The organism is Idiomarina sp. UBA3162 (assembly GCF_002364475.1).
Taxonomy (GTDB): domain Bacteria; phylum Pseudomonadota; class Gammaproteobacteria; order Enterobacterales; family Alteromonadaceae; genus Idiomarina.
In genome coordinates, this window is record NZ_DEYI01000019.1 from 1 (window position 1) to 57671 (window position 57671).

Consider the following 57671-nt stretch of genomic DNA (forward strand, 5'->3'; position numbering starts at 1 on the left):
AGTAAAAGCCGATCAGGGTTATCACTAAGAACCAATGAGTGATCACTTTCGCTCGGCAGCGAACTATCTTAAGCAAATACAAACTGTTGCGCAGCGCTCGACTCGTCGGGCGCTGCTGTTTGGTGTGTTACACACCGCGAGCGTCATCCTACAACTCTATGTGATAGCCCAATTAGCCTATGGATTGCTGGCGCTTAAACAGTCGCTCGACGAGCTGGCTTTTTATTGGGTGTTGCTGCTGGTCGCCTCGTTCGCGCGCGGTCTGTTCAGCTGGCAGCGCGAAGTCTGGCAAAGCGAGGCTGCAGGTTTAGCATTACATCATGCCCGAAAGGAGCTGCTACGCCGGTGGCAGCGTCAATGTCGGCAAGGAAGCGATATCGATCGCGGTGATGGTTCGATGCTTGTTGATACCGTTGAGCTGCTACGAGGCTATTATGAGCGTTATTTGGTTCAGCAATACTTAACCGTGTTGAGTCCATTGATGGTTCTCGTTATGTGCTTTTGGCTCAACCCTGTTGTAGGTGTATTGCTGCTCATTGCGGGGCCTATCATACCGCTGTTTATGGCGCTCGTCGGTATGGGGGCGGAGCGTGTGAGCCAAAAACATGCGCAAAGCAATGTTGCCTTGAGCCGTGTATTTACCAGCATGCTGAAGAACGCTACGAGTATTAAATTATTCGATGGTTTGTCCTTCGCTAATAATAGCATTGCAGAAGCAGGTGAAACTTATCGTCGTGCCAATATGAAAACGCTAAAACTGGCGTTTTTGTCCTCGGCAGTGCTGGAGTTCTTCTCTAGCGTGGCTATCGCAGCGGTTGCCCTATACGTTGGTTTTGGTTTACTTGGCTACATCAATTGGTTGGGCGCTGATGAGCTCACGTTGTTTAGTGGCTTACTTGTGCTGATGTTAGCGCCTGAGTATTTTGCGCCACTGCGCCAGTTTGCGCAGACTTATCACGACCGAGCAGCAGCTATAGGTGCTGCTACTTTATTAGCAGAGTATCAGCAGCATGAAGTAAACAATAATGTGGCTGAGGCTGTGTCGGGCGACTGTTTAGCCATTCGAGGCTTGGAAGCGGTTATTACACCCGATTCGGTGCTATCCTATCGTGACTTCAGCTTCCCGAAGGGGGCGCTAACCGTCATTTCAGGTCCTTCAGGATCGGGAAAAAGCACTCTGTTACGGGTATTGCTTGGCCTACAGAACTATCATGGAACGGTGTTACGAGATAAAGATAGCGATCAACCTATTGCCTATTTTTCTCAGCAACCATTTTTACTACCCGCAACTATTCGAACTAACTTATTTTTGTACAGCGAAGACAACGCGCGCGATCCCCAATCCATTTTGCAACGCGTCGGTCTTGAAAAAGCAATAGCTGTTGCTCCCTCGGGTCTAGATACAATGCTCGGTGAGCGTGGAGCAGGGTTATCAGGAGGGGAGCAACGACGTTTAGCCTTGGCACGCTGCTTACTGAGTTCCTATCCGCTAATTATTTTAGACGAGCCAACAGAAAACTTAGACGCCGAATCGGCGGCTGTGATTCGGCGCGAACTATGCAACTTGTGCAAAGAGGGGCGTACCGTCATTGTTTCTAGTCACGACGAAGCTTTAATCGCGTTGGCTGATCAGCGCTTTGAGCTGGATGGGGGAGGCTTACATGGCTAAACATTTAGTCTTTAAGCCTTGGTTTCGAGCCTTTTACGCGCATCGTTGGCAATGGTGGCTCGGTTTCAAGTTAGCATTACTCACTATCGTTTGTGGCATTGGATTACTGGCTCTATCGGGCTGGTTTATTACAGCCTCGGCGCTCTTTGTCACAGTGAATATTTATGCACCTGGCTCAGGTATCCGCTTTTTCGCAGTGACGCGAACCGTAGCGCGTTACGTCGAACGCCTAGTAAATCATGACTTAGTGTTAAAAATACAAGCGCGCTGGCGAATTGCTTGGTTCAAACATTTTCAGCGTCACGCCTATCAAGGACTTGCTCGCTTTCGAGTCGCGCAGGCTATCCAAGGACTGACTCGTCATATCGAGGCGATGGATAACCTCTGGTTGAGGTTGGCGATGCCAGCATTTGCGGTAACGTCCGTCAGCTTATGCTTTGCCATTTGGTTTAGTTTTTACCATTGGGGGCTTGCTTGTATTGTGGTTGTTACCTGGTTAGGTGCAGTCTGTTTAATCGCCAGACTGGCACACCACTCGGTGTTACAGGCGGTGAAAGTCGAGAAGTATCAACACCGTATGCGAGCCCGGGGGATGGCGTTAACCGAATCAATAGAGGAGACCCTCGCTTGGCAGCAGTTTGATAAGCAAAGTGAGCGTATTGGACATTACTCGCGACAAACAGAGCGCGCTTTTCTGGTTGAACAGCGTCGCGCTCAAAAGATTAAGCGATGCTTAGAGTGGCTAACTCACGGTGCCATTGTGGGTATCTACGGGCTGGCTATTCATTTGTTCATTAATTCGAATGCCCAAATGAGTAGTGCTGAGGTGGTGATGTTACTGCTTGCCTCACTCGCGTGGCAGGAGTTGTTACTTGAACTACCTCAACAATGGCAAAATTATGGACGTACAGCCCTAGCTAGTCGTCGTTTACTAGCGGAACAAGCGAGCAATGCAGTAAAAGCGAGGGTGACTGAGTCCGCGGATGCGTCGCTGCGGTGGGATAATGTCACTGTGTACCGGCAGTCACGTCAACTGTTTGCACCGTTAAGCCTCCAAGCCGTAGCGGGCGATTGGATATGGTTGTCAGCGCCTTCTGGCGAGGGAAAGTCGACACTTCTAAATGCAACTGCAGGTATGTATTCGGACTTTTCTGGTGAAATAGCCGTGCCGAACCTTTCCGAGTTTAATTATCTTACCCAACACACCGACATACTCGATGATACCGTGTTTAACAATCTCACGCTGGGACGCCAACTGAGTGAGCAGCGAATTTGGCAAGTGTTGGAGTGGGTTGAGTTAGCTGAGCGTATCCGGCAAATGCCGAAGCAGTTATATAGTCGTATCGGTGAGCAGGGGATTCGATTGTCGGGTGGGCAATACCGACGCTTGGTGCTCGCCCGCGCACTGCTTAAAGACGCTCCTCTGGTGATTTTGGATGAACCCTTTTCTGGCCTGGAAGTCGCCTTAGCTGCTCGAATTACCGCACGGCTGATGAGCGAGTTGCCCCAATCTATCGTCTTGATAGCCAGTCATCATGTGCCCGAGATGGCGCGAACACATGATAGACACGCGGTTATCAGGTTAAGTCACTGTTAAGCGTGTTTGCCAACGTGGATCGAGGTAGGCTTGGGTTGTCATAATGTCATCCAGTATTGCTATCGCACGTTCAATTTCTTGAAATTGGTTATACAGGGGCGCAAAACCAAAGCGGATGTAATTAGGCGCTCTAAAGTCGGCGATAACACCTCGTTCAATCAGTGCTTGGCAAATCTCATAAGCTTTTGGATGGGCATAACTTAACTGACTACCACGTTGTTCGGCATGCGGCGGCGAAATAAGCTCAAAGTCGGGTGACCAACTATGAGCGGTCATTTGCTGTTGAAATGCTTGGGTGAGTTGCATTGATTTAGCGCGCACTTGCTCCATCGATACATCATCAAAACAGTCGAGAGCAGCGTTAACCGCTTGCATTGAGAGCACCGGCGGGGTGCCTACCAGCATTTTTTGGATCCCGTTCGCAGCCTGATAACTGGGGTCAAAGGCAAACGGATTAGTATGACCAAACCAGCCCTGTAACGGTTGTTTGAGTGCTGCATGGTGGCGTTGATTCACGTAAACAAATGCCGGAGCACCGGGGCCTGCGTTTAAATACTTATAAGTACAGCCGACCGCATAATCTACTTGCCAATCAGTTAGATGAATCGGCATGACACCCGCGCTGTGGGCTAAGTCAGCTATTATTAACGCGCCTTGGCTATGAGCTGCTTGACTGAGTTGCTGTAAATCAAGCTTGCGGCCCGTCCTAAAATTGACCTCGGTGGCTAGAACAGCAACGGTATTTTTATCAATAGCGTCGACGAGCTCAGTTTCGTCAACCAGCTTGAGTTCACAGCGTTGCTGGCCCAAAAACGATTCAACACCTTGGACCATGTATAAATCGGTCGGGAAGTTATCGCGAGTCGATAAAATAACACGCCGATGATCGTTGCCTACTTCACTGATGGCGGCACAGATAACTTTAAACAAGTTAACAGAGATAGAATCGCAGCAAATTACTTCCTCATTATGTGCACCAATCAACCGTGCGATTTTGGCGCCTACCGTGGTGGGTAGGTTGACCCAGTCGTGCTGGTTCCAACTCTTAATTAGGTCATTTCCCCATTGCTGGCGTGTAGTTTCATTGACTGTCTGTGCGACTATTTTGGGTAACGCGCCCAGTGAGTTACCATCGAAATATATCGTGTCATTAGATAGCTCAAAGGTTTCACGTTTATGGGCTAAGGGATCGTCACGATCAAGTCGCGCATAATCAATCTGATTCATTAAATACATCCTTTAGTAATTTCTCTACGCGGGTAAATGCGACAGTATCCGGGTGTAGCCAATCAAAGTGTCCGGCCTCTTTTTGTAAATATATTGACTGCGCTCGGTCGGTCAGTGCTTTTGACTGGTTTGGAGCGACAATCGGGTCGTCGGCGCCATGCAGTAAATAAACGGGATTTAGAAAATGTTGCTCAACGGGGTTGGCTGCGAGGTAAGCTTCGGTGCTCGCTTCAAACGAACCTCCCATAAATTGTTCGGTCGCTACCTCGCAGCTATTGCTACCTACACTGTATTTTACGATGTCGCTTATGGCAGCCAGTCCGATAACTGATGCAAACGTATTGGGGAGCTGCTCATCGGCTGCGGCAAGTAACGCAAGGTGACCACCGGCGGAATGACCTAAAATGGCAGTATTTGGCGCGCTAACGTTGGGTTCCCTAAGGATCTGTTGAATGGCTGATCTGATATCTTGGTAACTGGTCGGCCAGCCACCGCCATTACCGACGCGTCGATATTCTATTCCGAATACTTGATAACCCAACTTACTGAGGGCTGACATAAAAGGGCGTGCATGTTTAATGTCGTAATCGCTCAACCAACAACCGCCATGGATAAACACGAGGTTACCTTGGGGCGGCTCAGATGGTCTCCATACCTGTATAAACTGACTAATATCGTCGCCGTAGTCGAGAGTCGAGTCCGCATCAGTGTATGGCAACTCAGTAATTGCTGAATACGAGACAGGCATAGCGACTTTTTCTTGTGTGGTACCATAGCTTGGGTATATACAAGCAATAAATAAAAGTACTGAAATTCTAAAGGAAAATGCTTTCATGTATGGTTTTTGCTGAGCTAGCTGATTGCGTTGCAAAAACCATACAACTTTGCTGTTAAGACTGCAACGATTGACGTCCAAACTCACGAATACTGGTACGCAGATCTTGACCCGAGGTCTCTTGGAAAACATTCAGGCCAAATGCCGGTAAGATAGCTAATAGGTGGTCAAAAATATCAGCCTGGATGCCCTCATATTCAACCCAAGCAATTGTGTTGGTGAAACAATAAATTTCCAGAGGTAAGCCTTGTGCGGTGGGGCTGAGCTGTCTAACCATTAACGTCATATCTTGGTGGATTTGTGGGTGGCTTTGCAGATACTTTTGAACATAAGCTCGAAAGGTCCCAATATTAGTGACATTACGGCTGTTGATAGGATCATGCCCTTCACTCACTAACTGTTCATTCCATTGCTTGATATCTTGTTCTTTATCGTTGAGATATTGACTCAGTATTTTGAACTTGCGAAGACGGGTCTTATCTTCGTCGCGCAAAAAGGCAATACTGGTTTGATCGATAAATAGACTGCGCTTAATACGCCGCCCACCGGCCTCTTGCATACCGCGCCAGTTCTTAAACGATTCAGAAATGAGGCGTTTGGTAGGAATGGTGGTAATTGTTTTATCCCAGTTCTGCACTCGTACCGTGTGTAACGCCATGTCGATGACGTCACCGTCAGCATTCAGCTGCGGCATTTCAATCCAGTCACCGACACGGATCATGTCGTTTGATGATAGCTGAATACTGGCGACGAATGAGAGGATTGTGTCTTGAAACACGAGCATGGTAACGGCACCCATGGCACCGATACCGGATAATAGAATAACAGGTGACTTATCAATTAATGCTGCGATGATAAGAATGGCGGCAATGAGATAAACCGCGATGGTAGCGATTTGTAAATAACCCTTGATGGGTTTCAAGTGCGCATCGGGACGACGGCTATAAATCTCATTCACGCTGCTCATTGCCGCACTGAACGCACGAGCAATGGTGAGCACGATATAAGCGACAGCGACATTTTGTATTATCGTAATGACAGTAGCAGATAGATCAGGGATCCAATGGATACCCGCTGTAAGCAGCAATGCTGGAACCACTTGCGAGAGCCGACTGACAATTTTTTTAAGGCCAACGCTGGGGTCACGTCCTAACTCGGTGCGCGATAAAAGTCGAGCGACACCGCGTAGCAGAATATGCTTAGTAAAAAATTGCGCTAACCAAACCGCAATAGCAAGCAGAACGCAAGCACTCAGGGTATAAGCGTAAGGGCGTCCCTCGGCCCATTCAATAAACCAATCCGGGTAATTCACTGACGTTTTTCAACCTCATTTTTGAGCTGCTTACGTAAGCCTAAAAAGAAAATAACTTCAGTTACGACAAATAAGGGCCCAATAGCAAGCCCCATGATGTCGTCGATGAAAGCAGGCTTTTTACCTTCAAAATAATGACCTATGAACTGGAAAATCCAACCGACGACAAATAAGCCGATACCAAATATTAACCACGCTGTGGTCGGCAAAGCGGCTAGTTCACGGCTGACTGATAAACCAAGCCATAACAACACCGTCATAAGCAGTCCAAGCGGTATATCAAGCCGTATGTAAAAAACTACAGCGACAAAGACAACTAAGTTAGCCGGAGTGAGTAAAAGGTAGCCCACGCTAAATTCGGGTCGGCTGAGTAAGGTTAGGATTGCAACTACGATCAGCGGAATACCGATCAGGTGGGTTAATATATTGCGCGAGTCACGATGATACTTTGCATATTGCGCTAAGTGATCGACAAGTGAGCGGCTCATAAAGTAACCTTTTTAATAGAGTTTAATGCGGATAAGAGTGCAACGAAGCCACGCTACTGTCAATTACAAAAGCTTGTTAGACTTTGCCGCAACGAGGTGTATCCCAAAGGAGTATTCGATGTCTCACGATACCAGTTTAATAAACAAACAACGTCAAGATCTATCAGCTTTCGAGTCTGTTTGGTTATTTGGCTACGGGTCGCTCATTTACAAGGTCGACTTTCCTTATCTTGAGCGCAAGCCGGCGACCATTACTGGTTGGAGCCGTCGATTTTGGCAGGGATCTCATGATCATCGTGGAACACCTGACGCACCTGGAAGAGTACTTACGCTCATCGAAACACCCGGCGAAAAGTGCACGGGAATGGCTTACCGAGTGTCACCAGAAGTGTTTGAGCATCTCGATCATCGAGAAAAGAATGGCTACTTAAGATTTTTTACACCGATGCTGTTTGCAGATGGTCAGCAAGCGGATGGGTTGGTGTATATTGCTAGTAGTGATAACGCAGCGTTTTTAGGCGATGCGCCACTGGCTGAGATTGCGCAGCATATCGTGCAGAGCCGAGGTCCAAGCGGAGAAAATAGTGAGTACTTGCTTAAACTTTCGCAGGGGCTGCGCAATCTGGGCGTGACGGACCCTCATGTTGAGGGGATACGTCAGCACCTTGAACCTCTGCTTGCGGATCAGCGCTAGGCACACCCACACAGAGTCGACACTCTCCGGTGGTGGGCGCTGAACGCTCTACATAACGGAGTTTGTGACTGGCGTGTTCGCGATTGGCCGATACTTGATAGACACGTTGTCGCTGACTCATTGCACTTCTTCTTATTTCGCACCCAATGAGTCTTTCGGACAATAAAGTTGATACAGAAGTTCCATAATGGTTTTCGTGTTACCGTCGCTCAGTTGGTAGTATATATACTTGCCCTGTCGGCGTGTCGCGACCAATGACTGTTGACGTAAGCGATTTAAATGTTGTGAGAGCATCGGTTGGTGAATATCCAATTGTTGCTCAATTTCACCAACGGAGCACTCCTTTTCACTCAGCAGACATAAAATGAGCAGCCGATCGGGGTGCGACAGTAGTTGCATGACTTTTGCCGCTTCTTGTGAAGAAGCCTTTAATATTTCCGGATCCATAACTTGTTACCATCACAATAAACGTATTCAATAATATCAAACACGTGCACCGATGCTACTGATTTGTATTAGCAACGAGTTTATTTAACGGTTTAGCGGGATGAATGAAACGCCCTTGGCATACGTCAAAGCGGAGTTGTTTAGCCAGAGCAAACTGGTGCTCTGATTCAATGCCGAGTGCGTGCACTTTAATTCCTGCTCGATGAGACAGCTCTACGATACCATCGACAATCGCGTAGCCACGTTCATTATCAAGCGTAGCCATAAAGTCGCGATCAACTTTTATTGCAGATATTGGGAACTCTCGTAAGTATGTGAGCCCGGCGAATCCAGCACCAAAATCATCAATGATTAATGAAAAATTGGCGGCTGCTAGCGCATTCAGTGTTGTTCTTAGTTCATCTGAAGGGTCAATTAAAGAAGCTTCCTTAAGTTCAAAACATAGCTCGGCATTGAGCGCTTTGATTCGATCTTGAGTCTTTTTCATTTGTTGGACAAAATCCATATCGAGCTGTTCTGTAAACAGATTAATTGTGACCTTACGTTTTTCATCCGCATTGACCGGAATAGATGCAAGGTCGTTGAATACTGTTTCAATGACCCATTGCCCGAGGCGTTGTTTGACAGATTTATCACAGGAGTGAAGAAAGTCTGAAGCAGGTATGATGCCCTCATCCTCGTGATGCCAGCGTAAGAGTGCTTCGTAACCTTGGATATGCTTGTCGAAGTCAGAGATAGGTTGATAGTAAACTTCAAACTGCGAATGGTCTAATGCGCGTTGTAGTTGCTGCTTGACGAGTAGTTGCGAGAAGGAATCACTCGCCATTTGTTGATTAAAAATAACCTGGCTTGAATAAGGTTTACGGCGGGCACGCTGTAAGGCTGAGCTCGCATAAGACAACAATGAGGCGGTATCAAGTCCATCAAGTGGGTAAGTACAAGCACCGATATTCGCGGTTACTTGCAACTGAATGTGTTTTTCGAGCATCAGCGGCTTGTTCAGAGCGCTCATCAGGTCATCCATGAGATCTTGTAGATCCATATATTCTTTAATACCCGATAATAAAATCCAGAAATCATCGCCCCATGCACAATAAAGTCCAGCATTGTCTGGCAGTGCTTGCTGGAAACGTTGTGCAACTCGTTGTAAAACACGGTCGCCATTGGTAACACCGTAAGAGTCATTAACCTTATGAAACTCTCTGATATTGATGTTAAGAACAGCTACTAATTCGTCTTCGTTCGCTCTATCGAGCGATGACTGAAGGTCGAGCTTGAGTTGCTCAAGATTGGGTAGCCCTGTTAGTGGCTGAATGTAGGCAATTTGCTTGAGCCTGCGACGCTCTGATGCAAATGCCGATAGGTCAATGAGCGTGACAAAGCGAACCGCACCTTGCTTGTCCTCGCTGATTTTCAGTAATCCATGCAAAGCTTGATGGTTAGGGCGATTAAATTCAACCAAATACTCAATACCCGCTTCTAAGGTAGGATTGTCATTGTTGAAGTTGGTTGGCGAGATAAAATCTAAAATATGGTGCGCGCTGGGCTCATTATCGGTTAGGCCAATTAAATTACGGAAATTAGTATCAGCCCGTAGGATACTGTCATCGTCATTGAGTTCTGCAAAACCAATCAGTTCACGTTGAGTGATGGCTTGATTATCTTGGAGCCAACTCAAATCGTGGCTAATGTCCGACCACTGACCGGCAATTTTGTCATTATCATCATGAAAGGTGCGTAGCTCATCGCGTAACCAAATATAATGACCCTGTTTGGTTCTGAAGCGATAGCGATGCACAAAGGTGTGATTTGCCTCGACTTTAGTCAGCGCGCTTAATGTGAGCGCTCTGTCTTCTGGGTGTACGTTATCAAACCACCAACTGGGTCCCATTGACTCCTCAACCGAGTAGCCAAGAATCTGTTTAATATTCCTACTCACATAAACGGGTTGATAGGTATTACCTTGTTTGTGTAACTCGTAAACTATGGTTGAACCCTCATCAAGTTGGTTGATAGAGGGCTGCAACGACTTGATCATTGTTTTGGATGCACGCAATGCGCGCCAGATAAAGAACGTAGATTCAGCGATGATAATTGCACCGACTAGCATGACGCCGAAATGCAAAGTTTGTACATCAAACGGGTACAGGTATAGCAGACTGACAGCCAGTACGGTAATTACCGTAGTAGTCAGGGCATATGCTGCTAACCAGTGGAAATGTGTTTTTTCAATCGCTTTTTTACTTTTTGTCTCTATCGGATTCTTGCCCATGGAATATCGTCTTTAGCCGTCGGTTTACTTAAGATCGATCCTTGAAGCTCATCACATCCAATGTGTTTTAGTAATAATAGTTTGGCGCGGTTATCCACGCCGGTTGCAATGGTTTTGAGTCCACGCGAGCGAGCCATTTTGATCATCGAAATGAGCGTACGTTTTTTGTCACTATTCGATGTTGCTTTTAAGACCAAGTTTTCGGAGAGCTTTATCGCGTCTACTGGAAGGACAAAAATACTTTGTAACGTGAGCTGACCTTCACCAAATTGGTCTGCAATAATGGTGACTCCCATGGAGCGTAACTTTTTTAAATAGATTTTTGACTGCTCACTGATGCGCACCAGTGAGCGTTCACTAACTTCTAAGCTAAGGCTAGATGGTGGGAACTTAGTTTTGTTTAACGACTTCGCAACCACATTTAATATTGCCGGCTCGAGAATATCGTTAAGCGTGATGTGTAACGATAGGCGAACAATAAAGTCATTTCGCATCCATTCAGTGACATCGTTAAAAGCGGTTTTAATCATCCAGCCGGTGAATTGCTTAGCTAGTGAGGCTTCTTCTATGAGTGGTTTAAAGTCTTCCGGCGATAGGTAACCACGCTGGTTGTCTTTCCATCTGACAATCGCTTCGATGACTGAGAAATAGCCAGAGTTAGTATTCAATCTGGGTTGGTAATAGAGTTTAATATTCTCGCTATCGATAGCCGATAATAATTGTTTAGATAAAGGTTCGTCGTGATCCTCGACAAGATCATTATCGTGGTCTAAAAATGAGAAAGTTTGGTTGTTTTCAGCAGCTTTATAACTGTGTTGTTGTGCGTCATGTATCACCATATTCGCTTTATCTTTTGCATTTTCGCGTTTAACGCGCAAGACGCCTGCAGTGGTATCAAGACGAAATTCAGAGCCATCGATAACAATGGGTTGGCTTAGTATCTGTTGTAACTTTTCCTGTAGCTCTTCGCGCGAATGTTCGGTATTAGCATGCAAACCAACGAGCTCATTGGTTGCTGTTTGACCCACTTCAGCGGACTGCCCAAGCGCCTCTTTTAATTGCTTAGCCAACTCAGCAACGATTCTATCCGCTTTCTGCTGACCCACTTGATTACGTAATTTATCAATATTGCTGAGTCTTAAATTAATAATATCCATTAACGCATCAGTGGGGGCTGAGTTTTGCTTCGACCATTCGTTGATTTGATCCAGTAATGCCTCATGGTTCGGCAATGCGGTTCCCTGAAAAGTTTTCTTTGCTTTGCTTTCTAAGTGATGAAGTTGCTGAACAGAACGGCTAATGAGGCCTGTAATGAGTGGGAGTAACGTTAACATTAATAGGCGCACTGGCCAGTCAATCAGGGTACTTTCTTGGTCAATGAGCTCTGTCGGAAAAAACAACGGGGTTAGCATTAATCCTGTAACGAAGCCTCCCAACGCGCCGATACGAGGACCGAGTAATAAACCTGCAAATATCAGCGGAAAGTAAATTAAGTGTTCGAACACACTTGGCAGACCGCCGGTAAATTCGATAAGTTGAACACAGGCTGTAAGTAGCACTGCTATGAGAAATCCACCGAACACTTGTTTTTCTGCGTTCAACTGAGTGAACTCAACAAGTGTTTCGCGACACCATGTAGAAAAGCTGTAAGGGTTTGATGTATCGTCCATTTGTTTCCATATGCGTGCGATCATCGCACTATCTTATGCGTAAATCATTTACTAATATGGGACATGCTGTTCTGACAAGCTTCTATTAAACGGAATGATTATGCAAGATAAATTGGAAACACGTTCATTTCTGCTTATGCTGCTGGCGGTAAGTATTGCTTTTGCGCTCATACTTAAGCCATTTTGGGCGTCGATTTTTTGGGCGTGTGCTGTTGCAGTCATCTTTTACCCTCTGCAAATTAGGCTTAAGCGCATGCTGGGGCGGCGCAGTAATCGAGCCGCTTTACTAACCTTGTTAGTTGCGACCTTCATTGTTGTGATTCCAGTGCTTGCTGTGGCGTATTCATTTATCCAAGAGGGCGTTCAGCTATATCAACGACTTGCTTCAGGTGACGTTAGTGTCGCTCAAATCGTTGATAAAATAGAGCAAGGCCTGCCGTTCTTACCTGATTTGCTAGCCCGCTTGGGTATTGATATCGAGTCGCTACCCGAGCGTATATCGCAGTGGGCAATGAGCGCTAGTCAATTTTTTGCGCAAGAGGCGCTTGTCGTTGGGCAAAACACCTTTGGATTTGTTATGAATCTGGGGTTAATGCTTTATCTGACATTCTTTCTACTTCGTGACGGTAACAAATTGATCCGTTTGATGGTCCGAGCATTGCCGCTAGGAGATGAACGCGAGCACCAGCTCTTCAAGAAGTTTGCTGAGGTGACGCGCGCAACAGTAAAAGGAAACATCGTTGTCGCCATGGTTCAAGGTGCGTTAGGGGGAATCATTTTTGCGCTACTGGACATTCCAGCACCGGTGTTATGGGGTGTCGTGATGGCGTTTTTATCGCTTATCCCCGCTGTGGGTGCAGCGATAGTTTGGTTACCGGTCTCAGTATACCTATTAAGTACCGGCGCAATTTTTGACGGCGTGGTATTGCTGCTTTACGGAGTCATTATAATCGGACTCGCTGATAATGTTTTACGTCCTCTACTGGTGGGGCGAGATACTAAACTGCCTGACTACATTGTTTTATTTTCGACACTGGGTGGATTAAGTTTGTTTGGTATCACTGGTTTTGTGATTGGACCGCTTATCGCGGCCCTATTTTTAGCATTCTGGGATATGTTTACGCACGAGTTTAATATTGGTTCTTAAACAAATGGTCGATGATATCCACCTTCAATACCTTGTTTACTAAGCACCCATTGCCATAGTTGAATGTCGCGGGCGCGAAATGCGCCTGCGCATGACAGCAAGTAGTATTTCCACATTCGATAAAATGTTTTTTCGTAATCACCTTGGAGTTGAGGCCACGCTGTATCGAAGTTTTCGAACCAGCCCATCAGGGTTTTATCGTAATCAGCACCAAAGTTATGAAGGTCTTCACACACAAACCGTTCTTCTAATGCTGCACCAATTTGCGCAATTGATGGGATTTCGCCATTAGGAAAAATATAGCGGCTTATCCAGGGGTCGGCTGCTGTGTCTGAAACATTTTTACCAATGGTATGCAGTAAGAATAGCCCATCATCCTTTAGACAGCGCCGAGCGACATCCATGTAATCTTCGTAGTTTTTCTGACCGACATGTTCAAACATGCCCAAACTGATGATGCGATCAAATGACTCGTCGAGATCACGATAGTCTTGCAGACGAAACTCTACAGGCAAGCCTTTACACCGCTCTTCTCCTAAGCGCACTTGCTCCTTTGATATCGTAACACCGACACACTCGACGCCATAGTGTTCTGCGGCATACTGCATAAAGCTGCCCCAGCCGCAGCCTATATCAAGTATTTTCATACCCGGTTTGAGTTGCAGTTTCTGACAACTAAGCTCTAATTTGTCGCGCTGTGCATCGTCGAGATTATCAGCGTCACGCCAGTAGCCGCAGGTGTATACCATGCGTTCGTCTAACATGGCTTGGTACAGTTTATTACCAATATCGTAGTGTTTTTGCCCAACTTCCCAGGCACGCTTATCGTCTTGCAGATTAAATAAACGACTTTTCAACGAGTGAAAAATTAGGCGCGCGGGATTGACCTCATCTTGCACCCCAGAACGCAATAGGCGGTGGAAAAACTGGTCTAAACGCTCAGCATCCCAAAGTCCCGCCATATAGGTTTCTCCAAGCCCTAAATTGCCACGTGACAGCACCTGATCAAAGATGCTGTCATCGTGTACTTGCATATCCCAAGGGTGGGAGCCGTTGATTTGAATGCCTGCTCGATTGAGTAGTTCAATACAGTATTCTTTTGATGATGCCATGAGACTTAACCCTTACGTATTAAGTATTTCTTAACTTAACAATGGAGTAGGTCACAGGCAAACGTTGATTAACTAACGTTTCGTTGAGCTCGTAAACTCTGGGTAAGCCTCGACACCGCATTCACTGATATCGCCGCCCAGATACTCTTGCTCCTCGCTTACACGAATACCCACTGTGACTTTCAACAGATACCAAATAGCCAGACTGGTCGCAAAAGTCCAGCCAAATATCGCCCCAGCACCTAAAAGTTGGGTTGACCAAGCTGCGTTAGTATCGGTGAGAGGGACGAGCATTAAGCCATAAAAACCTACTACACCATGTACGGACAACGCGCCGACTGGATCATCGATACGAATGCGGTCAAGGGTAATAATCGATATGACCACTAACAAGCCGGCACTAAAGCCAATGATGGAGGCATGCTCTGGCGCTGGGGTTAATGGTTGAGCGGTAATCGCGACCAAACCTGCTAAAACACCATTGACTATCATAGTGAGATCCGCCTTGCGCCAAATGAGTACAGTAATGAGGAGTGCGCCCACGGCGCCTGCGGCAGCTGCTGAATTTGTGTTTACAAATACACGAGCCACGGCATTGGCATTGTTGATATCGTGGATAGCCAGCTGTGAACCGCCATTGAACCCAAACCAACCGAACCATAGAATTAATGTCCCAAGTGCCGCCAACGGCATATTGGCACCGGGAATAGCCGTCGGTTTGCCGTCTTTGTATTTTCCACGGCGAGGACCTAACAATAGGACACCTGCGAGTGCTGCCGCAGCGCCCGCCATATGAACAATGCCCGAGCCAGCAAAATCGACAAAGCCGGCCTCGGCAAGAAAGCCGCCTCCCCAGCTCCAGCCCCCTTGATAAGGGTAAATAAAGGCAGATAAAACGACCGCAAAAACAAAAAATGCGAGTAATTTCATACGTTCAGCGACCGCACCAGAAACAATCGACATCGCGGTGGCAACAAACACGCTCTGGAAAAAAAAGTCGGCATCGTCGGCGAAACTATCAGAACCACCGGTGCCATACATCAGTGTGTAGCCAATAACGAGGTAGGCAATACAGGCAAGCGCAAACAAGACGATATTTTTAGTCAGAATCTCAGTGGTGTTTTTGCTTCGCACGAGCCCAGCTTCAAGCATGGCGAAACCGGCTGCCATCCACATTACAAATGCACCTGATAATAAAATGTACAGCGTATTTAACGCGTACTCCGTGTTTGTGAGAGAAATTGCATTCATCACGTATTCTCCTTAGTTACAGGGCTTCTTGGTCGACTTCACCCGTACGAATACGCACGCAGTGTTCGAGGTGTGTAACGAAAATTTTGCCATCGCCGATATTACCGGTGTGAGCGGCTTCGGAAATAACCTCAACGGCGCGATCCAGTTGGTCGTCGCTTACAGCAAGTTCCAAGCGGATCTTGGGAAGGAAGTCGACCCTGTATTCTGCTCCTCGATACAGCTCTGTGTGCCCTTTTTGTCTGCCAAAACCGCGTACTTCAGCAATCGTCATACCGGTACAACCAATATCGGCTAGAGCTTGTCGAACATCGTCCAATTTGAATGGTTTGATTAATGCAGTAATCATTTTCATAACCAGCACTCCGTTAATGTAGATGAATTGTTAATTCACAATTCGTGCCAGATATAAAATCAATATAAAACAAAGAGTTGTGTGAATCGTGTGAATGATTGACCGTTTTCGTGGCATACGCTTGGTGCAGGTGCACCTTTAAAGTGCAGTAAATCCAATGCAAATAGAGTTGAACCGAATTTGCTCAACGGAGATACTGCATACTATGCAACAGCGAAGTAGAGGACTGTACAAATGTTGGTAGGTCAACGTACCAGTGATTTAGTTGGGCAAACGGATTTGCTTAAAGTGCACTCACTGTCTGAACTGAGTGGCAGTAATATATACTTAAAGTGTGAGTTCCAGAATCCAGGTGGCTCGATAAAAGATCGCGCTGCTAAGCAGTTAATAGAAGATGCGATGGAACGCGGCGAACTTAAGCCTGGTATGACCGTCGTCGAGGGCACCGCAGGTAATACGGGGATTGGCTTAGCGTTGGTTGCCAAGTCGTTTGGATTGAACATGTTGGCGGTTATGCCTAATGATCAATCACCTGAGAAAGAACGCATGATAGCTTTACACGGAGGTCAACTTAAGACGGTTGACCCAGTACCTTTTAAAAATCCTAATCATTTTTATCACACGGCACGCCGTATTGCGGAAGAGCGTGATGATTGCTGGTGGGCTAATCAGTTTGAGAATACCAGTAATGCGCGCGCCCACTATTTGCACACTGGGCCCGAAATTTGGCAACAACTGAATGGCGATATCGATACCTTTGTTTCCGTTGCGGGGACGGGCGGCACCATCGGTGGTAATAGCCGGTATTTTAAGGAACAAAACCCTAATATTGACGTGTGGCTTGCTGATCCCGATGGCTCAGGGATTTTTGAGTTTTTGCGAACCGGTGAATATGTCTCAAACGGTAGCTCAATGACAGAGGGTATTGGGATCATGCGTTTGGTGGATAACTTTAGGCAGGCGCGTATTAAACATGCTGTCAATTTACCGGACCAAGACCTCATTAGTATTTCACGCTACGTGCGCGAGCAAGATGGAATCGTCTTGGGGAGTAGCTCAGCACTCAACCTCGCCGCTGCTTATGCAGCGGCGTTGAATGGTGAGCGAGGACGTAATATTGTGACATTTGCCTGTGACCTAGGTGAGCGCTCAGCCAGTAAGCTCTACAACAACGAGTATCTCACGCAAAAGGGCTTAGCTATCGAGCCTGAACCGATTGAACAGTTAACCGAACGTTATCAGCATTTAGGTGACCGTCTGATCGAGGTCAATTGGTCAGGAGATGACTCATGAAGTGGATATCGGTGGTTGCTGGAATCGCGTGGTTCTCATCGTTATCGGTTTCTGCACAGGCGGACAACTCGACCGAAGAGCTCGCTGTTGCTCCCATCAAATTGCCTGAGTTTATCGATATCGCCCACCGAGGTGCGTCAGGTTATCTACCCGAGCATTCGCAGGCTGCAACGGTGATGGCTTATGCTTTGGGAGCGGACTATATCGAGCAAGACGTGCAGTTGAGCCGCGACGGCAAAGCGGTTGTATTGCACGATGCTCAACTCGATGCGGTGACGAACGTCGCAGAAGTCTTTCCTGAACGGCACCGTCCCGATGGAAGCTATTATGCGGTGGACTTCACTCTCAATCACTTAAAGCAGCTCAGACTCACGCCACGCCGAAACAGCGATGGGTCCGCGCGTTATCCTCAGCGGTTTCAAAATAATCAGGTCGAATTCAAAATTCAAACGTTAGCCGAGTCGCTGAATCTTATTCAGGAACTCAATCGCGTTAGAAATAAGAACACAGGTGTCTACATTGAGGTGAAAGCTTCTCGTTGGTATCGCGATCAGGATTACGATCCGCTAGCGGTGGTAATGAATGTGCTGAGCAAAAACGGTTATTCCGATCAACAGCAAGCAACACCTCTCTATCTGCAGTCGTTTGATCCCGAAACACTCAGGCGAGTGAAGCGAGAATTTCATTGTGATTTTCCGTTGGTTCAGTTGATCGCTGACAACTCTTGGGGCGAGACGCCTATTGATTACGATGCGCTGAGAACTTATGCGGGCTTAGAATCTTTGACCTCGTATGTCGATCACGTTGGCTTGTGGTTAGGTCACGTACTCAAGGAGGTCAAAGACGGTCAACCGGTTTGGAGCGATGTACTCGAAAATGCTGAAAAAGTCGGGCTTAAAGTGCACGTTTATACATTGCGCGCTGATCAATTACCCCAAGGTGTTGAGTCACTCAAGCAATTGCGAGGTTGGTTAAAAGAAGCTGGTGTACAGGGCGTATTTAGTGACTTTCCGGATCAAAAGTAAGTCGCATTTTTAACCCGTCAGTACCGTCATCGTAATAGTTGACCAGAATATCGACGGTCTCGAACCCCAGAGACTGGTAAAGTTGGATTGCTTGCTTGTTATCCAACTTCACCTCTAATGATAATCCAAGACGATCCTGCTGACGTTGTGTTTTAATCACTTCATTAACTAACAGCTTGGCTACGCCTTGACCGCGAAATGCCGGGGCGACGGCAATGGAATAAATACGTGCGTAGCGACTATTACGTCGAGTTAAAATAACTGCATAACCCGCCAACTGATCTGCACTGTCTTTGGCAAGCAAAATAAAGGCAGCAGGACTTTGTAGCAGACGTATAAAGTTACGTCTGCTGATACGAGAATAATCAAAAACTTGGTTCTCTAATTCGACTAGCGCAGTGATATCACTGCGCTGGCAAGGGTCGATCTTAAAGCCGCAATTAGTGTTCATCTAACCGGCGCCCAAAATCAGCCATAATTAAACGATAAAGCTCATACCCAAGCAGTTTATCTTCAACACCTGATTCGATAGATGGGTTATCGTTGATCTCAATGATGACAGGGCCTCTCTGAGTCATTTTTACATCAACACCGTATAGCCCATCACCAATAAGTTTAGTCGCTTGTAATGCGAGCTTAACCACCTCTTTGGGTGCTTGATGAACGCCATAGGTTTCAAAAGAACCACTTTTAGCACGGCTGGACTCATTGTGGTTATAGATTTGCCAGTGATTGCGAGCCATAAAGTACTGACATGCGTATATCGGGCGATTATTGAGTACACCAATGCGCCAGTCGTATTCGGTTTTTAGAAACTCTTGGGCTAATAAAATAGTCGACTGTTCAAATAGGCGTTCAGCTGCCGCTTTAAATTCAGTCTCATTTTCGACTTTCTCTACGCCGATAGAAAAAGAGCCATCTGGAATTTTTAATACCACTGGATAACCGAGTTGTTCGCCCAGTTCCTTATAGTCGATATCAGACTGCAACAATAGCAACTCGGTTTTAGGTGTTGCGACATGATGCTTATCGAGCAATTCTTTTAGAAATACTTTGTTGGCACATTTTACGATCGAGTCGGGATGGTCAATGACGACCATACCGTTTGCTTCAGCTTTTTTTGCGAAGTGATACGTGTAATGACTGATTTTAGTCGTCTCACGAATAAACAGCGCATCAAATTCAAGCAAGCGGTTGTAGTCATCTGCTGTAATAAGCTCTGCTTCAATGTCGCACTCTTTGGCTGCTTTAATAAATAAATTGAGTGCTTTTTTATCACTGGTTGGTATGGCTTCTTCAGGGTTATAAAGGATTGCCAAATCATAGCGATATTCTTTTTTTGCACGAGCTTTGCGCCAAACCCGTTTATTAAATAAGTCCAATGACTCGCCAAATAAGGTTTGCTCATCATCAGTTAAATCCGCGAGCCGACCAGCGCTGAGAGACTGAATTAACCAACGATCATTTTCTTTGATGAAATTAATATTAATAATTGGGCATGGATATCGGTCAAAAAGCTGTCGTGCCAAGTGCTTTAACGGCTCCACTGACGTTTGTCCAAAGCAGACGATGAGTTGCATGGTACCACCGGTCTGTTTGGCAAGGTACTTGCTGGCTGTTTTATCGACCGGATTTGCCAACAGCTGATAATGATTAAAGTTATTTAGATCATTGATGGTGTTAACTGACGGCAGTACGCGCTGTCCACGCGCTTCTGCCAACAAGCTGACATAGTAGCCGGTCGAGAGATAACTGAGATCGTCGCATAAGTTTAGAATGTGGCTTTTGCCCGCAGCCGGTGTTTGTAGGTACTCATTGGCTGTTAGCAATGACTGACTCGGATAGTACGGCTGCCAATCGCTAATATCATTGATAATTAATTGAACTTGTTGTTGCATGAGTGAGTATTTCTCTTTAATGAAAAGCTTTTATAAAAACATAACAGGTTATTTGCTTTAGGCACGAATCAAACACTATATTAGTTAAAAATAATTCAAAAGGATGTTGCCATGCTTACGTTATTAGCGCGAATACTGAAAGCGCTAAACTCAGAAACGAGCGCCCGCTCATTGGCCATTGCGGTGGTGCTGGGCATGTTTCTAGGATTAACGCCACTGTGGCGTGTTCATAACTTAATTATCTTACTTGCAGCCTTGATTTTCCGAGTCAATTTATCACTGTTTCTGGTCTCGTTCGCTGTGTTTTCGGGGCTCGCGTATTTACTCGATCCGATGTTTCACAGCTTTGGCGAATCTATACTCAGAGCCGACAGTTGGCAAGCAATTTATGAAGCTGTCTACGCGACAGCTATTGGACGTGTTTCCTTGTTTTATCACACGATTACGATGGGAAGCTTCATTTTCAGCCTTATCGTCAGTCCTATCGTTTGGGGGGCGACTTATTACATCGTGATTAATTACCGCAAACGGATTCAGGCAACGTTTAATAAACTAAAAATTGTGCGCGTTCTAAAGGGAAGCCGGCTGTGGCAAGTATATTCGGATTTAAGAGGTTGATATGAGTAAGAGTATCATTAGATGGCCTGGGCTCGGCGCGTTTTTTGTTGTGTTAGGCACTCTGGTTTTATTGTCTTGGCTATTTTTAGACACCATTTTGAAATTTACGTTTGAGCAGACTCTTGGACGCTTGAACGGTGCTGAGGTGAATGTAGCTGAGGTTTCTCACCAGTGGTCACCTGTCCGGTTGACGTTGACAGGGGTACAAATTACTGACCCTAATCAACCCGATTTAAACCGTGTGCAGGCTGAACGTATCAGTGGTGATGTGAGTCTGAGCGAGCTAATTCTTGGTCGTGTATTAATGGAACAGCTGGATGTCACTGGAGTGCGTTTGGCACAAAAACGTGAATCACCCGGTGAGGTCTATGTATCTATTAATAAAGATCAGGTCAAAAGTTGGGCTTCGGATGGTTGGTCGTCAGTTAAGGCTAAACTGCCTTCGACTGATGAAATTGTCGCGCAAGTCGGTTTGCAGACGGAGGATGTGATCGCGACGGCCAAGCAAAAGGTTAAGCAACAAGAAACTGAATTTAAGCAAGCTCGCGACCAGTTACCGAAAAAGGAAAAGATTGAGCAGTATAAGCAGCAAATAGAACAACTAACGTCGGGTAAGATCGAGGGGCTCGGAGATATTGCTGAGCGTAAAAAGCAACTCGATAAATTGAAACAACAAATTCGACAAGATAAAGAAGCGGTTGCGCAATTTAAGGCAGAACTTGAACAAAGCATTGATACGGTGAAGACTCAGCTCAGTGAGGTAAAGGCGGCGCCGGGTAATGATATCGACCGAATTCGATCATTCTTCCAGCTCAATGAGACGGGTATTCAAAACGTGACAGGCCTATTGCTGGGTGAGGAGGCCAAGAAATGGAGTCACTATGTGTTACTCGCTTATGAGCAGATTGCACCGATGCTTGCGCGGGCAGATGATAGCCAAACCATAGAAAAAGCCCGTGGTATGGGCGAAAACATTAGTTTTGCCGAGCAGGATGCAGCGCCCGAGTTATTAATCAAAAAGGCGCGTACGGAGATCCTGATTGCGGGCACACAAGTGGATGTCAACTGGGAGAATATTACTTATCAGCATGATTTATTGGGTCAGTCGACGACTTATCAAGCTCGTGCAGATAATGCATCACTGTGGCGCTCATTTAACTTGAATGGTGAGCTAGCGCTGTTGCCCAGTGGCATTGACGCAAAACAGCAGTGGCAGTTGAAAGGCGCACAGTTAAGTAATATTGACCTAGTCAATAACAGTGAGATAGCGGCATCACTCATTTCTTCGATACTAGATAGCGATGGCTCCGTGCGGGTGAAAGGCAATGAGCTTGATGGTTCAGCACTGGTTAAATTGCTTGATTTAAAAGTCGATGCGTCAGGGACGAGCAAAATTACCAAAGCGATTGCTAACGCCTTGGGCCAACTTAATCGTCTCGATGTGAATACTGATGTGGGTGGGAGTATCGTGAGTCCGAGCCTTTCGTTGAATTCCGATTTGGACGATCAGCTTGGAAAAATGCTCTCGCAAGCGGCACTCGGCGAGGCTTCAGAAAAGCTGCAGTCGATTAAGCAAGACTTGATGGCAAAAGTTAACGAGCAAATGGGCGGTGAAGAAGCATTCTTGAATCAGCTCGGTGACTGGCAAGGGCAGTCTGACAGTTTAGATAAGCAACTTGAGGAGCTGCTTAAGTCTAAAATTGAGGATTCGTTGAAAGATAAGTTGAAGGGCCGCCTGTTCGGCGGCTCCTAAATATTATTGGTTCAAAAACTGCGTCAACTTAGTGGCTTTTGATTGAATCGAGAAAAGACCATTGAGGTGGCCCCATGGCCCCTCGATGTATTCTAGCTCTGACTCTTTACCCAAATCGTTTAACATCGCGTTGGCGTGTTCAGCCATATAAGGCATGAGCAGTAAATCGTTACTCGACGGCAAGAATAGCGACTTCGCTGTCACATTAGCTAATCCCTGTTCTAAGGTGTCTTTGTGGCCTGCAATAAAGAGCTGGTTAGCCCTTACTAAATAAAGGATATGATTGGCATCAGCCAGTGGAGCGCGTGCGCGGCTGCTGTCGAATAACCATTTAGCCGCGGGTAGTTGGTTGTTAACTGTTTCAAGCCCACCCTCTGGCAACGTCGGTTGCTGAGGTGCACTTTGATTGAAGATCTCGGGGTGCATGGCGCCATGAGTAATCATCGCCTGAGCCATAGTGACGCCATCAATTGGAGCGTCATGGCCGTAATAATCACCATCGCGCCAGTTTGGATCCAGCTTGATAGCTTGAGACCACATTTCGAGACCGGCAATGGTCCACGCATCCATTTTTGCGGTGCCGATGACCGAAACCATCCGGTCGACCCAGTTTGGATAGGCTGATGCCCATTCGATAGCTTGCAGTGAGCCCATGGACGCGCCTACCACTGCGTGGAGTTTGTTAATTCCCTTTGATTCAAGCAATGCTTTTTGTACGTTGACGAAGTCGCGAATAGTGACCACAGGAAAATCAAGACCGTAGGGCTTGCCTGTATCAGGGTTGATACTTGCTGGGCCGGTGGTGATGACACTCGGTAGATTCGGGTAAGCGTTAACTAAAGAATCGATACTTACGACGTAGAATTTATTGGTATCGATTGCCTTCCCAGGGCCAATAATGGCATCCCAATAGCCCGCTTGCGGATCATTAGGCGTATATTTTCCCGCCGCATGGCTGTTGCCAGAAAAGAAGTGAGTAATAAGAATTACGTTATCTTTAGTCTCATTAAGCTCACCGTAAGCCTCCCACCCGACAGTGACATCCTTGATGGTTTCCCCTCCCACCGTGGTGTAGTTATCCATTTGAAAGCTTTGTTTTTCCACTAACAGGGGTTCTTGCGCCTGCGTGATTGAAATAAACAAGCCACAGAGCGCAACAAGGCTCAGCTTGGCAGTTTTTAGTGTACTCATGATGCGTTCTCCAGTAAGAAATTTTGATACTGTGTTCTAAGTTCAGTTTTGAGGAGCTTACCTGTGCCGGTGTGCGGTAACTGTTCGACAAACAGAATAGCGTCGGGCATCCACCAACGTGCGATTTTCCCGGTCAAGAAGTCTTTGACTTCTGTTTCGTCAATTGCTTTACCCGCATTAGGTACGATAAGTAGCAACGGGCGTTCGTCCCATTTAGGATGTTTAACACCAATAACACAGGCTTCATTCACTGCGGGGTGTTGGCTGGCGATATTTTCGATATCAAGCGAGCTTATCCATTCACCGCCGCTTTTAATGACATCCTTTTTGCGGTCAACGACTTTCATAAAGCCCTCTGGATCAATCACGGCGATATCGCCAGTCGCTAACCAACCGTCAGGGAAGCTCGTCAGATCATCGTTACGGAAGTATTGACTGGCAATCCAATGACCTCTTACCTGCAACTCGCCACGTGTTTCACCGTCATGGGGGAGCGGATTGTTATCTAAATCGACGATACGCGCTTCAGAGCCAAATACTGGGCGACCAGCAGTGGTCTGAATCCGATATTGTTCTTCCTTGCTACGTGTCAGAATATCGCGAGTAGGCGGGGCTGAGTACACCAAGGGCCCTGTCTCTGTCATGCCCCAAATCGGCTGCCAGTAGACGTCATAAACCTGATCGTAGGTTTTAACGAGCCCCAGCGGGGAGGCCGCGCCGCCCACACAAACGCGCTTTAAAGTAGGTATCGATTGCTTTGATTCTGATAAATGATTGTGCAGAGTCAGCCAAATAGTAGGCACGCCCAAACCAACGCTCACTTGTTCTTGCCGAATAAGTTCGCTCATCACCTCGCCTGACGTACCGTCACCACTGAACACTAATTTACTACCTGCAAGGGGGGCCGCGTAAGGTGCACCCCATGCAGCGACGTGATACATGGTCACCATCGGCATTAAGACAGTGTCTTCATCAAGTGCAAGCATATCCTTACCCATCGTTGCTTGCGCATGAAGCACCATGGCCCGATGTGAAGCCAGTACGCCTTTCGGATGCCCCGTGGTGCCTGATGTATAACACAGCAGAGCTGCACTCTGTTCATCTATATCTGGCCAATCATAAGCGGGCGCATTAGAGGCAAGCAGGGTTTCATAATTATAAAGGTTATCGAGCTTGGGATCGGGCATTTGATCCTCGTCGACCATCACGATAAACCCTTTTACGTGTTTGAGTTCCGGCGCTATTTGCTCAAGTATCGCTAAGAAGGATATATCAACAAACACCCAAGTGCTCTCGGCATGGTTCAAAATCCAAGCGATTTGGTCCTCAAATAAGCGCGGGTTGACTGTGTGCATCACCGCGCCGATGCCACTGACCGCGTAGTATAACTCCATATGACGATAGGTATTCCAGGCGAGGCTAGCGACGCGTTCCCCTGGCTGAATACCTAATTGTTTGAGCCCATGCGCCAACTGACAAGTGCGTTGGTAGCACGCTTGGTAACCATAGCGGTGGTGGTCACCTTCAAGACGGCGTGTGACGATTTCTTGATGTGGGTAACGGGTTGCTGCGTAGCGCAAGATATCAATAATTTGGAGCGGGCGCTGCATCATATTGCCAGAAAGTTCTGTAGTTAACATCGTTTTAGCCTCTCAATTAAAACAGCATGAAGAGTGCGATAGCTAAGCTGAGTCCAATCAGCGGCACTACGACGGTGACAGCGGCCACTGCAGGGTATGCATCTTTGTGACTCTGCTTACAAATGGCGCGAATCGTTGTGACCACATAGCCATTGTGCGGTAGCGAGTCGAGTGCACCCGATGATATCGAAACAATACGGTGTAGCTGCTCTGGGTTAACGCCTGCATCCATGTAGTGGGGACCGACTTCGGGCAGGGCAATGGCTTGTCCACCTGAGGCAGAACCTGTTAAGCCTGCGATCACACTGACAGCAACGGCTGCGCCGACCAGCTCGTTACCGGGTAGACTGGTCATAGCATTTACCGCGGTATCAAAGGCAGGCGTGATTTTGGCGATACTGCCAAACCCAACTACGGCTGCCGTATTGCCGATAGCGACAAGCGCACCTGTGGTGGCATCAGATATTGCCAGCTGAGGTTTGTGGAAGTAGTTGTAGTTGATGATAGCAATAGCGATTACGCCACCAAGCAATGCGACGATAAGCGCGTTTTGGGCAAGTTGCTCATGAAATGAAAATGAGAGCCCCAATACAACTAGAAGCGGGACTAAACTTGCCAAAGGGTTGGGTAAGTCGCGCTCAAGCAGTACCGGATCGTGCTCTTGCGCTTCAAAATGCTCGCCACGTGCAACGGCGCGATTGATAATCTTGGTTAGCCACCAATAGCCAAATACTGCCATAAAGACAGCGACCACTAAACTGACTTCCCACGCTGCATAGGGAGATGTCCCTAAATACTTTATCGGGATCCAGTTTTGAATTTCGGGTGAACCCGCCGAGGTCATGGTGAAAGTAACTGAACCAAACGACAGTGCGGCAGGAATGAAGCGACGTGGCAAGTTAGCGTCTTTAAATAGACTGAGTGCCATAGGGTAGACTGAAAAAGCGACCACAAACACGCTCACACCACCGTAAGTCAAGATAGCGCAGGCTAATACGACGGCTAATACGGCTTGTTTTTTGCCGAGTCGGTCAATAATCCACTTGGCAACACTGTCTGCCGCGCCGGTATCTTCCATAAATTTACCGAACATGGAGCCGAGGAGGAACATAAAGAACCAAGCGGCGACAAAGCCGGCAAACCCATCCATATAGGCGGCGACAAAGTTAACATCGCCAGTGAACAACGGGATACCGCTACACAAAGCAACGACAACCGCACACAGCGGTGCACTGATAAAGAGGTTCATTCCTCTTAACGTGAGTACAATGAGCAGCAATAAACCGCCCACCAATCCAATCATACTTAACATGAAATACCTCGCAACGAGTTAATAACGGGCCATGTTCTGGTCGTTGCATGGCTCTATTGTGCGTGAACGCGTGGAGTTAACCCATAGTACTATGGTACAGATCACTTTTTTAACATTTTGCGCTAGGTTATTTAACAGCCATGATTCTGGTGCGTGATGCACAGCCAATAATTGCAATAACAATGACAATAAATGTCAGGGGAAACACCATGAACAACAAAGGATTTAAACTTTCGCTGTTAACGCTAGCGATGACAGGTGCGCTGAGTAGCGCGTCGGTGTGGGCGCAGGATAACGCCGAACAAAACGAACAGCAGGCATCCGATAAACTTGAACGCATTGAGGTCACTGCTCGTCGGACTAACGAAAGCCTGCAAGAAGTGCCGGTAGCCGTCAGTGCCTTTGGTGAGCAAGAACTTGAGCGAGACGGTATCGAAGATATCACTGAGTTACAGTACAAAATGCCCAATACGACTTTTCAAGTCAGCCGTGGAACCAACTCAACACTGACGGCTTATATCCGTGGTATCGGACAACAAGATCCATTGTGGGGCTTTGAGCCTGGCGTCGGTATTTATATTGATGACGTCTATGTAGCGCGTCCACAAGGAGCTGTGCTTGAAGTGCTTGATGTACAACGTGTGGAAGTTTTACGCGGTCCTCAAGGCACCTTATACGGTAAGAACACCATTGGTGGTGCGATGAAGTATGTCACTCGTGACCTAACGGGCTACAACGAATTTGAAGTTAAGGGCACCATTGGCACTTACAACCAAACCGACTTAAAAGTCGCCGGTCAAACGGCACTGAGTAACAACTTCTATATTGGCGGTGCATTCGCAACATTGAATCGCGATGGTTACGGAGAGTTCGTTAACACGGGTGCAGATAACTATAATAAAGAGTTGGTGACAGGACGATTCAATGCACGCTGGCTAGCGAGCAAAGATGTTGATGTTAAATTTGCCGCGGACTGGACTCAAGACGATTCTAATGCACGCGGAGGACACCGACTATTACCATCACTGTTAAGTGATGAACCCTATCTTGACGACGTATTTGATTCTTATACCGCGATGCCGACCGATAACTCGGTTGAAACCGAAGGCTACTCTTTGACTGTTGATTGGGATGTCGACGCTCAGTGGGGCTTCAAGTCGATCACCGCGTATCGTGAAGGCAGTACTGATACCAACATTGATTTTGACTCAACGGTCAACCCCGTACTGTTAGTACCTGCTTACTATGATGATGACCAAACGACACAAGAGTTTCAGCTCACCTACTCGGATGACCGCTTAAACTTTATTGGTGGTCTATATTTTTATGATGGCACAGCCTGTGGCGTTTTTGGCACGGTGCTAGGGTTATTGAATCTGACGATCGACAATGGCGGCTGTGTCGATACGACGAGCGAGGCGATTTTTGGCCAAGCAAGCTACAAATTAGATGACCAATGGTCGGTAACAGTCGGTGGACGCTACACGCGTGACGAGAAAGACGCCGACGTATATCGCTATACGTATGCTGGGGTTAAGTTCCTCGATAGGGGCGATTATTCAGCGGATCCGATTGTGGTGAACTCGGACTTTAACACTAAAGAGGATTGGAGTAAGTTCTCACCACACGCGAGTGTTAGCTATCAAATGACCCCCGAGATGATGTGGTATGCCAGTTATAGCAATGGCTTCAAATCCGGTGGTGTTGATATGCGGGCAGACGTGAGCCTCAACCCTGACGCTGCCAATCCGTACGACCCTGAAATCGTAGACACCTATGAATTCGGTGTTAAGAGCGAGTGGCTCGATAGTCGTTTGCGTTTGAATGGCGCAGTCTTCTATTCCGACTATCAAGATATGCAAGTAACCGTTCAACGCGCTGTTGAAACAGGGGGCGTTGCGTCACAAGTGCTTAATGCTGCGGACTCGACAGTACAGGGCTTTGAACTGGAAGCGACTTTTGCCGCCACGGAAACGCTAAATTTTACTGGCTCGTTGGGCTATATCGATGCCGAGTTTGATGAGGTTGCTTTCTTCAATCCGCAAACAGGGCAAGTTGAAGATGTGTCGGACACGTGGTCATTTGCGAATACGCCTAAACTGACTGCGAACTTGGGTTTCAATAAAGAATTTATCCTGGACAGCGGCTCATTGGTATGGTCGACCTCGGTCTCGTATCGAGATGACACACAGATTTTTGAAGTTCCTTCACCGTTGGATGAAGAAGCCTATAGCCTGGTTAATACTAGCTTGGTTTGGTACTCAACCAGTGGTCAGTGGAATGTTGGCTTACATGCCAAAAATGTATTTGACGAAGAATATCGTCTAGCGGGCTATAACTTTGGCTCTACCTTCGGTGAAAACATCGTCACAGGGTACTACGGTGACCCTCGCACAGTATCACTGACAGTAGGCTATCGTTTCTAATTACTGATGGACCCACAGTGACCAGTGCGAGTTATGCTCGCACTGGTATATTCCCTTAAAACTGGTTAGCATGGTGGCATCAACAAATGCTTAATACGGTATTTAGCTCCATGGCACGTGCCATCATCGCAGACGACCATCCTATCTTTCGCGCGGCGATTAAACAGGCACTGGGTGAAACACTCGAATCTGACGTGTTAGAGGCGTCAACTTTCGCTCAGCTTGAGTCGCAGTTAAAGCAAAACCCACAACTTGAGCTAGTTTTTCTTGATCTGTCCATGCCGGGTAACGAAGGGTTGACTAGCTTAACATTATTGCGAAGTCAGTTTCCTGACGTGCTTGTGGTTATTGTCTCCGCCAATGAAAATGCCAATATTATTCGTCAGGCGATGGCTCTAGGGGCCAGTGCTTACATACCTAAATCGGTGCCATTACCGGAGTGGGCCTCGGCAGTGGAAACTGTGTTAGCGGGTGATAACTGGCTACCCGAAGGACTGGTGGACTTGACCGAGACCGATCAAGATGTGGTGAACTTTGCTCGCAGCTTAGAAAGTTTAACCCCTCAACAACTAAAAGTCTTAAAGGCGATTGCCGATGGACGCCTGAATAAACAAATCGCGTTTGATCTTGGTGTACAAGAAACTACCATCAAGCAGCATGTTTCTGCGATTTTAAGGAAACTCCATTGTGTCAATCGAACCCAAGCTGGGATTCTATTCAGGCAGATGTTATCCGCCTCGGATTCGCTTGAGTAAGCGTTTTAAAGCACCCACTTTAAGCGGTTTCGGGATAAAGTAGGCTTCAACTGACATCGCTGCTTGACGCACTGATTCCGTAGGATCTGCGGAATTAATAATGGCTGGTGTATCACTATTCCACTGTGTTCGAAGCATTTCGATGACTTCAACACCCGTCTGTCCATGGTTTAAGTGATAGTCAGCAAAAATTAAGTCGCATGCTGCTAACGACGTCAAGTCCCTCATGCCCTCAGCTGTTGTAACTTCGGCGCCCCAACCTTTTAGTAATTCACTGGTGGCAAACAGCACCTGAGGATCGTTGTCGACAACTAAAACATGAAAACCACTGAGTAATGGTTCGACGTTATCGGTCTCTTCGCCGATATCTGGATTAGATTGCGGAGGCAGTGCCGCAAGCGCATTGAAAGTAACCCCAAAAGCGGTGCCTTTGCCAACTACCGAACGCAACGTTAGCGGTAGGTTCATCAAGCGGCAAATACGTTCAACAATGGATAATCCCAGCCCCAAGCCTGGGTTATCACTCTCACTATGCAACTGATGAAACTCCTGAAAAATCTCTCTTTGCTTGTGCTCGGGAATACCGGGGCCGGTATCGATAACCCATACTGTGACTTGGCTACCTGCGCGTTTGCAACCCACCGTGATACGTCCTGTTTGAGTGTAGCGCAACGCGTTTGATAACAGATTTTGGAAGACACGAGTTAGCAGTCGGCGATCGCTACGCACGCGAACACGGCTCGTAATGAAGTGAAACGCTAATTGTTTGTCTTGCGCCATAAAACGGTAGCGCTCGACTAAAGGGTTGAGTACGGAGCTGAGCTCAAAGGTTTGGTACTCTGGTTTGAGGTGACCGCTATCCAGTTTTGTCATGTCTAACAGCATGGTGAGCAGTTCTTCGGCTTGTTCCAAGGACTGCTTTAAGTGATCGGCAATAGGACGCTGGCTGGCTGATGATTTGGCAACCAACATATCGGTGAAAAGGCTGGCTGCGTTAAACGGCTGCATTAAGTCGTGACTGACTGCAGCAAAAAAACGAGATTTACTGCGGTGCGCATGCTCTTCTGCTTGTTTGGCGATTAATAACTGCTCTGTGCGGTCTGCAACACGTTGCTCAAGCTCTTCATTGATTTGACGTAACTGGTTTTGCGCCGCTACTTTTTCTGTAATATCGCTGTAAGTGGTAACAAAACCACCACCAGGCATTGGGTTACCATGCAACTCGATGATTCTCTCACCTTGCTGGCGCTGGTAGGAGTAAGCGCTGCCTGACCTTAGGTAGCCTAAACGTTTTTGAATTTCCTTTTCGATGTCTGTTTCCTGCGAACTCAACATACCGCGTTGGGCATTAAAGCGAAGCAACTTTTCGACTGGGATACCGGTTTCTAACATCCCAGTCGGGTAGTCGAATATATCAGCATAGCGTTGGTTCCACGCCACCAAGCGAAGCTTTTGGTCGATCACACTAATACCTTGCGGAATATTCTCTACCGAAGCTTGCAAAAGCTCACGGTTAAATCGATAGAGTTTTGAGGCTTCGGCGGCCCAGTCCACCATCCGATCGACAGACAGGACGTGTTGTTCAGATACCGACTCTAATAATAGCCGGCTAGCCGATGTGCCTATCACCGCAGACAGTTCTCGTTCCACACGCACCATGACATCCGTGGGTACGATGGCGTGGTTATCTTGTGAAAATAAGTCGATATTCAGGCGACGCTGAATGATACGTAGTTGAGCATCAGTGTAGAACGTTGATAAAACCGTATAAAGCCGCGCCCAAGTGAGACTACCCGACTCAATGCTATCTTTTACGGTTGGCGCTGTAATGTTTGGGATTTGTGGGCGCAGTATGGAAAAGAACCAAAACACTGAAAAGTTCAGTGTTAAGCTCAATACCACACCGTCTGCAAGTTCGGTATCCAGCATCGGCTGTTGGGTGTTTAGGGCGGGCATCAGTAATTGCCAAACCCAGACGAGCCAACCGACAAGAATGCCGGCACTCACACCCAAACCACTGGCGCGAGGCCATAGCACGGTAGCCAGAATACCGGGTGCCAACTGAGCAAGTAAAGCCAACGCAATAAGCCCGGAGTTGACCAGCGGCAGCGATTCTAAGGTGAGCTGATAATAACCATAAGCCAACAACATGACTACAATAATAGTGGCACGGCGAATATTGAGGACTAGACGGGGAGATAGTCTCCGGCTCGGATGTTTGAATAGATGCAGCCAGCTTGGAATTACCACATCGTTAGACATCATGATACTGAGGGCTAATAAGGCTATGAGCACCATGCTTGTTGAAGCGGAAAGACCGCCAATAAAAGCGACAATACTAATGTCGGGGCGTTCTGCTATGATCGGCAGAGCCAACATAAACATGTCGGTATGAGCGTACTCCGGTGCTAGCACTAGCCCAGCTAGCGCAATAGGTAAAATGAAAAAGTTGATAGCGAATAGATAAAGTGGAAACGCCCATCGCGCGACTTTGAGTTCGTCAGGATGATTACACTCGATATAACTCACGTGAAATTGACGGGGGAGACAGAACATCGATAACGCCCCAAGACAGGCATACACAATAAAAATATAGATACCATCGGGGCGGCCCTCAAGAATCGTTTTTACTGAAGGCGCCGCTATACTTTGTTCGACTAAGTCCACCATGCCATCGAATAGGGACCAACATGCAAATGCGCCCACTATCATAAAAGCAACCAATTTAACGATAGATTCAAACGCCACGACGTCCATCAACCCATTATGTTGCTCCGCTAAAGACAAACGCCGAGTACCAAACAAAAACGCAAAACTAACCATCGCGAGTGTGACAAGCAGAGCTAAATCAAAGAATGTATTAGCGCCTGTTGCGACGCCCGTTAACGTGGTTACACTCGCGGTTACGGCTCGGAGTTGGAGTGAAATATAAGGCACAACGGCAACCAATGCGGTGATAGCGATAAAACCGGATAACATCGACGAGCGACCAAAATGACTACCGACTAAGTCGGCGATTGACGTGATGTTTTGCTGCTTGCAGTAGCTTAGCAAGCGGAGTTGAACACGGTGAAATACAAGGAAAACTAGAATTGCGCCAATGTAGGTGGGGGCAAAAGACCAACCATAAATTGCCGATTGGGTGACCGTGCCAAAAAACGCCCAAGAGGTACAATGAACACCTTGAGCCAACGCATATCGATAGGGTTTAACGCGTTTTCGGCTTAGATTATCGCCTCGGTAGGCGATGAAAAATAGCAGGCAAAGGTAAGCGACCGCAATCGCGATAATCCAGCCGATAGATAGCATGGCTAATGATGCTCGTGTTCTTTAAACACAGGTAAAGACCATTGGTATCGGATAGCCCCGAGCCTCACAACGAGCGTGGCTAGCATACTTGCTGCCAATGCAGTGACAGGAAAGTAAGGCACTAAAACCGTATAAATCGTTGCGCCGATGATGCAAGTCGTTGCATAGAGCTCACTTTTCAAAACCATCGGGACATCGCGCGCTAATACATCGCGCAGCATGCCGCCAAAGCATGCTGATACTGTGCCCATGATCACAGCGATGAAAGGGGTAAAGCCTGCTGCCAAGGTTTTTTGAGCGCCCATGGTTGCGAAAAAAGCGAGGCCAAAGGCGTCAGCGACTAACAGGGTGTTGATAGGGATGTAAGACTTGAATCTCAGCCACACGATAGTGAGCAATGCAACGGCAACGATGACATAAATATACGTCGGGTCGTGCGTCCAGAATACGGGTAAACCTAAGATTAGATCGCGCGTCGTACCACCACCAATGGCTGTTGCAGAAGCGAGAATAATGACACCAAATCCGTCCATTTTTTTACGGAACGCAAGTAATGTACCTGCTACCGCAAATACAGCGACACCCGCTAAGTCAGTTAGGTAAAATAGTAAGTCAATTGAGGACATTTTGATCGAGGCGCTTTCGGACACAAAATAAAGTCAACAGTGCCATAGATTCGATTAGAAATGTAGCAGTTTTTAAGGTAGCACAGTATTATGGTGCAAGAGACGACGATAATGCTTAAGGACTAGCAAATTATGGATATAGCCGATATAAAAACACAGCACGCGCATGACTCTCTGGATAAGCAGCAATCTGTTGTTCCTATGTTAGTGATTGCGCTCCATCCTAACGCTAATCGTGTTGGTGAGGTGGCTCCACTGCTAGACTTAGACCGAGAAGGGCGCGGCTATGTGAGTCGCAATCGGCCTGAATTTTCTAAAAATGGTTATGCTGGAAAGCCGTTGGCTGATCCGCACATTAGTCGCTCGCCATTGATTATTCAAAAGGACTCAGACGATCTTTACCGGGTTCGTGCCCATAGCACGAGCACCGAGGTAACGATTCCGGGTCGCTCGTTGCAGCAAGAGTATTTGCTTACGTCTGACGATATACACGAGGGCGTCATTCTTACCTTGAGTAACAAGGTCGTATTGCTGCTTAAATTTTTACCGCTACAACACATGCTGGTTCCCGATGACAACCTTATTTTAGGCATTAGTCCAGATATAGCCGCCGTCAGAGAGAAAGCTAAGAATATCGCGCGTCTTAATTTGCCTGTCATGATCCGTGGTGCAGCGGGTGTTGGCAAAGAGCATATTGCACGCAGTATTCATGATTACAGTGACCAAGCCGACGAGCCTTTTATTTCCGTGAACGTTGCTGCCATTCATGACGCGGTTGCAGAAGAAGAGTTGTTTGGCGTTGTGCGAAATGGACAGCGACGAAAAGGATGGCTCGAGCAAGCGGGGCACGGCACTATTTTATTGGAAGATCTTGAGGATGCTTCGGAGAAAGTCCATGAGTTAATATTCAAAGCGTTTAAAGCACAAAAAGTGCTCGCAATGAATGACTCAAACCCTGTGGCGTTAAAATGTCGCTTTATGCTGACCAGCACGTATGACAATTGTCCTGAAAATAAAAGTTCGCTGCTTTGGCGGTTAAACAACCTATTATCGGCATATCAACTGTTTGTACCTAGTTTAATCGAGCGGCGTGAAGATATCGGTTTGCTATTTATTCACTTTGTCAGTGAACAATGGGCCCGCGTTCACGTGAAGAAGAGTTTTGATGTGGAAGTGCCGACTGAGCTCATGGTGCAGCTGCTGATGTTTAACTGGCCCGGTAACGTAAGACAACTACGTAATGTTGCTCGACAAATTGTGATTGATAGTCGTGACAAGGAACGCTTATATTTAGACCCGCAGTTGCTCAGTATACTTGCTTCTAAGCAAGAGTTGCCTGGCCCAAGCAGCACCAAGAAAGTGACTAAATCGCGCAAACCTAATAGCGTCAGTAAAGATGAGCTCATTGAATCGTTACAAAATAACCGTTTTGAACTACAAGCGACGGCACGTGAGCTTAATATTTCTCGTGCTTCAGTTTATCAGTTGATTCAACGCTTTGATGGTATTCACACAGCTCAAGACTTGGGCGAAGCGACCATCCGCGAGCACTACGAACGTTATAGTGGTGACACGGAGAAAATGATGTGGGCGTTGAAAGTTTCGCAGGTTGGTTTACGCCGTCGCTTAAAAGCGATGGGACTTGAAATCTAGGTTGAGTGCTAGGCATATAAAATGCGGTAAAAATCCGATAAACTGTAGCGCTAGCACTTGCAATTAAAAAATCAGCCCTCATCTGAAATGAGTGGCGTTCAATTATTATAAAGCAACATCAATCGAGGAAACATTATGAGTTTTTTTATTAGCCCTGCATACGCGCAAGATGGTGCAGCTGCTCAAGGTGGCGGCATGGAATTGATCATCATGCTGCTATTATTCGGTTTGGTATTTTATTTCTTGATTTACCGTCCACAAGCCAAACGCATGAAGCAGCATAAAGAGCTCATTAGTTCGCTTAGCAAAGGTGATGAAGTACTCACTCAAGGCGGCATGGTTGGCAAAATTACTAAAGTAAGTGACGACAAAGATTTTATCGTCATCGCACTAAGTGAAGAAATGGAAGTGACTGTTCAGAAAGCAGCAGTTACCTCAGTTCTTCCAAAAGGTACAATGAAGTCTCTCTAATAGAAAATGTAAGGTAGGCACGACGTGTTAAATAAATACCCGTTGTGGAAAAACCTGCTCGTAATTTTCGTTATTTTGTTGGCAGCGCTGTATGCGCTGCCTAACATTTACGGCGAAGATCCCGCAGTTCAAATTTCCGCAGATCGTCAAGCAACAGTAGATGCCTCAACGCTTGATTTAGTACGTGAAACGCTCAAGTCAGAAGACATCTCACCCAAATCTGTTGCGCTTGAGGAAGAACAAGTACTCGTACGACTGAGCTCCGATAAAGAGCAACTGCAAGCGCGTGAAGCACTCAATAAGCGCTTAGGTGAGCACTATATTGTTGCACTTAACTTAGCACCCGCGACGCCAGGCTGGTTAAAAAGCATTGGCGCAGAACCCATGAAGCTGGGCCTAGATTTACGTGGCGGCGTTCATTTCTTGATGGAAATCGATATGAACGAAGCCATGCGCAAAATTCTCGATGGTATGAAAGATACTATCCGAAGTTCTTTGCGCGAGGAGCGTATTCGTTACACCAATGTAGGTGTTGAAGATAATGCTATTAACGTTGAGCTCCGTTCAGATGAAGACTTTCAGCAAGCCGAGGCGTATCTTGATGGACGCTATCAAGGCTACCAGATGTTGGCGGATGCGGAGACCAATACGATTCGCATGCAAATGACCGAGCAAAAGCTTGCTGAAACCCGTGACTATGCGGTATCCCAAAACATTACCATTATGCGAAACCGGGTTAACGAACTTGGCGTTGCTGAACCCGTTATTCAACGTCAAGGCGCTAATCGTATTGTGGTTGAATTACCAGGCGTACAAGATACGGCTCGGGCAAAGGAAATCTTAGGTGCGACCGCGACACTTGAATTCCGCCTTGTTGATACCGAAAACGATGTCCGTGACGCAGTGAATGGTCGCGTACCGTTTGGTAGTGAGCTACTCCCGTCGCGTAACGGTGGTCCACAACTGTTAAAAGAAGATGTGATTCTAACAGGTGACCACATTGTTAATGCAGGCGTTGGTTACGATGAATACAATCGTCCACAGGTCAATATTGAGCTCGACGGTGTGGGCGGCGACAAGATGTCACTGGCGACTAAAGATAATGTTGGCCAGCCTATGGCGACCGTTTTCATGGAATATGAATCAACCGGCGAACGCGATGCTGAGGGTAACCTGCAATTTAATAAGAAAGCAGAAGTCGTCAGTGTGGCAACCATTCAATCTCGTTTGGGCAGCAGCTTCCGTATCACCGGTGTAGGTCCGCAAGAAGCGCAAAACCTTTCGCTCTTGCTTCGTGCGGGTGCGTTGATTGCGCCGATTCAAATTGTTGAAGAACGGACGGTGGGTCCGAGCTTGGGCCAACAAAACATCGATGCCGGTACACAGGCGATTATTTGGGGCTTGGTGCTAGTGCTGCTGTTTATGGTGCTGTACTACCGCAAGTTTGGCATTGTTGCGGATGTCGCCTTGGCTACGAACATCATTTTGATTATCGGTGTGATGTCGATGATTCCGGGCGCAACACTCACCTTACCGGGAATGGCGGGTATCGTCTTGACGGTCGGTATGGCGGTCGATGCCAACGTGCTGATATTCGAGCGGATTAGAGAAGAAATTCGTGCTAAACGCAGTCCTCAGCAGGCGATTCATCATGGTTATGATAGTGCCTTGTCGACCATCGCTGATGCGAACATCACTACGTTGATCGCTGCGATCATCCTTTTTGCGGTAGGTAATGGACCGGTTAAAGGGTTCGCCATCACATTGGCAATCGGTATTATCACGTCGATGTTTACCGCTATTGTCGGTACGCGAGCGATTGTTAACTCCATTTGGGGTGGCAAGCGTCTTAGCAAGTTATCAATTTAGGGTGAATGATGAGACAGTTAATTAATACAAAAGAACGCATAGGATTCATGCGCTTTCGTGGAGTATTTGCACTCATCAGTGGCTTGCTCCTTATCGCGTCAATCGTGTCACTATCGGTCAACAAACTGAATTTTGGTTTGGATTTTACCGGCGGTACCTTGATTGAGGTTGGCTTTCCACAAGCGGCTGACCTCGACCAGGTGCGCAGCACTCTTGAGTCGGGCGGCTTTGATGATGCCGTTGTTCAAAACTATGGTACTCAGCAGGATCTGTTGATTCGCCTTGAACCACGTGAAGGTGTTAAAGCCGAAGAGCTTGGGACGCAGATCTTAACGACTTTGCGCGACAATATTGATTCGTCCATTGAGATGCGTCGTATCGAATTCGTTGGTCCTAATGTGGGTGACGAGTTCGTTGAGCAAGGTGGTTTAGCTATGCTGACCGCGTTGATATGTATCTTGATTTACATCGCGATGCGATTCGAATGGCGTTTGGCCGTAGGTGCCGTATCCGCCCTGGCCCACGATGTCATTTTGACCTTGGGGTTATTCTCAGTATTAGGACTTGAGTTTGACTTGACCGTGCTTGCTGCATTGCTTGCAGTCATTGGTTATTCGATAAACGATACCGTGGTGGTATCAGACCGTGTGCGTGAGACGTTCCGGAAGTACGCTAAGCTGACACCAACGCAGGTTATTAACCGAGCGTTAACGGATACCATGAGTCGAACTTTAATTACTTCATTAACCACTATTTTAGTGTTGTTGGCGCTGTTCTTTGTTGGTGGACAATTGATCCATGGCTTCGCTACTGCGTTATTATTTGGTGTGATTGTGGGTACTTACTCATCGATCTTCGTGGCAAGTAGCGTGGCACTTACGCTGGGAGTCAGTCGTGATGACCTCATGCCAACTGAAGTTGAAAAAGAAGGTGCGGATCAGGATCCGCTGCAATAGTTGATAGGAGAACAATATGCTCGCGGTACTTTCACCGGCCAAGAATTTAGATTATGAATCCGAACATCTTGCGGTTGAGGCAACGCAACCTCGGTTGCTTGACGAGGCTGAAACGCTGGTTCAACGTTGCCGCGAGCTGACTCCACAGCAGCTTGGGTCACTGATGAAAATCAGTGACAAATTGGCAGGCTTAAATGCGGCTCGGTTTACCGAGTGGACTCGTCCTTTTAACGAGGAAAATGCGCGACCTGCTATTTACGCATTTAATGGCGATGTTTACGCGGGCTTAGATGCTGATTCGATGACTCACGAAGAGGTGCGTTCAGCGCAACAGCAACTGAGAATTTTGTCCGGGCTATACGGTTTATTGAGACCGCTCGATCTGATGCAGCCTTATCGTCTTGAGATGGGCACAAAGTTAGATAATCACCGGGGTAAAAATCTCTATGAATTTTGGGGCGACCAAATTACTGAAATGCTCAATGCGGATTTGAAGCAAACGGGTAGCGATGTATTGGTTAACTTGGCTTCGAACGAGTACTTTTCGTCAGTGAACAAAAAAGCGTTGAATGCCGAGCTGGTTACGCCGGTATTTAAGGATGAGAAAAACGGCCAGTTTAAGGTGATCAGCTTTTATGCGAAGAAAGCACGTGGGCTTATGGCTCGCTTTATGGTGAACCAAAAGCCTGAAAGTGTGTCTGATTTAAAAGCGTTTAACTACGCGGGCTACCGTTTTTCAGAGTCTGAATCGAGTGGAAAAGAACTTGTATTCATGCGCGCTGAAAGCGATCGACCATAATCTATTGCAACAATGAGGACCGCAGGGCATGGCAGAACACGATAATTATCCTGATAAAGAAAGCAGTAGCAACACCGCTCGCTGGGTCGTTGCAGTTATTGTTGTCGCTATTATTATTGGTGGCGTTAGTTGGTGGATGTTGAGCGGTTCGAACAATACGGAGCCTAAACAGTCTCAAAGTATGGAGTTGCCGAAGCAGCCTGAAGAAGCGCCTGCGGTCGAGCCGAAGGAGCCCGAACCACAGCCGGAGCCCGAGCCTGAACCTGAACCGGTAGCGACACCGGAGGAGAACGTTGAAGAGCCTGAAGAGCCAGAGCCGGCTATCACGTTACCTGAACTGAATGAAAGTACACCGACGGTGCTACAGGAGTTAGACAATAGCGGTGTCGAGATTCAGCCACTTAAAAGCTCGCAACTGATTAAAGATGCAGTGGTAATTATCGATAACCTAAGAAATGGTATGCTGGTAACCGATAGAACGGTAGTACAGCGTCCAGACGGTCGTTTTTCCGTCATCGAAGTTGAAGGTGATTTATACATCGATGAACAGAGCTACCAGCGCTACGATCCTATTGTGGACTGGTTTACCAGTCTCAATGCGGAAGCATTAGTGGATAACTACCAGTTATTTAAGCCGCTGTTTCAAGAAGCTTACGGTGAGATCGGCTATCCAGACAGTGAGTTTAAAAATGCGGTTATCGAAGCTATCAATGTGCTGCTCGAGACGCCTGTGCCAGAATCTTTGGTGCAAGTAGATGACGATAGTGTCATGTATACTTATCATGATTCGTCATTGGAGGCGTTGCCGCCGGCTCAAAAGCAACTTTTGCGCATGGGTCCTAAGAATATTGAGCGAATCAAAGCTAAGTTAAGAGAAGTAAAAGCAGCGTTCAGAGAGAATTAATGACAGAAAATAAAGATGTAATACCGAGTAATTTGGAAGGCGATTTCCCATCACAAGGAAATCGCTTTTCGCGTTGGGTAGGCCGTGTCGGTATGCGGTTAATGGGTGGCTGGAAAATTAATGGCTCAATGCCGGATACTCGGCAAGCGATCATTCCCATCGCACCGCATACATCAAACTGGGATTTTCCGGTGGGCGTGTTTGTCATGCTCGCGCTAGGTCTAAAATTGAATTACTTGGGTAAGGCCAGTTTGTTTCGCTTTCCGATTAAAGGGCTAATGTTAAAACTGGGCGGGATTCCCATAGACCGTTCGGCAGCTAACGGCGTTGTTGGCAGGATGGTTGAGGAATTTAAGATGAAACACGAACTCGTGTTAGTGATTACACCTGAGGGAACTCGCAAAAAAGTTAAGCAATGGAAGTCGGGTTTTTTGCATATTGCAAAACAGGCGAATGTTCCGGTCGTGCCAGTGGCTATGGACTTTGCTCGTAAGGCAATCGATATTGGTCCAGCGATGATGATCAATGGTGAAATAGAGCGTGAATTAGAGCGTGTGAAAGGCTTCTTTGCACATGCACGGGGCAAGCGCGCCCAATGTTAATTCAGCGTACCGCAACAGTACTTATTATTGTTTTTTCTCTAGCCTTGAGTGTAGGCGTACAAGCCGCCGACTTTTGGCAAGACGATTGGTCGATGGCTCAAGGAACTGAGTCACCACGACTCAAAATTGAAGCGTTAGAAAGTGCTGATGCGGGTGCTATTTACCGAACTTACATGGACTCGCAGCCATGGTTGTACGAACAATTAGGGTGGAGTTGGCCGAGTAGCAAAACATCCGAAGAACAAAACACATCGATGGTTCAGCATATGCTGAAGCAGATGAAACGTAAGGCGGGGTTTAGCTTCGTTGTCACTGATAAGCAGACGCAACAGGTTGTTGGTATGCTGTTTTTTGCGCCGGTCTCATCAGAGCGAGCTAACGGTGCAGCACTGGATGCCAGCCGCTTTCATGCTGAAGTGACATGGTGGCTAGGGCAGGATGCAATTGCGCGTAGTTTGCATAATGATTTATTTGCCCTGACTACCGATTGGTTGAGGGCCAGCTGGCCATGGGCGCAAGTGCTGTTTCCTGTTGCAGAGTCCAATCAGTCGGCGTTGGCAGTCCTCGAAAATAGTGCTGCGCGTAAAGTAGCAACGAACAGGGACACCCGAGAAGTATTTTATTCCTACACGTTAGCCCGAAAATAACGTTAAAATGTGATATTATTTGCGCATTATTGAGATTACAAGGAATTCCAAGCATGCATATCATTGAGGGTGGCATTAATGCACCTGGCAAAAAATTTGCCATTATCGTGTCTCGTTTTAATCACTTTGTTGTTGAAAGCCTCTTACAAGGCGCTGTTCAGACATTGAAGCAATATGGCCAGGTAGCCGACGATGACATTACTGTTGTGCGCGTTCCTGGAGCCTATGAAATTCCGGTGACAGCAAAGCGTTTAGCAGAATCTGGCAAATATGATGCGATTATTGCTGTAGGCGCTGTTATTCGAGGTGGTACGCCTCACTTTGATTTTGTCGCCGGCGAGAGCAACAGTGGTTTAGGCCGTGTTGCAATGGAGTTTGGTCTTCCAGTGGCGTTTGGCATCATCACAACAGATACTCTGGAACAAGCCATCGAGCGCAGCGGTTCAAAAGCCGGTAATAAAGGCTCTGAAGCAGCACTGAGTGCGTTAGAGATGGTTAACGTCTTGGATAAGATTTAACAGGAACGCATTAAGAATGAAACCAGCAGCACGCAGAAAAGCGAGAAAGCTTGCAGTACAAGCGGTATATTCATGGCAGTTATCGCAAAACACGTTTAATGAGATCGAAGCACAGTTCCTGACAGACAACGACACCAGTAAAGTCGATGTCGATTACTTTTTAGAGTTGCTTCGTGGCGTGGGCGCGTTTTACAAAAGCTTAGATGAGGCAATTGCGCCTTACCTTGACCGTCCTATTAGTGAACTCGATCCGGTAGAGCTAGCGGTATTACGTATTGCCGCCTATGAACTACGTGAACGCTATGATGTTCCGTACAAGGTAGCGATCAATGAAGCCATCGAATTAGCGAAGTCCTTTGGTGCTGACGATAGTCACCGGTTTGTTAACGGTGTACTCGACAAGGCTGTCGATGCACTGAGACCTGCTCGCCAATAATATAAGAGCGGCTTGCCGCTCTTTTTCCTTATGACAAATACTCCAAAACTCGACGAATTTAACCTCATTGAGCACTACTTTAAAGCTGAATCTTATCGCGGCGACGTTATTGTTGGCGTCGGTGATGATGGTGCGGTGACCGAAGTGCCCGAGGATCATCAATTGGTCACCGTGACCGATACAATGGTAGAGGGTGTGCATTTTGACAAGAATACACCACCCCGTGCCATCGGTCATAAGCTTGTGGCTGTCAACTTAAGCGACTTAGCAGCGATGGGAGCAGCACCAAGCTGGGGCAGCTTGGCGCTTACTTTACCCGCTATTGATGAAGATTGGCTAAATGACTTTAGCGAAGGGCTAAAGGAAATTTCACATTATTACGAGTGTGACCTCGTGGGTGGCGATACAACGCGCGGGCCTTTGACGTTAACTTACACAGCACAAGGGGTACTGCCCAAGGGAACAGCGATTCGCCGCGACCAAGCTAAAGCTGGAGACTGGCTTTATGTCAGTGGTTCGTTAGGTGATGCGGGTCTGGCATTACGTCTATTGCAGGGTGACCTTTCGACTACACACCGCCACTTACAGACGCTTGTGAATCGACTGCACTATCCTACGCCACGTGTCGCGCTGGGGCAGTTACTCCGAGGCGTCGCCAACAGTTGTATTGACGTTTCTGATGGGCTGTTGGCCGACCTCTCCCATCTGTTACCCAAGCATGGCCAGATGGGCGTTCAACTTGAGTTGGATAAACTGCCATTGTCGCTGGCGCTGACCGAGACTCTCGATTTAGATGATGCCTTTTCATTAGCTTTAACCGCAGGCGATGACTATGAGCTCCTATTCACTGTGCCAGAGCAGAATAGGGGGCGATTAGAGACCATCACTTCACATTTGAAAGATAAACCCGTTTGTATCGGACGCATCGTTAAAGATGAGCAACGTGAAGTCACCATGACTTATCATGGTGAGCATTGGCAGCTCCCGGATATGAAACTCGGCTATAATCATTTTGGAACGTCATAGTATGCGCCGCTTCCCAGGCCTTTCACTCGCGAACCCCGTTGACCTATTAGCGCTTGGCTTTGGTTCGGGGTTAGCCCCCAAAGCACCGGGTACGTTCGGCACACTCGCAGCAGTACCTTTGGTTTATCTGATGTTGTGGCTTGATGTCACGAGCTACAGTGTTATTACAGCGGTCTGCGCGGTGTTGGGTATCTACATCTGTCGTAGCGCAGCCGACAAGATGGGGGTGCACGACCATCCGGCGATTGTTTGGGATGAGTTTGTCGGGTTAATGTTTACTATGTGGGCTCTGCCCGCTAATTTGGGACTTTTAGTGCTAGGGTTTCTGGTGTTTAGAATCTTCGATATCTTGAAGCCTTGGCCAATAAGTTGGCTCGACAAACGTTTGCGTGGCGGGTCTGGCATCATGTTAGATGATGTACTTGCGGGGATTGCGAGTAATATTGTCTTGCAACTCATACTCGCTACTCAAATCGGTAGCGACTGGTTAACAGCCGCTTAATACCATTACTGTTTTAGATGAGCCTGAATGCGCGCTTTAATCGTTTCCTGGGTAAGCCCTAGCTCTTTCTTAACCTCGTTTTGGCTACCATGTTTGATAAACTCATCAGGTAAACCGATATTCAATGTTTGAACAGTTAAGCCAGCTTCGGCAAGCGACTCGTTTACAGCACTGCCTGCGCCACCGGCCGTTGCATTCTCTTCAAGCGTTACCAACAACTGGTGTTCGTCAGCTGCTTTGACAATCGCCTGTTTATCGATAGGTTTAACAAAGCGCATATCGATAACTGTTGCATCAATTGCTTCGGCGACCGCAATGGCTTCTGGCAATAGCGTGCCGAAGTTAAGGATAGCGACTTGTTTACCGTCGCGCACTGGTTTTGCTTTACCTACTTCGAGCAAGTTATCGCGTTCTCTTAAGGTAACCCCCGTGCCGCTACCCCGTGGATAACGTACAGCAGCAGGTCCTTGATAATGATAGCCCGTGAACAGCATGTCGCGGCATTCTTGCTCGTCGCTTGGGGTCATCACGACCATGTTCGGAATACAGCGTAGATAGCTTAAGTCAAACGCGCCTTGGTGTGTAGGACCATCGGCCCCGACAATACCTGCGCGATCAATGGCAAATAAAACATCCAAATTCTGAAGTGCGACATCATGTATGACCTGGTCATAAGCTCGTTGCAAGAAGGTCGAGTAAATGGCAACAACGGGTTTAAATCCAGCAATAGCAAGTCCAGCGGCATAGGTGACACTGTGTTGCTCAGCGATGGCCACATCAAAATACTGGTCGGGATAAAGCTTAGAGAACTTAACCATACCGGAACCTTCGCGCATCGCCGGTGTAATCGCCATCAATTTTGTGTCTTCTTGCGCGTGGTCGCAAAGCCAATCACCAAACACTTCGGAGTAGCTTGGTATGCCCGGCTTTTTACTCGGCAGTGTTGACTGCGCGGGATCAAACTTGGGCACGCCATGGTAGCCAATCGGGTCAGCCTCTGCGGGACGGTAGCCCTTACCTTTTTGAGTCACCACGTGAAGCAGTTGCGGGCCACGCAAGTGTTTCATATTTTTGAGTGTTTCGACCAGTGTGTCTACATCGTGTCCATCAATGGGGCCAATATAATTGAAACCCAACTCTTCAAATATAGTACCCGGCGCCATCATGCCTTTCATATGTTCTTCGGCGCGGCTCGCCAAATGGTGTATCGGCGGTAATGGTTTGAGTAGCTTTTTACCTTGTTCACGAATTTTCGTGTAAAAGCGGCCAGACAGCAAACGTGCAAAGTGTTGATTTAATGCACCGACATTCTCTGAGATGGACATGTCGTTGTCGTTTAATACGACTAACATATCGGGTTTGATGTCGCCCGCATGGTTCATGGCTTCGAATACCATACCGGCAGTCATAGCGCCATCACCAATAATGGAAACGACTTTTTCATTAGAACCGGAGCGTTGTGCTGCTACTGCTATCCCTAAAGCCGCTGAAATAGAGGTGCTGGAATGACCTACGGACAACACATCGTATTCGCTTTCCTCGCGCCAAGGAAAAGGGTGTAACCCGTCCTTTTGACGGATTGTGTGCAACTGCTTCTTACGACCAGTGAGTATCTTATGTGGGTAAGCTTGGTGACCCACATCCCAAACCAACTTATCCTGCGGTGTGTTATAGACATAATGTAGAGCTACAGTCAGCTCAACAGTACCCAGCCCCGATGCCAAGTGTCCGCTACTGCGGCTGACAGAGTCTAATAAGTATGCACGAACCTCGTCGCAAACTGATTTTAATTGATGCGTAGGTAATCTGCGCAAGTCTGTTGGGTATTCAATACCGTCTAATAATTTGGTCATAAGTCTCGTATTGCTTAATGATCCCGCCGCAGCAAGATCTCAGAAAATGTTTCTAGTTTTTGGGTATTGTACGGGATCTTGTTAAGTGACAGTAGTGCTTGTTGGTGTAATGACAGCAGTTTTTCGTTCGCTCCGTCAAGCCCAAGTAACGCAACGTAAGTTGCTTTATGGTGTGCCTGATCAGAACCTTGCGGCTTACCCATGACCTCTGTATTGCCTACGACGTCTAGTATGTCATCGTAAACTTGGTAGGCGAGTCCTATCCAACTGGCAAAGTCGCAAAAGTCAGACAGATACTGTTGACTGCTTTCACTGCCCGACAATGCGCCTAATGCTGCAGACGCGCGGATCAGTGCGCCGGTTTTGTGTCGATGAATCGACTCCAGGGCTTGCTCATCAATGGGTTGTCCCGTTGCGTTCAGATCCAGTGACTGCCCTAAACACATACCGTTAGCACCGCTTGCTTGAGCCAGTTGTTGAATCATAGCGATGCGGCGAGCAGCAGGTAACGTTGTGTTGTGTGTCGAGCTTAATACCTCGAACGCCAGTGTTTGCAGCGCATCACCCGCTAATATAGCGGTCGCCTCGCCAAATTTAATATGGCAGGTGGGATGGCCTCTGCGCAGTTCATCATCATCCATGGCTGGTAAATCGTCATGGATTAATGAGTAAGCATGGATAAGCTCAACCGCGCAGGCTGCATCGAGCGCATCATCGGGTTTAGCGCCACAGAGTTCTGCTACTGTCATCGTTAAATAGGGACGAATGCGCTTCCCGCCCAATAATACGCCGTACGCCATTGCTTCTTTTAATGCGCTTGAGGCTAGGCTTGCCTCAATTAATTGGTTGAGTCTTCGGTCAACGTTTTCGCGGACATCGGCTGTAAACTGCTTAATATTCACTCCCGCGCCTCACCTTGCTGTTCGGTAAGTACTTGCTCACCATTTTTTTCGAGTAAGGTGGCGACTTTTTGTTCGGCGTTTTGCAACTGCGTTTGGCTCAAGCGCGAGAGTTTAACTGCTTGCTCAAACTTTTCGAGTGACGTTTCCAAGGGAAGGTCGCCTTGTTCAAGCTCGTTAACTAACTGCTCAAGCTGTTGCAGTGCTTGTTCGAAAGAGAGGTTTTCTTCCTTTTTAGTCATAGTACGTCACCTTTAGTCTTAACATAGGCTCATTATCATATAAAGAAACTCGAATGTCAGCCGATGATCAATGCGTGGTTTACTTAATTTTACAATATGGGTTGCCACGTTGAGTGGGATGTTTAAAATTGAGCGAGTAGCCAAATTTACCGCGTCAAGTGGAGGAAGCTGAGTGGATATAGCAACGCTGGTAGGGATCATTGGAGCCATAGGCTTTGTCATTGCCGCAATGATACTAGGTGGTGACCCCGGTCTTTTCATCGACACTCAGTCAGTATTGATTGTTGTGGGTGGCTCCTTGTTCATCGTCATGGCCAACTTTCCACTGCAACAATTCTTTGCTACCGGCAAAGTCGTGGTGAAAGCGTTCTTCTTTAAGATCGAGCATCCACAAGAGCTGATTGATAGCGCTGTCGAGATGGCAGATTCAGCGCGTAAAGGTGGATTTCTCGCGTTAGAAGAAGCCGAAATACCCAACCCGTTTTTTAGAAAAGGGGTCGATATGCTCGTTGATGGGCACGACGCCGAAGTCGTTAAGCAAACGCTCAGTAAAGATATCGGTATGAGTTTCTCACGCCATGAGGAAGGAGCTCGGTTCTTCAAAGTGTTGGCAGACGTGGCACCTGCTATGGGGATGATTGGTACCTTGATTGGTCTGGTTGCGATGTTAGCAAATATGGATGATCCGAAAGCAATTGGTCCCGCGATGTCTGTCGCGTTGTTGACGACGTTGTATGGTGCCTTCTTGGCAAACGTCATCGCCATTCCGATTGCGAACAAATTGGTACTGCGTGCTGAACAAGAAAAACTCAATCGGCAATTAATTCTAGATGCGATTTTAGGTATTCAGGACGGCCAGAACCCGCGAGTCATTGAGGGGTTGCTGCGTAACTACCTTGCTGAATCAAAACGCGTTACCGACGGTAGCGAGGAAGAATAGCGCTTATGGCTGCAGCAGACGATCAAGAAGAATGCCGTTGCCCACCACCTGGGCTTCCCATGTGGATGGCGACTTTTGCCGATTTAATGACACTATTGATGTGTTTCTTTGTGCTGCTACTAGCCTTTTCCGAAATGGATGTATTGAAATTCAAGCAAATTGCCGGGTCCATGAAGTACGCCTTGGGTGTACAAAATAAAATCGAAGTAAAGGATATCCCTAAAGGCACAAGTGTCATTGCGCAAGAATTTCGCCCCGGACGACCCGAGCCAACACCTATCGAAACGATTCAGCAGCAGACCGTCGAGATGACTCAGCAGATGTTGGAGTTTCAGGAGGGTGAGTCTGACTTTGCAGGCGGTCAACAGACTGAACGTGGCGGTCAGCAAGCAGATAGTAGTGAGGATAAAAAAGCGGCAGAAAGTTCAAAAACGGCACCTGCTATGGAAGAGGAGGTTAAGGAGCTGATGGAGCGTATCCGCGAGCAGCTGAATGATAATATCAAAGCGGGCACGCTCGAACTCGAGCAGTTGGGTCAGCAAATAATAATCCGAATTAAAGAAAATGGCTCCTTCCCCGAGGGATCGGCCTTTTTGCAGCCACAGTTTAAACCGGTCATTCGTGAAGTGGCTCAAGCATTAAAGGATATTCCTGGAGAGATTACGATTTCTGGTCATACGGACAACCAACCATTGGTTTCTGAAATGTACAGTTCTAAATGGGATCTATCGGCTAAACGTGCCGTTGCGGTCGCTGAGGAAATGACAACGGTTGAGGGGTTTGACCAATCGCGGCTAGTGACGATGGGCTATGCAGATACCAAACCTATAGTTCCTAATAACTCAGCATCTAACCGTGCGCTTAACCGACGCGTAGATATTGCTATCATGCAAGGTAAGGCAAAAGAGTCCGATCCAGTTGATGTAATTGAGTAGCTTAACTAGCTCGAAGGACCAAAAAATCGTATAATTGGTGGTTTTTATACCAAGCGGAAACTGAGGCCACCATGAAGTTCGTTGTACGGTTGCATGCCGAAATCACCATCAAAAGCCGATCAGTCCGGAAACGTTACGGCAAAGTATTAACGAATAACCTTAGGAAGGTTTTAGCCGATATTGATTCTGGGCTATATGTCAAATGGCTATGGGACCGTATCGAAGTTAGCACCGCTGCTGATGACGATCAGGCGCGCCAGGCGATCATTGATAAACTCTCGTGCACGCCAGGAATATCTTGGTTCGCAGAAGTAATTGAACGCCCATTAGATGAGTTTGAGGCATTGTCTGAGTGGGTTGCTCAGTTTTGGTTAGAAAAAATTGCCCAGCAAACTTTTGCCGTTAGGGTCAAACGTAAAGGTCATCACGATTTCTCTTCGCAGCAACTTGAACGCTATATCGGCGGCTACCTTTTGGAGCATCAACCCTCGGCTCGAGTCCAGTTGAAGTCACCTGAGCATGAAATCACCCTGCAGATTATTGAACAGAATATTCAATTAGTGGGTGAACGGCGACAAGGTCTAGGCGGTTTTCCAATTCCAACGCAAGAAACTGTTTTAAGTTTAATGAGCGGTGGGTTTGACTCGAGCGTTGCGAGCTTTGAATTTATTCGTCGAGGGGCGCGCACTCACTTTTGCTTTTTTAATTTAGGTGGCGACGCGCACGAGGTGGCCGTTAAGCAAATTTGTCACTACCTTTGGGAACGCTTTACTAAGTCGCACCCGATCAAGTTTGTCAGTGTTGATTTTGCGCCTATCGTCGAAGATATTTTAACCAACGTCGATAATGGAGCGATGGGCGTTGTTTTGAAGCGACAAATGCTCCGAGCTGCAACACGGGTCGGCTACTTCTTAAAAGCGCAGGCGCTAGTGACCGGTGAGGCCATTGGCCAAGTCTCGAGTCAAACCTTAGCGAACTTACAGGTTATCGATAAAGCCACCGATACACTGGTTTTGCGTCCGTTGATTACCGCAGATAAGCAGACCATCGTTGATCAAGCTAAACGCATCGGCACCGAAGCGTTGGCGAAAACCATCCCTGAGTACTGTGGTGTTATCTCCAATAAGCCGACGGTGAAAGCAAACGAACAGGCGATTCTGGCTGAGGAAGAGAAACTTGATATGAACCTTATCGAGCACGTGGTTCGTAATGCGCAAGTATTAAGCATGCAGGATATTGCGGATGCTGCTCAACAACAAGTTCAGTTAAAGCAAACCGAGTCCGATAAGCCCAAAGTTATCGTCGATATACGTACCGCAGAGGAAATCGAGGATGACCCGTTAACGACGTCATTGAACGTGATCGAAATGCCATTCTTTAAGGTTCAGTCAGAGTTTGTAAAACTGGATGACTCAAAACACTATCTATTATATTGTTCGCAGGGTGTGATGAGTAAAATGCAAACGTTGTTACTGCAGGAAGCAGGGTACGATAACGTTTCGGTGTATGAAGGACAGGACGTTGAGTAACCTAAATACCTCCCGCATGTTGGCACGTGCGATTTTTGTAAGTCTATTAGTGGTCATTACGATTGCGTTCTTATGGCAATTTCCGAGCCATGAAGCAAGTCGGATGATCCCTCACGCTGACAAGTGGGTTCACTTTACCGCGTTTTTCTTACTGAGTGTGACGTTACATAAGGCGTTCGACTTATCGGGGAAAATCGCTATTGCGCTACTATTAATCTATGGTTGCGCGATAGAAGTTATTCAGTATTACATTCCGGGCAGAGGTTCTGACGTGATGGACTGGCTTGCTGATGCAGCAGGTGTGGTCGCCTACTTCTCTTTGCTTTGGTTATATCGAAAGCGCCGTAATTAACGGCGCTTTTTAGTTTTCTTCGCTTGTTTCTTCTTTTTAACACGCTTTTTGTCTGTTGATGGAAACTTATATTGAGGTTTAAGACCATCAATGACTCGACGATCGAGGCGGTGTTCCATATAGCGCTCAATCTTACCGAGTAACAGTGCATCATGCGCTTCCACAAGAGACACCGCAAGACCCTTTTGTCCGGCACGAGCGGTACGACCAATACGGTGGACATAAACGTCAGCTTGCTTTGGTAAGTCGTAGTTAATCACCAACTTAATTTCATCGATATCGAGTCCACGCGAGGCGACATCGGTAGCCACTAACACTGCATTGTCACGACGTTTAAATTCAATAATCTTTTGCTGGCGTTCAGCATGGGGCAAGTCACCACGTAAAAACATGACGGGTACATCGACAGATTGCAGGAAGCTGGCTAACGCCTGCACACGTTCACGCGTGCGCGCAAAAATAATTGAGCGGCCTGGATGCTGCTTTAACAGAGCGAGCAGTAACTGGCGTTTATGCTCGTCTGTATCGGCTAGGTAGACTTGTTCGATAATTTTACCGCGCTCTCGCTTAGGCGGTGTAACTTCTACCAGCTCTGGTTCATTAAGCAAAGAGCGCGAGAAAGCTGCAACGCCCTCGCTGTCTATCGTGGCTGAACATAAAATAGCATGCTGGCGGTTTCGGGCATGCATAGCGATATCTTTAACTACGTCCTTAAAGCCCATGTCCAACATGCGGTCTGCTTCATCAATAACCAGCCACTCGACGGCTTCGAGTTCGTATTGCTCTGCTTCTAGCAAGTCCAATAAGCGTCCGGGGGTAGCGATAACGAGATCATGACTCTGTTCGAGTCGGTTCAACTGGCTACCGTAATTAACCCCACCTGTCACCACAATCGACGTAAGCTTGGTAAGCTCACGAAACATTTCGGCTTGTTGATAGATTTGCTCTGCAAGCTCGCGCGTAGGAGCCATTATCAGAGCGCGCGCAGGGCCTGGCTGCTTACGGGGAAAATCAATCATGTGCTGCAAAACGGGCAGCAAAAACGCTAAGGTTTTACCCGTACCGGTCGGCGAACTGATCAACAGATCGTGACCATCCATTGCGGCCGGCAAAGCCGCTTGCTGAACCTTGGCAGGCTTATTTAGACCTGCTGCTTTGAGCACTGATATCAGTGCATCATCAAGCTCTAATTCTTGCCAATCTGGCGTCATTCAAAGAGTTCCTAAGGTGTATATAATTAACGAAGTAGTAAAACCGGTGTTGTAGCGCGAGATAGCACCTTTGATGTGGTGCTTCCCATAAACAACTGGCGTAACTTTGAGTGGCTGTAGGCCCCCATAATGAGCATGTCGATATTACGCTCTTGTTGAATATCGCGCAAAGTTGATTCAACTTCACCGGCTCTGATTTCATAGCTCACTTGGTGACGAAATTCTTGTAAATGACTGACCGCAGCTTCGACCGATGCGTTCGCGTCAGCTGTCGCCGCACCCACCATAACGACATGAATGGGCATACCGACGAACAGCGGAGATTCAGCCAACATCTTGACGCCTTTACGAGAAACGTCACTACCATCGAAGGCAAGCATTACATTGGTCGGCGCTTTATAGTTTTCCGGCACCGCTAAAATAGGGCGACGAACATTGCGCACGATGGTCTCAATTTGATGACCTAAACGATCGCTGTCACAGGTCTCCGCACCGTGTAAGCCAATTACCAATAATCGCAGCTCATCTTCGAGTGTCGCAAGTGACTCGGCTAAGTCGCCATGTCTTTGGCGTAAATGCACATCATCTGCGCCCATTTCTTCAGCATAACTTTTTGCCGCTTCAAGTAGATGATGACCATGCTCCAAGGCGAGTTTATTACGACGCTCATCAAGTTCGGCAAGTTCTTCAAGTAACGACTCTCGGCTACCTAAGCCAATATTTCCTGTCATATCCGAGTTGACGGGGTAACGCAGCTCATCTAATACGTGAAATAATGTCAATGGTGTTTGCAGCCGCTGAGCAGACCATGTGGCATACTGTGTAACCGCATGCGCCATGCGTGATTCATCAATACAAGCGATAACGTGTTTCATACGACTTACCTTAATTAATGTCCGATCAAGTCTTTGGCATCACTTTGGTTATGTTCTCCAAAGCGATCGACGATAGTCGCGCTGGCTTTGTTCAATCCAATAACGTCGACTTCTGCACCTTCACGTCTAAACTTAATAACTACCCGATCAAGCGCATTGACCGCGGTGATATCCCAAAAGTGCGCCTCGCTAAGGTCGATAACAATCTTATCGACACCTTCTTTAAAATCGAACGCGGCAATAAATTTTTCGGACGAGCTGAAGAAAACTTGCCCTGCGACTTTATAAGTGCGACAGAACGACGCCTCATTTAAACTCGACGTTACAGCCATGTAATGGCCCACTTTATTAGCAAAGAATACTGACGCTAATAGTACGCCAACAAATACGCCTAGCGCCAAGTTGTGAGTCGCAACGACCACGGCAACTGTCGCTAACATAACAATATTGGTAGACAGTGGGTGTTGTTTGAGGTTCCGAATTGAGTCCCAGCTGAAGGTACCAATCGAAACCATAATCATCACTGCAACCAGTGCAGCCATTGGAATTTGTTTTAGCCATTCATCTAAAAATAAGATCAATATCAACAAAAAAGTACCGGCGATAAATGTGGAGAGCCGCGTACGACCACCTGATTTAACATTAATAATTGATTGACCTATCATTGCGCAACCTGCCATACCCCCGAGCAGACCCGAGCCGATATTGGCGATACCTTGACCCTTACACTCGCGGTTGCGATCACTCGATGTATCGGTGAGGTCGTCGACAATGGTTGCAGTCATCAGTGACTCAAGCATACCGACTATCGCCAAACCGAGGGAATAAGGGAAAATAATGGCCAGCGTTTCAAAGTTAAGAGGTACATCGGGCCATAAAAATACTGGCAGTGTATCGGGGAGTTCACCCATGTCGCCGACCGTGCGCACGTCGATGCCAAAGTAAATCGCGATAACCGTCAATGAAAGAATACAAATCAACGGTGACGGCAACATCTTGCCAATAACGGGGATATAGGGGAAACCATAGATGATCGCCAATCCTGCCGCGGTCATAACATAAACATGCCAAGTGACATTAGTAAGCTCGGGTAACTGAGCCATAAAAATCAGAATCGCCAGTGCGTTAACAAACCCTGTAACGACCGACCGAGACACAAAACGCATCAGTTCGCCCAGTTTTAAATAGCCTGCGATTATTTGTAATACACCCGTGAGTAACGTTGCGGCGAGAAGGTATTCTAAACCATGCTCTTTAACCAGTGTCACCATTAACAGGGCCATAGCACCAGTCGCAGCTGAGATCATGCCTGGGCGCCCACCGGTGAACGAGATGATGACAGCGATGGCAAACGACGCATAAAGCCCGATTTTAGGATCAACGCCCGCAATAATTGAGAAAGCAATGGCTTCGGGAATGAGTGCTAAAGCAACAACAAGACCCGATAGTACATCACCGCGCAGGTTTGAAAACCAGTTTGCCTGGATAGACTTCCACATAAAACGTTACCCAATTAAAAATTCAGTGAGATGGAGTGCATCTAGTTTGTATGTCACATGTACGGAGCATGCAGTGTAATTGAATGAACTGACACGGATGTGACACTGTGGTTAAAGTTCAACCACTGAAGCGCGCGGATTCTAGCACAGGGTTTGGGGGTAGGCAAAGTTGATAGCGTGCGCCAATAGGCGCACGCTGAGTTCAAGTGAACTACTTAAAGCCCAAGTTCGGCTTTTCCTTGATTAAATGTGACATCTACTGGAATGCCTGCATTCGATAGTTTATCTAAATCGGACTGTAATTGAGGACTAATGACCCCGAGACGATCAACTAGCTCACTCACGCCTTGGTAGTTACCGTCCCCTTGCAATTGCAAGATCTTCTCCGAGAGACTGGTCATGGCTGCGCGCATTTTCTCCATATTAATGGCGTATTGGCCATCGGCATTTCGAGTAAATGCACCTTCATTAGCAAAATAGTTAAAGCGGATCATGTTAGCTTTGCCATGAGCGCTGGAAGCGCCAAAGCGAACTGAGCGGAATATACTTGCCATGAAGGTTGTATAATAGTCTTGTAGGGTACCTGTAGACAGTTCACCTTTTTCGAACAGCTGGGTGACCATGTATAAGCCCAAGATATCAGCTTTACCTTCTTCGAGTGCTGATGCGTGCTCTTTTAGCGCAGCGCGCACGGTTCCTTTATTATTGATTGTATTTTTAATACCCAGTCCATGAGCTACTTCGTGGAACATAGTGTTAGCGAAGAATGCATCAAAAGTAATGTTTTCGCGTTGTTCCGGCACTATCAGCTGCTCGGCGATAGGGAGCAAAATTTTGTCGAATTTGGCACGCATCGCGTTTTTAAGTTGTAAACGGCGAGTGCCTTTTTCAAGCTGCACGTATTCATCGTTAGGCAGGTTGATAGCAATAGTTTTGCTGCCTGCGTTTGAGTGGCCAGCAAAATAGACCGCATCGTAGGCATTTAATTGTGCGTTAGCACCTGGCATTTCTTGCTTGTACTTATCCTCAACAGGCAAGCCGCGCTGTAACTCAGGTAAAAACTGCGCGTATTTAGCAAGTCGTTCGCTCCACTGTTTATCTTTAATCAGTACATAAGCCTCAAATGCTGTTTTGTAGCCAAACAGCTGATCCTCATAGGTTTCAATAGGGCCGATGACCACATCAATGTCATTGTTTTGCATGTCCATCCAGGCTAAATCGGATGGACGGTACTCGTTACTTAAAAACGCGTCGGCACGTAGGTTCAAGTAGTGAGCAAAGTCCGGATCCTCGGCTAACTCAGCTGCCTGACGAAGCAGTTTAGCCGCTTGCTTGAGCTCGTCTGAGTATGCACTTGCATAGGGTACCACGGTCAGCTGACCCGAGCCGTCTCGACGAATTAGCGTATACTCGCTCGTCTTCTCTTCATTGCTAAAGTCATTAAACTCTTCTTTGCTCATATCAGCAGGATAGAAATTGGCGCCTGGTGGCTTCTCGCTAAACTCACGCAAAAACGGTTTATCACCGTTGAGTCGATCCCACGGGCCGTAATTAATATCAGCGAATGGTTGCGCTGAATCAGGAACCGCATTTATGAATGAACGCTTGTCATGGGCGAAGGCCTGTTGCCAGAAGAGGTCATCCATGATTTTGGCGGCTTCAATCAGTAACCCCAACATTTCTTTTTGATTAGTTGTAAGGTGCGAAATGTCAGACGTTAGTGTGTAGTCCGTATAAATCCCAAAGCGATCTTCAGCACCTTTGACAAGGGTGTAATCAGACGTCTGCTGGGCTGAAGCTGTGGAAGCTTGGTTTGGTTGTGTTTCCTGAGAAGTCGCTTGTTCTGAACAAGCTGATAAAGCAAGAACCAATGGCGCAATGGTGAAAATTTGTTTTAACATAAGTTCAACTTTGTCGGTATAGTAGTAAAATGAGTTAAAACAATTTAATGCGATGCGGACAATATCGCAAGTTAGGTAATGAATAAGGATCTGGAAACGAGTCATGACGGCAACTAACGCACTGTATTTATTGATAGAAGACAGAATTCAACGGGACCAACTAAAGTTACCCGGGTTGCCAGAAACCGCAGAGCGAATCCGTCAAGCGACCAGTAATCCGGATACTAATTTACAAGACTTAGCGGCTATTATTCAGCATGACACTGCATTGAGTGCGCGGTTGATTCGGTTGGCTAATAGCGCCTACCTAAGTGGGCGAGCACGCGCAGAAAGTTTGATGCAGGCACTCACGCGCATTGGTCTACGTCGGATCCGCACGTTAGTGGTAGCGATGGCTGTGGAACAGATCTTTAACCCGAAGAATGACATCGTTAAACAATACGCACAGAAATTTTTAACCGAATCGCGTGACATCGCTGCTGCTTCGGTTATCGTCACTCAACATCTGCACGAACGTGGTTATTGTAACCGCCTACATCAAGACGTGTCGCTATTAGCGGGTATGGTATGCAGAATCGGTGTTGCACCTATTCTAAAAATTGCTGATGAATTCGATGATAGTTTTGCCAATCCATCGTTTATGAACCAAACCATTACACACTTTGATCGCAGCTTGGGCGTCAGCGTTTTAGAGCACTGGCGCTTCGCCCCCAATCTTATCAAGGTGCCTTATTTTTATAACCGTGGGCGGTTTGAGGATCTTAACGACCCCTTAGTGGTGAACTACTGCGATATCGTGCATATCGCCAGTTTATTAACGGGGCACTCTAGACCCATTGATGGGGCGATGACGCTAGCCGAATACCAACAACGAGAGATTATTCCCGTAAACGATTTCTGGGACGACGAATCGACCCAGAACCGTTATCAAGCTTTACGCACTTCACTCAGTTGAAATACTGAATAAATCGTCAAGTAAAGCACCGAGTTCAGCAGACACGAGGGCTAGGTCGCTATCGAGTTTTTGTTCCGGCGAGGCGTCATTCCAGTCATCTTGATCGTCTAGTAACTGATCCGTTGCTTTTATGCGTTTCAACGCCCAATCGGCCTCGATGACACACTCGATGTGT

At 47.1% G+C, this 57671-nt stretch carries 52 protein-coding genes (1 of these 52 running past the window's edge); 27 read left to right on the top strand and 25 right to left on the bottom strand.

Going from position 1 to position 57671, the window contains the following annotated elements:
* Positions 1-34 precede the first annotated feature (34 nt).
* Together B2X00_RS02275 and B2X00_RS02280 are read left to right on the top strand one after the other, a co-directional pair.
* Positions 35-1669, top strand: a complete 1635-nt coding sequence (locus B2X00_RS02275) for an ABC transporter ATP-binding protein/permease (protein ID WP_290485941.1) — start codon at positions 35-37, stop codon at positions 1667-1669.
* A complete protein-coding gene (locus B2X00_RS02280; RefSeq protein ID WP_290485942.1) occupies positions 1662-3266 on the top strand; it encodes an amino acid ABC transporter ATP-binding/permease protein in 1605 nt (534 codons plus the stop codon). The genes B2X00_RS02275 and B2X00_RS02280 overlap by 8 nt, the downstream gene beginning before the upstream one ends.
* Here B2X00_RS02280 and kynU read toward each other — a convergent pair.
* The 4 genes from kynU to B2X00_RS02300 are packed head-to-tail and all read right to left on the bottom strand — an operon-like array spanning position 3252 to position 7128.
* On the bottom strand, positions 3252-4493 hold the full coding sequence (gene kynU, locus B2X00_RS02285; RefSeq protein ID WP_290485943.1) for a kynureninase: 1242 nt from the start codon (positions 4491-4493) through the stop codon (positions 3252-3254). The two genes, B2X00_RS02280 and kynU, sit on opposite strands and share 15 nt — an antisense overlap.
* Positions 4480-5328, bottom strand: a complete 849-nt coding sequence (locus tag B2X00_RS02290; RefSeq protein WP_290485944.1) for an alpha/beta hydrolase family protein — start codon at positions 5326-5328, stop codon at positions 4480-4482. Before B2X00_RS02290 ends, kynU begins: the two co-directional genes overlap by 14 nt.
* A gap of 55 nt (positions 5329-5383) precedes the next feature.
* Positions 5384-6640: a mechanosensitive ion channel family protein gene (locus tag B2X00_RS02295; protein ID WP_290485945.1), complete on the bottom strand. Its 1257-nt coding sequence runs from the start codon at positions 6638-6640 to the stop codon at positions 5384-5386.
* Positions 6637-7128 (bottom strand): DUF962 domain-containing protein, encoded by a 492-nt coding sequence (locus tag B2X00_RS02300; protein WP_290485946.1) that lies wholly within the window; start codon positions 7126-7128, stop codon positions 6637-6639. Before B2X00_RS02300 ends, B2X00_RS02295 begins: the two co-directional genes overlap by 4 nt.
* Before the next feature lie 118 nt (positions 7129-7246).
* On the opposite strand from B2X00_RS02300, the gene B2X00_RS02305 reads away from it, so the two are divergent.
* Entirely contained in the window at positions 7247-7822 is a 576-nt protein-coding gene (locus B2X00_RS02305) for a gamma-glutamylcyclotransferase (protein WP_290485947.1), read from the top strand.
* 132 nt (positions 7823-7954) lie between these two features.
* On the opposite strand, the gene B2X00_RS02310 is transcribed toward B2X00_RS02305, so the two are convergent.
* From B2X00_RS02310 to B2X00_RS02320, 3 genes are read right to left on the bottom strand one after another with little or no spacing between them, the layout of a single operon-like run.
* The gene (locus B2X00_RS02310) at positions 7955-8269 is read right to left on the bottom strand and encodes an ArsR/SmtB family transcription factor (RefSeq protein ID WP_290485948.1); all 315 of its coding nucleotides are present in this window, start codon (positions 8267-8269) and stop codon (positions 7955-7957) included.
* Positions 8270-8324: 55 nt separating this feature from the next.
* Entirely contained in the window at positions 8325-10541 is a 2217-nt protein-coding gene (locus B2X00_RS02315; RefSeq protein WP_290485949.1) for a sensor domain-containing protein, read from the bottom strand.
* Entirely contained in the window at positions 10523-12211 is a 1689-nt protein-coding gene (locus B2X00_RS02320) for an EAL domain-containing protein (protein ID WP_290485950.1), read from the bottom strand. Before B2X00_RS02320 ends, B2X00_RS02315 begins: the two co-directional genes overlap by 19 nt.
* Positions 12212-12311: 100 nt before the next feature.
* Here B2X00_RS02320 and B2X00_RS02325 point away from each other — a divergent pair, with 100 nt between their 5' ends.
* Positions 12312-13358 carry an AI-2E family transporter gene (locus B2X00_RS02325; RefSeq protein ID WP_290485951.1) on the top strand — a complete coding sequence of 349 codons (1047 nt, stop codon included), beginning with the start codon at positions 12312-12314 and terminating at the stop codon, positions 13356-13358.
* Here the strand turns inward: B2X00_RS02325 and cfa are convergent.
* The 3 genes from cfa to B2X00_RS02340 form a co-directional block, all read right to left on the bottom strand.
* Positions 13355-14470, bottom strand: a complete 1116-nt coding sequence (gene cfa / locus B2X00_RS02330) for a cyclopropane fatty acyl phospholipid synthase (RefSeq protein ID WP_290485952.1) — start codon at positions 14468-14470, stop codon at positions 13355-13357. The genes B2X00_RS02325 and cfa overlap by 4 nt on opposite strands.
* A gap of 72 nt (positions 14471-14542) precedes the next feature.
* Positions 14543-15721, bottom strand: a complete 1179-nt coding sequence (locus B2X00_RS02335) for an ammonium transporter (protein ID WP_290486024.1) — start codon at positions 15719-15721, stop codon at positions 14543-14545.
* A 16-nt stretch (positions 15722-15737) separates the two neighbouring features.
* On the bottom strand, positions 15738-16076 hold the full coding sequence (locus tag B2X00_RS02340; protein ID WP_290485953.1) for a P-II family nitrogen regulator: 339 nt from the start codon (positions 16074-16076) through the stop codon (positions 15738-15740).
* Positions 16077-16310: 234 nt separating this feature from the next.
* On the opposite strand from B2X00_RS02340, the gene B2X00_RS02345 reads away from it, so the two are divergent.
* Together B2X00_RS02345 and glpQ are read left to right on the top strand one after the other, a co-directional pair.
* Positions 16311-17369: a cysteine synthase A gene (locus B2X00_RS02345; protein WP_290485954.1), complete on the top strand. Its 1059-nt coding sequence runs from the start codon at positions 16311-16313 to the stop codon at positions 17367-17369.
* Positions 17366-18394, top strand: coding sequence for a glycerophosphodiester phosphodiesterase (glpQ, locus tag B2X00_RS02350; RefSeq protein WP_290485955.1), 1029 nt, complete (start codon positions 17366-17368; stop codon positions 18392-18394). Before B2X00_RS02345 ends, glpQ begins: the two co-directional genes overlap by 4 nt.
* Here the strand turns inward: glpQ and B2X00_RS02355 are convergent.
* On the bottom strand, positions 18369-18845 hold the full coding sequence (locus B2X00_RS02355; protein ID WP_290485956.1) for a GNAT family N-acetyltransferase: 477 nt from the start codon (positions 18843-18845) through the stop codon (positions 18369-18371). The two genes, glpQ and B2X00_RS02355, sit on opposite strands and share 26 nt — an antisense overlap.
* Positions 18835-20292 (bottom strand): RimK family protein, encoded by a 1458-nt coding sequence (locus B2X00_RS02360; RefSeq protein WP_290485957.1) that lies wholly within the window; start codon positions 20290-20292, stop codon positions 18835-18837. Before B2X00_RS02360 ends, B2X00_RS02355 begins: the two co-directional genes overlap by 11 nt.
* 111 nt (positions 20293-20403) lie before the next feature.
* Between B2X00_RS02360 and B2X00_RS02365 the strand changes: the two genes are divergently transcribed.
* Positions 20404-20910, top strand: a complete 507-nt coding sequence (locus B2X00_RS02365; protein WP_290485958.1) for a TIGR03546 family protein — start codon at positions 20404-20406, stop codon at positions 20908-20910.
* A 1-nt stretch (position 20911) separates the two neighbouring features.
* Positions 20912-22663 (top strand): TIGR03545 family protein, encoded by a 1752-nt coding sequence (locus B2X00_RS02370; RefSeq protein ID WP_290485959.1) that lies wholly within the window; start codon positions 20912-20914, stop codon positions 22661-22663.
* Positions 22664-22666: 3 nt separating this feature from the next.
* On the opposite strand, the gene B2X00_RS02375 is transcribed toward B2X00_RS02370, so the two are convergent.
* From B2X00_RS02375 to B2X00_RS02385, 3 genes are read right to left on the bottom strand one after another with little or no spacing between them, the layout of a single operon-like run.
* Positions 22667-23854: an E22 family MetX-like putative esterase gene (locus B2X00_RS02375; protein WP_290485960.1), complete on the bottom strand. Its 1188-nt coding sequence runs from the start codon at positions 23852-23854 to the stop codon at positions 22667-22669.
* Positions 23851-25494: a long-chain fatty acid--CoA ligase gene (locus B2X00_RS02380; RefSeq protein ID WP_290485961.1), complete on the bottom strand. Its 1644-nt coding sequence runs from the start codon at positions 25492-25494 to the stop codon at positions 23851-23853. Before B2X00_RS02380 ends, B2X00_RS02375 begins: the two co-directional genes overlap by 4 nt.
* Positions 25495-25510: 16 nt before the next feature.
* Complete coding sequence (locus B2X00_RS02385; protein WP_290485962.1) at positions 25511-26806, bottom strand: GntP family permease; 1296 nt, start codon at positions 26804-26806, stop codon at positions 25511-25513.
* Positions 26807-27015: 209 nt separating this feature from the next.
* Here B2X00_RS02385 and B2X00_RS02390 point away from each other — a divergent pair, with 209 nt between their 5' ends.
* Both B2X00_RS02390 and B2X00_RS02395 read left to right on the top strand, forming a co-directional pair.
* Positions 27016-29232: a TonB-dependent receptor gene (locus B2X00_RS02390; RefSeq protein ID WP_290485963.1), complete on the top strand. Its 2217-nt coding sequence runs from the start codon at positions 27016-27018 to the stop codon at positions 29230-29232.
* A 110-nt stretch (positions 29233-29342) separates the two neighbouring features.
* On the top strand, positions 29343-29987 hold the full coding sequence (locus B2X00_RS02395) for a response regulator (protein ID WP_290486025.1): 645 nt from the start codon (positions 29343-29345) through the stop codon (positions 29985-29987).
* Here the strand turns inward: B2X00_RS02395 and B2X00_RS02400 are convergent.
* Together B2X00_RS02400 and B2X00_RS02405 are read right to left on the bottom strand one after the other, a co-directional pair.
* The gene (locus B2X00_RS02400; protein WP_290485964.1) at positions 29961-33296 is read right to left on the bottom strand and encodes a PAS domain-containing hybrid sensor histidine kinase/response regulator; all 3336 of its coding nucleotides are present in this window, start codon (positions 33294-33296) and stop codon (positions 29961-29963) included. The two genes, B2X00_RS02395 and B2X00_RS02400, sit on opposite strands and share 27 nt — an antisense overlap.
* Positions 33297-33298: 2 nt before the next feature.
* Positions 33299-33922, bottom strand: coding sequence for a trimeric intracellular cation channel family protein (locus tag B2X00_RS02405; protein ID WP_071464281.1), 624 nt, complete (start codon positions 33920-33922; stop codon positions 33299-33301).
* 132 nt (positions 33923-34054) lie between these two features.
* Here B2X00_RS02405 and B2X00_RS02410 point away from each other — a divergent pair, with 132 nt between their 5' ends.
* The 12 genes from B2X00_RS02410 (at position 34055) to B2X00_RS02465 (ending at position 44305) form a co-directional block, all read left to right on the top strand.
* Positions 34055-35575 (top strand): sigma-54-dependent transcriptional regulator, encoded by a 1521-nt coding sequence (locus B2X00_RS02410; RefSeq protein ID WP_290485965.1) that lies wholly within the window; start codon positions 34055-34057, stop codon positions 35573-35575.
* A 135-nt stretch (positions 35576-35710) separates the two neighbouring features.
* On the top strand, positions 35711-36046 hold the full coding sequence (gene yajC / locus B2X00_RS02415) for a preprotein translocase subunit YajC (protein ID WP_071464168.1): 336 nt from the start codon (positions 35711-35713) through the stop codon (positions 36044-36046).
* A 24-nt stretch (positions 36047-36070) separates the two neighbouring features.
* Positions 36071-37915, top strand: coding sequence for a protein translocase subunit SecD (gene secD / locus B2X00_RS02420; RefSeq protein ID WP_290485966.1), 1845 nt, complete (start codon positions 36071-36073; stop codon positions 37913-37915).
* 8 nt (positions 37916-37923) lie between these two features.
* The gene (gene secF / locus B2X00_RS02425) at positions 37924-38871 is read left to right on the top strand and encodes a protein translocase subunit SecF (RefSeq protein ID WP_290486026.1); all 948 of its coding nucleotides are present in this window, start codon (positions 37924-37926) and stop codon (positions 38869-38871) included.
* 16 nt (positions 38872-38887) lie between these two features.
* Positions 38888-39670 carry a peroxide stress protein YaaA gene (gene yaaA / locus B2X00_RS02430; RefSeq protein WP_290485967.1) on the top strand — a complete coding sequence of 261 codons (783 nt, stop codon included), beginning with the start codon at positions 38888-38890 and terminating at the stop codon, positions 39668-39670.
* Positions 39671-39698: 28 nt separating this feature from the next.
* Positions 39699-40574, top strand: a complete 876-nt coding sequence (locus B2X00_RS02435; RefSeq protein ID WP_290485968.1) for a DUF3014 domain-containing protein — start codon at positions 39699-39701, stop codon at positions 40572-40574.
* Positions 40574-41176 carry a lysophospholipid acyltransferase family protein gene (locus B2X00_RS02440; protein WP_071464163.1) on the top strand — a complete coding sequence of 201 codons (603 nt, stop codon included), beginning with the start codon at positions 40574-40576 and terminating at the stop codon, positions 41174-41176. Before B2X00_RS02435 ends, B2X00_RS02440 begins: the two co-directional genes overlap by 1 nt.
* Positions 41170-41823 (top strand): GNAT family N-acetyltransferase, encoded by a 654-nt coding sequence (locus tag B2X00_RS02445; protein ID WP_290485969.1) that lies wholly within the window; start codon positions 41170-41172, stop codon positions 41821-41823. The genes B2X00_RS02440 and B2X00_RS02445 overlap by 7 nt, the downstream gene beginning before the upstream one ends.
* 53 nt (positions 41824-41876) lie before the next feature.
* The gene (ribE, locus tag B2X00_RS02450; protein WP_071464161.1) at positions 41877-42341 is read left to right on the top strand and encodes a 6,7-dimethyl-8-ribityllumazine synthase; all 465 of its coding nucleotides are present in this window, start codon (positions 41877-41879) and stop codon (positions 42339-42341) included.
* Positions 42342-42357: 16 nt separating this feature from the next.
* Complete coding sequence (nusB, locus tag B2X00_RS02455) at positions 42358-42777, top strand: transcription antitermination factor NusB (RefSeq protein ID WP_006956365.1); 420 nt, start codon at positions 42358-42360, stop codon at positions 42775-42777.
* A gap of 30 nt (positions 42778-42807) precedes the next feature.
* The gene (thiL, locus tag B2X00_RS02460) at positions 42808-43803 is read left to right on the top strand and encodes a thiamine-phosphate kinase (RefSeq protein WP_290485970.1); all 996 of its coding nucleotides are present in this window, start codon (positions 42808-42810) and stop codon (positions 43801-43803) included.
* A gap of 1 nt (position 43804) precedes the next feature.
* Positions 43805-44305 (top strand): phosphatidylglycerophosphatase A family protein, encoded by a 501-nt coding sequence (locus tag B2X00_RS02465; RefSeq protein WP_290485971.1) that lies wholly within the window; start codon positions 43805-43807, stop codon positions 44303-44305.
* Between the two features lie 5 nt (positions 44306-44310).
* On the opposite strand, the gene dxs is transcribed toward B2X00_RS02465, so the two are convergent.
* Genes dxs through B2X00_RS02480 form a run of 3 tightly spaced genes read right to left on the bottom strand, consistent with a single transcriptional unit; the run spans position 44311 to position 47299 of the window.
* A complete protein-coding gene (dxs, locus tag B2X00_RS02470) occupies positions 44311-46158 on the bottom strand; it encodes a 1-deoxy-D-xylulose-5-phosphate synthase (protein ID WP_290485972.1) in 1848 nt (615 codons plus the stop codon).
* Positions 46159-46172: 14 nt separating this feature from the next.
* Positions 46173-47060, bottom strand: a complete 888-nt coding sequence (ispA, locus tag B2X00_RS02475) for a (2E,6E)-farnesyl diphosphate synthase (RefSeq protein ID WP_290485973.1) — start codon at positions 47058-47060, stop codon at positions 46173-46175.
* Positions 47057-47299 (bottom strand): exodeoxyribonuclease VII small subunit, encoded by a 243-nt coding sequence (locus B2X00_RS02480; protein ID WP_071464156.1) that lies wholly within the window; start codon positions 47297-47299, stop codon positions 47057-47059. Before B2X00_RS02480 ends, ispA begins: the two co-directional genes overlap by 4 nt.
* Before the next feature lie 172 nt (positions 47300-47471).
* On the opposite strand from B2X00_RS02480, the gene pomA reads away from it, so the two are divergent.
* From pomA to B2X00_RS02500, 4 genes are all read left to right on the top strand, one after another.
* Positions 47472-48239 (top strand): flagellar motor protein PomA, encoded by a 768-nt coding sequence (gene pomA, locus B2X00_RS02485; protein ID WP_071464155.1) that lies wholly within the window; start codon positions 47472-47474, stop codon positions 48237-48239.
* 5 nt (positions 48240-48244) lie between these two features.
* Positions 48245-49174 (top strand): flagellar motor protein MotB, encoded by a 930-nt coding sequence (locus B2X00_RS02490; protein ID WP_071464154.1) that lies wholly within the window; start codon positions 48245-48247, stop codon positions 49172-49174.
* A 71-nt stretch (positions 49175-49245) separates the two neighbouring features.
* Positions 49246-50703, top strand: a complete 1458-nt coding sequence (thiI, locus tag B2X00_RS02495; protein ID WP_290485974.1) for a tRNA uracil 4-sulfurtransferase ThiI — start codon at positions 49246-49248, stop codon at positions 50701-50703.
* Positions 50696-51055 (top strand): VanZ family protein, encoded by a 360-nt coding sequence (locus B2X00_RS02500; protein WP_253183643.1) that lies wholly within the window; start codon positions 50696-50698, stop codon positions 51053-51055. The genes thiI and B2X00_RS02500 overlap by 8 nt, the downstream gene beginning before the upstream one ends.
* Here the strand turns inward: B2X00_RS02500 and srmB are convergent.
* From srmB to B2X00_RS02520, 4 genes are all read right to left on the bottom strand, one after another.
* Positions 51052-52266, bottom strand: a complete 1215-nt coding sequence (gene srmB / locus B2X00_RS02505; protein WP_290485975.1) for an ATP-dependent RNA helicase SrmB — start codon at positions 52264-52266, stop codon at positions 51052-51054. The genes B2X00_RS02500 and srmB overlap by 4 nt on opposite strands.
* A 26-nt stretch (positions 52267-52292) precedes the next feature.
* On the bottom strand, positions 52293-53141 hold the full coding sequence (locus B2X00_RS02510; protein ID WP_290485976.1) for a universal stress protein: 849 nt from the start codon (positions 53139-53141) through the stop codon (positions 52293-52295).
* Positions 53142-53155: 14 nt separating this feature from the next.
* The gene (locus tag B2X00_RS02515; protein ID WP_290485977.1) at positions 53156-54640 is read right to left on the bottom strand and encodes a SulP family inorganic anion transporter; all 1485 of its coding nucleotides are present in this window, start codon (positions 54638-54640) and stop codon (positions 53156-53158) included.
* A 215-nt stretch (positions 54641-54855) separates the two neighbouring features.
* Complete coding sequence (locus B2X00_RS02520) at positions 54856-56541, bottom strand: dipeptidyl-peptidase 3 family protein (RefSeq protein WP_290485978.1); 1686 nt, start codon at positions 56539-56541, stop codon at positions 54856-54858.
* Between the two features lie 103 nt (positions 56542-56644).
* On the opposite strand from B2X00_RS02520, the gene B2X00_RS02525 reads away from it, so the two are divergent.
* Positions 56645-57496 carry an HDOD domain-containing protein gene (locus tag B2X00_RS02525; protein WP_290485979.1) on the top strand — a complete coding sequence of 284 codons (852 nt, stop codon included), beginning with the start codon at positions 56645-56647 and terminating at the stop codon, positions 57494-57496.
* Here the strand turns inward: B2X00_RS02525 and rdgC are convergent.
* A protein-coding gene (gene rdgC / locus B2X00_RS02530; protein ID WP_290485980.1) for a recombination-associated protein RdgC crosses the window boundary here: on the bottom strand, positions 57485-57671 show its end. Its footprint extends 707 nt past the window's final position; only the last 187 of its 894 coding nucleotides appear in the window; the start codon falls outside the window, past its right edge; the stop codon is at positions 57485-57487. The two genes, B2X00_RS02525 and rdgC, sit on opposite strands and share 12 nt — an antisense overlap.

Bases quoted from the DNA above. Each gene is read 5' to 3' on its own strand.
- B2X00_RS02525 (WP_290485979.1), top strand. From the start codon at position 56,645: ATGACGGCAACTAACGCACTGTATTTATTGATAGAAGACAGAATTCAA.
- B2X00_RS02305 (WP_290485947.1), top strand. From the start codon at position 7,247: ATGTCTCACGATACCAGTTTAATAAACAAACAACGTCAAGATCTATCA.
- B2X00_RS02465 (WP_290485971.1), top strand. From the start codon at position 43,805: ATGCGCCGCTTCCCAGGCCTTTCACTCGCGAACCCCGTTGACCTATTA.
- thiI (WP_290485974.1), top strand. From the start codon at position 49,246: ATGAAGTTCGTTGTACGGTTGCATGCCGAAATCACCATCAAAAGCCGA.
- B2X00_RS02520 (WP_290485978.1), bottom strand. From the start codon at position 56,541: ATGTTAAAACAAATTTTCACCATTGCGCCATTGGTTCTTGCTTTATCA.
- B2X00_RS02445 (WP_290485969.1), top strand. From the start codon at position 41,170: ATGTTAATTCAGCGTACCGCAACAGTACTTATTATTGTTTTTTCTCTA.
- B2X00_RS02275 (WP_290485941.1), top strand. From the start codon at position 35: ATGAGTGATCACTTTCGCTCGGCAGCGAACTATCTTAAGCAAATACAA.
- B2X00_RS02300 (WP_290485946.1), bottom strand. From the start codon at position 7,128: ATGAGCCGCTCACTTGTCGATCACTTAGCGCAATATGCAAAGTATCAT.
- B2X00_RS02405 (WP_071464281.1), bottom strand. From the start codon at position 33,922: ATGTCCTCAATTGACTTACTATTTTACCTAACTGACTTAGCGGGTGTC.
- B2X00_RS02380 (WP_290485961.1), bottom strand. From the start codon at position 25,494: ATGTTAACTACAGAACTTTCTGGCAATATGATGCAGCGCCCGCTCCAA.
- B2X00_RS02335 (WP_290486024.1), bottom strand. From the start codon at position 15,721: ATGAATGCAATTTCTCTCACAAACACGGAGTACGCGTTAAATACGCTG.
- B2X00_RS02390 (WP_290485963.1), top strand. From the start codon at position 27,016: ATGAACAACAAAGGATTTAAACTTTCGCTGTTAACGCTAGCGATGACA.
- B2X00_RS02400 (WP_290485964.1), bottom strand. From the start codon at position 33,296: ATGCTATCTATCGGCTGGATTATCGCGATTGCGGTCGCTTACCTTTGC.
- B2X00_RS02360 (WP_290485957.1), bottom strand. From the start codon at position 20,292: ATGCAACAACAAGTTCAATTAATTATCAATGATATTAGCGATTGGCAG.
- B2X00_RS02325 (WP_290485951.1), top strand. From the start codon at position 12,312: ATGCAAGATAAATTGGAAACACGTTCATTTCTGCTTATGCTGCTGGCG.
- B2X00_RS02310 (WP_290485948.1), bottom strand. From the start codon at position 8,269: ATGGATCCGGAAATATTAAAGGCTTCTTCACAAGAAGCGGCAAAAGTC.
- yaaA (WP_290485967.1), top strand. From the start codon at position 38,888: ATGCTCGCGGTACTTTCACCGGCCAAGAATTTAGATTATGAATCCGAA.
- B2X00_RS02340 (WP_290485953.1), bottom strand. From the start codon at position 16,076: ATGAAAATGATTACTGCATTAATCAAACCATTCAAATTGGACGATGTT.
- B2X00_RS02355 (WP_290485956.1), bottom strand. From the start codon at position 18,845: ATGAACACTAATTGCGGCTTTAAGATCGACCCTTGCCAGCGCAGTGAT.
- B2X00_RS02490 (WP_071464154.1), top strand. From the start codon at position 48,245: ATGGCTGCAGCAGACGATCAAGAAGAATGCCGTTGCCCACCACCTGGG.
- B2X00_RS02375 (WP_290485960.1), bottom strand. From the start codon at position 23,854: ATGAGTACACTAAAAACTGCCAAGCTGAGCCTTGTTGCGCTCTGTGGC.
- B2X00_RS02365 (WP_290485958.1), top strand. From the start codon at position 20,404: ATGCTTACGTTATTAGCGCGAATACTGAAAGCGCTAAACTCAGAAACG.
- B2X00_RS02385 (WP_290485962.1), bottom strand. From the start codon at position 26,806: ATGTTAAGTATGATTGGATTGGTGGGCGGTTTATTGCTGCTCATTGTA.
- B2X00_RS02315 (WP_290485949.1), bottom strand. From the start codon at position 10,541: ATGGGCAAGAATCCGATAGAGACAAAAAGTAAAAAAGCGATTGAAAAA.
- nusB (WP_006956365.1), top strand. From the start codon at position 42,358: ATGAAACCAGCAGCACGCAGAAAAGCGAGAAAGCTTGCAGTACAAGCG.
- ribE (WP_071464161.1), top strand. From the start codon at position 41,877: ATGCATATCATTGAGGGTGGCATTAATGCACCTGGCAAAAAATTTGCC.
- glpQ (WP_290485955.1), top strand. From the start codon at position 17,366: ATGAAGTGGATATCGGTGGTTGCTGGAATCGCGTGGTTCTCATCGTTA.
- B2X00_RS02345 (WP_290485954.1), top strand. From the start codon at position 16,311: ATGTTGGTAGGTCAACGTACCAGTGATTTAGTTGGGCAAACGGATTTG.
- B2X00_RS02280 (WP_290485942.1), top strand. From the start codon at position 1,662: ATGGCTAAACATTTAGTCTTTAAGCCTTGGTTTCGAGCCTTTTACGCG.
- B2X00_RS02395 (WP_290486025.1), top strand. From the start codon at position 29,343: ATGGCACGTGCCATCATCGCAGACGACCATCCTATCTTTCGCGCGGCG.
- srmB (WP_290485975.1), bottom strand. From the start codon at position 52,266: ATGACGCCAGATTGGCAAGAATTAGAGCTTGATGATGCACTGATATCA.
- thiL (WP_290485970.1), top strand. From the start codon at position 42,808: ATGACAAATACTCCAAAACTCGACGAATTTAACCTCATTGAGCACTAC.
- B2X00_RS02370 (WP_290485959.1), top strand. From the start codon at position 20,912: ATGAGTAAGAGTATCATTAGATGGCCTGGGCTCGGCGCGTTTTTTGTT.
- B2X00_RS02515 (WP_290485977.1), bottom strand. From the start codon at position 54,640: ATGTGGAAGTCTATCCAGGCAAACTGGTTTTCAAACCTGCGCGGTGAT.
- B2X00_RS02435 (WP_290485968.1), top strand. From the start codon at position 39,699: ATGGCAGAACACGATAATTATCCTGATAAAGAAAGCAGTAGCAACACC.
- dxs (WP_290485972.1), bottom strand. From the start codon at position 46,158: ATGACCAAATTATTAGACGGTATTGAATACCCAACAGACTTGCGCAGA.
- cfa (WP_290485952.1), bottom strand. From the start codon at position 14,470: ATGGCATCATCAAAAGAATACTGTATTGAACTACTCAATCGAGCAGGC.
- B2X00_RS02510 (WP_290485976.1), bottom strand. From the start codon at position 53,141: ATGAAACACGTTATCGCTTGTATTGATGAATCACGCATGGCGCATGCG.
- kynU (WP_290485943.1), bottom strand. From the start codon at position 4,493: ATGAATCAGATTGATTATGCGCGACTTGATCGTGACGATCCCTTAGCC.
- secF (WP_290486026.1), top strand. From the start codon at position 37,924: ATGAGACAGTTAATTAATACAAAAGAACGCATAGGATTCATGCGCTTT.
- B2X00_RS02290 (WP_290485944.1), bottom strand. From the start codon at position 5,328: ATGAAAGCATTTTCCTTTAGAATTTCAGTACTTTTATTTATTGCTTGT.
- B2X00_RS02410 (WP_290485965.1), top strand. From the start codon at position 34,055: ATGGATATAGCCGATATAAAAACACAGCACGCGCATGACTCTCTGGAT.
- B2X00_RS02480 (WP_071464156.1), bottom strand. From the start codon at position 47,299: ATGACTAAAAAGGAAGAAAACCTCTCTTTCGAACAAGCACTGCAACAG.
- B2X00_RS02440 (WP_071464163.1), top strand. From the start codon at position 40,574: ATGACAGAAAATAAAGATGTAATACCGAGTAATTTGGAAGGCGATTTC.
- yajC (WP_071464168.1), top strand. From the start codon at position 35,711: ATGAGTTTTTTTATTAGCCCTGCATACGCGCAAGATGGTGCAGCTGCT.
- B2X00_RS02320 (WP_290485950.1), bottom strand. From the start codon at position 12,211: ATGGACGATACATCAAACCCTTACAGCTTTTCTACATGGTGTCGCGAA.